60 protein-coding genes (1 of these 60 only partly in view) are annotated in these 57,671 nt (G+C 36.9%); 14 read left to right on the top strand and 46 right to left on the bottom strand.

What is annotated here, in order from left to right; all coding sequences use genetic code 11:
* The first annotated feature begins 134 nt into the window (after window positions 1-134).
* Window positions 135-647 carry a GNAT family N-acetyltransferase gene (locus G532_RS0105385; RefSeq protein ID WP_027963874.1) on the top strand — a complete coding sequence of 171 codons (513 nt, stop codon included), beginning with the start codon at window positions 135-137 and terminating at the stop codon, window positions 645-647.
* A gap of 258 nt (window positions 648-905) precedes the next feature.
* Here the strand turns inward: G532_RS0105385 and G532_RS0105380 are convergent, their stop codons facing one another.
* From G532_RS0105380 to G532_RS0105340, 9 genes are all read right to left on the bottom strand, one after another.
* Window positions 906-2,369, bottom strand: coding sequence for an Msr family ABC-F type ribosomal protection protein (locus G532_RS0105380; RefSeq protein WP_027963873.1), 1,464 nt, complete (start codon window positions 2,367-2,369; stop codon window positions 906-908).
* A gap of 397 nt (window positions 2,370-2,766) precedes the next feature.
* Window positions 2,767-3,891 (bottom strand): N-methyl-L-tryptophan oxidase, encoded by a 1,125-nt coding sequence (gene solA, locus G532_RS0105375; protein ID WP_027963872.1) that lies wholly within the window; start codon window positions 3,889-3,891, stop codon window positions 2,767-2,769.
* Window positions 3,892-3,956: 65 nt separating this feature from the next.
* Window positions 3,957-4,433 (bottom strand): competence protein ComK, encoded by a 477-nt coding sequence (locus G532_RS14820; RefSeq protein ID WP_051189069.1) that lies wholly within the window; start codon window positions 4,431-4,433, stop codon window positions 3,957-3,959.
* Window positions 4,434-4,660: 227 nt separating this feature from the next.
* On the bottom strand, window positions 4,661-5,455 hold the full coding sequence (locus G532_RS0105365; protein ID WP_027963871.1) for an ABC transporter ATP-binding protein: 795 nt from the start codon (window positions 5,453-5,455) through the stop codon (window positions 4,661-4,663).
* Window positions 5,439-6,449 carry an ABC transporter permease gene (locus G532_RS0105360; protein ID WP_027963870.1) on the bottom strand — a complete coding sequence of 337 codons (1,011 nt, stop codon included), beginning with the start codon at window positions 6,447-6,449 and terminating at the stop codon, window positions 5,439-5,441. Before G532_RS0105360 ends, G532_RS0105365 begins: the two co-directional genes overlap by 17 nt.
* A gap of 1 nt (window position 6,450) precedes the next feature.
* Window positions 6,451-7,500, bottom strand: coding sequence for an ABC transporter substrate-binding protein (locus G532_RS0105355; protein ID WP_027963869.1), 1,050 nt, complete (start codon window positions 7,498-7,500; stop codon window positions 6,451-6,453).
* Between the two features lie 167 nt (window positions 7,501-7,667).
* Window positions 7,668-9,209, bottom strand: a complete 1,542-nt coding sequence (locus tag G532_RS0105350) for a fatty acid--CoA ligase family protein (RefSeq protein ID WP_027963868.1) — start codon at window positions 9,207-9,209, stop codon at window positions 7,668-7,670.
* 165 nt (window positions 9,210-9,374) lie between these two features.
* Window positions 9,375-10,382 (bottom strand): lipoate--protein ligase, encoded by a 1,008-nt coding sequence (gene lplA / locus G532_RS0105345; protein ID WP_027963867.1) that lies wholly within the window; start codon window positions 10,380-10,382, stop codon window positions 9,375-9,377.
* Window positions 10,383-10,459: 77 nt separating this feature from the next.
* Window positions 10,460-11,194, bottom strand: coding sequence for an MBL fold metallo-hydrolase (locus G532_RS0105340; protein ID WP_027963866.1), 735 nt, complete (start codon window positions 11,192-11,194; stop codon window positions 10,460-10,462).
* Window positions 11,195-11,315: 121 nt separating this feature from the next.
* Here G532_RS0105340 and yhfH point away from each other — a divergent pair, with 121 nt between their 5' ends.
* Window positions 11,316-11,438: a protein YhfH gene (gene yhfH, locus G532_RS15815; protein WP_342662646.1), complete on the top strand. Its 123-nt coding sequence runs from the start codon at window positions 11,316-11,318 to the stop codon at window positions 11,436-11,438.
* Between the two features lie 43 nt (window positions 11,439-11,481).
* On the opposite strand, the gene hemY is transcribed toward yhfH, so the two are convergent.
* From hemY to G532_RS0105315, 4 genes are all read right to left on the bottom strand, one after another.
* On the bottom strand, window positions 11,482-12,891 hold the full coding sequence (gene hemY, locus G532_RS0105330) for a protoporphyrinogen oxidase (RefSeq protein ID WP_027963865.1): 1,410 nt from the start codon (window positions 12,889-12,891) through the stop codon (window positions 11,482-11,484).
* A 6-nt stretch (window positions 12,892-12,897) separates the two neighbouring features.
* Window positions 12,898-13,827: a ferrochelatase gene (gene hemH / locus G532_RS0105325; RefSeq protein ID WP_027963864.1), complete on the bottom strand. Its 930-nt coding sequence runs from the start codon at window positions 13,825-13,827 to the stop codon at window positions 12,898-12,900.
* 19 nt (window positions 13,828-13,846) lie between these two features.
* The gene (gene hemE / locus G532_RS0105320; RefSeq protein WP_027963863.1) at window positions 13,847-14,878 is read right to left on the bottom strand and encodes a uroporphyrinogen decarboxylase; all 1,032 of its coding nucleotides are present in this window, start codon (window positions 14,876-14,878) and stop codon (window positions 13,847-13,849) included.
* Between the two features lie 186 nt (window positions 14,879-15,064).
* Entirely contained in the window at window positions 15,065-17,221 is a 2,157-nt protein-coding gene (locus G532_RS0105315; RefSeq protein ID WP_027963862.1) for a transglycosylase domain-containing protein, read from the bottom strand.
* Window positions 17,222-17,330: 109 nt separating this feature from the next.
* On the opposite strand from G532_RS0105315, the gene G532_RS0105310 reads away from it, so the two are divergent.
* Window positions 17,331-17,831, top strand: a complete 501-nt coding sequence (locus tag G532_RS0105310; RefSeq protein WP_035512599.1) for an antibiotic biosynthesis monooxygenase family protein — start codon at window positions 17,331-17,333, stop codon at window positions 17,829-17,831.
* 239 nt (window positions 17,832-18,070) lie between these two features.
* On the opposite strand, the gene G532_RS0105305 is transcribed toward G532_RS0105310, so the two are convergent.
* From G532_RS0105305 to liaF, 3 genes are read right to left on the bottom strand one after another with little or no spacing between them, the layout of a single operon-like run.
* Window positions 18,071-18,709, bottom strand: coding sequence for a response regulator (locus tag G532_RS0105305; RefSeq protein WP_027963860.1), 639 nt, complete (start codon window positions 18,707-18,709; stop codon window positions 18,071-18,073).
* Window positions 18,710-18,725: 16 nt separating this feature from the next.
* Window positions 18,726-19,763, bottom strand: coding sequence for a sensor histidine kinase (locus tag G532_RS0105300; RefSeq protein WP_027963859.1), 1,038 nt, complete (start codon window positions 19,761-19,763; stop codon window positions 18,726-18,728).
* Window positions 19,764-19,775: 12 nt separating this feature from the next.
* Window positions 19,776-20,807, bottom strand: coding sequence for a cell wall-active antibiotics response protein LiaF (gene liaF / locus G532_RS0105295; RefSeq protein ID WP_027963858.1), 1,032 nt, complete (start codon window positions 20,805-20,807; stop codon window positions 19,776-19,778).
* Window positions 20,808-21,034: 227 nt separating this feature from the next.
* On the opposite strand from liaF, the gene G532_RS0105290 reads away from it, so the two are divergent.
* Both G532_RS0105290 and G532_RS0105285 read left to right on the top strand, forming a co-directional pair.
* Window positions 21,035-21,469 carry a ferritin-like domain-containing protein gene (locus G532_RS0105290; RefSeq protein WP_027963857.1) on the top strand — a complete coding sequence of 145 codons (435 nt, stop codon included), beginning with the start codon at window positions 21,035-21,037 and terminating at the stop codon, window positions 21,467-21,469.
* 127 nt (window positions 21,470-21,596) lie between these two features.
* Window positions 21,597-22,772 carry a M20 metallopeptidase family protein gene (locus G532_RS0105285; protein WP_027963856.1) on the top strand — a complete coding sequence of 392 codons (1,176 nt, stop codon included), beginning with the start codon at window positions 21,597-21,599 and terminating at the stop codon, window positions 22,770-22,772.
* Between the two features lie 85 nt (window positions 22,773-22,857).
* Here the strand turns inward: G532_RS0105285 and G532_RS0105280 are convergent, their stop codons facing one another.
* The 3 genes from G532_RS0105280 to G532_RS0105270 form a co-directional block, all read right to left on the bottom strand.
* Complete coding sequence (locus G532_RS0105280; RefSeq protein WP_027963855.1) at window positions 22,858-23,715, bottom strand: YitT family protein; 858 nt, start codon at window positions 23,713-23,715, stop codon at window positions 22,858-22,860.
* Between the two features lie 189 nt (window positions 23,716-23,904).
* Window positions 23,905-25,128, bottom strand: a complete 1,224-nt coding sequence (locus tag G532_RS0105275; protein ID WP_027963854.1) for an ABC transporter permease — start codon at window positions 25,126-25,128, stop codon at window positions 23,905-23,907.
* Window positions 25,129-25,866, bottom strand: coding sequence for an ABC transporter ATP-binding protein (locus G532_RS0105270; RefSeq protein ID WP_027963853.1), 738 nt, complete (start codon window positions 25,864-25,866; stop codon window positions 25,129-25,131).
* Between the two features lie 199 nt (window positions 25,867-26,065).
* Here G532_RS0105270 and G532_RS0105265 point away from each other — a divergent pair, with 199 nt between their 5' ends.
* Both G532_RS0105265 and G532_RS0105260 read left to right on the top strand, forming a co-directional pair.
* On the top strand, window positions 26,066-26,491 hold the full coding sequence (locus G532_RS0105265) for an HIT family protein (RefSeq protein WP_035512598.1): 426 nt from the start codon (window positions 26,066-26,068) through the stop codon (window positions 26,489-26,491).
* Between the two features lie 116 nt (window positions 26,492-26,607).
* Entirely contained in the window at window positions 26,608-26,970 is a 363-nt protein-coding gene (locus G532_RS0105260) for a YtxH domain-containing protein (protein WP_027963851.1), read from the top strand.
* 138 nt (window positions 26,971-27,108) lie between these two features.
* Here G532_RS0105260 and G532_RS0105255 read toward each other — a convergent pair whose 3' ends face one another.
* The 4 genes from G532_RS0105255 to G532_RS0105240 form a co-directional block, all read right to left on the bottom strand.
* Window positions 27,109-28,005 carry a glycine betaine ABC transporter substrate-binding protein gene (locus G532_RS0105255; RefSeq protein ID WP_027963850.1) on the bottom strand — a complete coding sequence of 299 codons (897 nt, stop codon included), beginning with the start codon at window positions 28,003-28,005 and terminating at the stop codon, window positions 27,109-27,111.
* A gap of 96 nt (window positions 28,006-28,101) precedes the next feature.
* Window positions 28,102-29,073, bottom strand: coding sequence for a glycine betaine ABC transporter substrate-binding protein (locus G532_RS0105250; protein WP_027963849.1), 972 nt, complete (start codon window positions 29,071-29,073; stop codon window positions 28,102-28,104).
* 89 nt (window positions 29,074-29,162) lie between these two features.
* Window positions 29,163-30,005 carry an ABC transporter permease gene (locus tag G532_RS0105245; protein WP_084500566.1) on the bottom strand — a complete coding sequence of 281 codons (843 nt, stop codon included), beginning with the start codon at window positions 30,003-30,005 and terminating at the stop codon, window positions 29,163-29,165.
* Window positions 29,992-31,194, bottom strand: coding sequence for a quaternary amine ABC transporter ATP-binding protein (locus G532_RS0105240; protein WP_027963847.1), 1,203 nt, complete (start codon window positions 31,192-31,194; stop codon window positions 29,992-29,994). Before G532_RS0105240 ends, G532_RS0105245 begins: the two co-directional genes overlap by 14 nt.
* A gap of 286 nt (window positions 31,195-31,480) precedes the next feature.
* Between G532_RS0105240 and G532_RS0105235 the strand changes: the two genes are divergently transcribed.
* The 4 genes from G532_RS0105235 (at window position 31,481) to G532_RS0105220 (ending at window position 33,504) form a co-directional block, all read left to right on the top strand.
* The gene (locus G532_RS0105235; protein WP_027963846.1) at window positions 31,481-31,966 is read left to right on the top strand and encodes a GbsR/MarR family transcriptional regulator; all 486 of its coding nucleotides are present in this window, start codon (window positions 31,481-31,483) and stop codon (window positions 31,964-31,966) included.
* A 133-nt stretch (window positions 31,967-32,099) separates the two neighbouring features.
* Window positions 32,100-32,633, top strand: coding sequence for an HTH-type transcriptional regulator Hpr (locus tag G532_RS14815; RefSeq protein ID WP_035512597.1), 534 nt, complete (start codon window positions 32,100-32,102; stop codon window positions 32,631-32,633).
* Window positions 32,634-32,756: 123 nt separating this feature from the next.
* Window positions 32,757-33,299: a DUF3267 domain-containing protein gene (locus tag G532_RS0105225; RefSeq protein WP_035512596.1), complete on the top strand. Its 543-nt coding sequence runs from the start codon at window positions 32,757-32,759 to the stop codon at window positions 33,297-33,299.
* 25 nt (window positions 33,300-33,324) lie between these two features.
* Entirely contained in the window at window positions 33,325-33,504 is a 180-nt protein-coding gene (locus G532_RS0105220; RefSeq protein ID WP_027963844.1) for a hypothetical protein, read from the top strand.
* An 88-nt stretch (window positions 33,505-33,592) separates the two neighbouring features.
* On the opposite strand, the gene G532_RS15810 is transcribed toward G532_RS0105220, so the two are convergent.
* The gene (locus G532_RS15810) at window positions 33,593-33,682 is read right to left on the bottom strand and encodes a YjcZ family sporulation protein (protein ID WP_084500564.1); all 90 of its coding nucleotides are present in this window, start codon (window positions 33,680-33,682) and stop codon (window positions 33,593-33,595) included.
* Window positions 33,683-33,834: 152 nt separating this feature from the next.
* Here G532_RS15810 and G532_RS0105210 point away from each other — a divergent pair, with 152 nt between their 5' ends.
* Window positions 33,835-34,704, top strand: a complete 870-nt coding sequence (locus G532_RS0105210) for a peptidylprolyl isomerase (RefSeq protein WP_051189068.1) — start codon at window positions 33,835-33,837, stop codon at window positions 34,702-34,704.
* A gap of 52 nt (window positions 34,705-34,756) precedes the next feature.
* Here G532_RS0105210 and yhaM read toward each other — a convergent pair whose 3' ends face one another.
* Genes yhaM through G532_RS0105195 form a run of 3 tightly spaced genes read right to left on the bottom strand, consistent with a single transcriptional unit; the run spans window position 34,757 to window position 39,856 of the window.
* Window positions 34,757-35,701 carry a 3'-5' exoribonuclease YhaM gene (yhaM, locus tag G532_RS0105205; RefSeq protein WP_027963842.1) on the bottom strand — a complete coding sequence of 315 codons (945 nt, stop codon included), beginning with the start codon at window positions 35,699-35,701 and terminating at the stop codon, window positions 34,757-34,759.
* 18 nt (window positions 35,702-35,719) lie between these two features.
* Window positions 35,720-38,635, bottom strand: a complete 2,916-nt coding sequence (locus G532_RS0105200) for an ATP-binding protein (protein WP_027963841.1) — start codon at window positions 38,633-38,635, stop codon at window positions 35,720-35,722.
* Entirely contained in the window at window positions 38,636-39,856 is a 1,221-nt protein-coding gene (locus G532_RS0105195; protein ID WP_027963840.1) for a metallophosphoesterase, read from the bottom strand.
* 188 nt (window positions 39,857-40,044) lie between these two features.
* On the opposite strand from G532_RS0105195, the gene G532_RS0105190 reads away from it, so the two are divergent.
* On the top strand, window positions 40,045-40,230 hold the full coding sequence (locus G532_RS0105190) for a YhzD family protein (RefSeq protein ID WP_027963839.1): 186 nt from the start codon (window positions 40,045-40,047) through the stop codon (window positions 40,228-40,230).
* Between the two features lie 45 nt (window positions 40,231-40,275).
* On the opposite strand, the gene G532_RS0105185 is transcribed toward G532_RS0105190, so the two are convergent.
* Both G532_RS0105185 and G532_RS0105180 read right to left on the bottom strand, forming a co-directional pair.
* Window positions 40,276-40,632 carry a YlbF/YmcA family competence regulator gene (locus G532_RS0105185; RefSeq protein WP_027963838.1) on the bottom strand — a complete coding sequence of 119 codons (357 nt, stop codon included), beginning with the start codon at window positions 40,630-40,632 and terminating at the stop codon, window positions 40,276-40,278.
* Window positions 40,633-40,749: 117 nt separating this feature from the next.
* Window positions 40,750-41,886, bottom strand: coding sequence for a DUF445 domain-containing protein (locus G532_RS0105180; RefSeq protein ID WP_027963837.1), 1,137 nt, complete (start codon window positions 41,884-41,886; stop codon window positions 40,750-40,752).
* 127 nt (window positions 41,887-42,013) lie between these two features.
* On the opposite strand from G532_RS0105180, the gene G532_RS16010 reads away from it, so the two are divergent.
* Window positions 42,014-42,187, top strand: coding sequence for a hypothetical protein (locus G532_RS16010; protein ID WP_425402124.1), 174 nt, complete (start codon window positions 42,014-42,016; stop codon window positions 42,185-42,187).
* 87 nt (window positions 42,188-42,274) lie between these two features.
* Here the strand turns inward: G532_RS16010 and G532_RS0105170 are convergent, their stop codons facing one another.
* The 17 genes from G532_RS0105170 to G532_RS0105090 form a co-directional block, all read right to left on the bottom strand.
* Window positions 42,275-42,496: an alpha/beta-type small acid-soluble spore protein gene (locus tag G532_RS0105170; protein WP_027963835.1), complete on the bottom strand. Its 222-nt coding sequence runs from the start codon at window positions 42,494-42,496 to the stop codon at window positions 42,275-42,277.
* A 79-nt stretch (window positions 42,497-42,575) separates the two neighbouring features.
* Window positions 42,576-43,970 carry a class II fumarate hydratase gene (gene fumC / locus G532_RS0105165; protein ID WP_027963834.1) on the bottom strand — a complete coding sequence of 465 codons (1,395 nt, stop codon included), beginning with the start codon at window positions 43,968-43,970 and terminating at the stop codon, window positions 42,576-42,578.
* Window positions 43,971-44,489: 519 nt separating this feature from the next.
* Window positions 44,490-44,735 (bottom strand): hypothetical protein, encoded by a 246-nt coding sequence (locus G532_RS0105160; protein WP_027963833.1) that lies wholly within the window; start codon window positions 44,733-44,735, stop codon window positions 44,490-44,492.
* 327 nt (window positions 44,736-45,062) lie between these two features.
* Window positions 45,063-46,133, bottom strand: a complete 1,071-nt coding sequence (locus G532_RS0105155; protein ID WP_027963832.1) for a hypothetical protein — start codon at window positions 46,131-46,133, stop codon at window positions 45,063-45,065.
* 121 nt (window positions 46,134-46,254) lie between these two features.
* On the bottom strand, window positions 46,255-47,133 hold the full coding sequence (locus G532_RS0105150) for a F510_1955 family glycosylhydrolase (RefSeq protein WP_027963831.1): 879 nt from the start codon (window positions 47,131-47,133) through the stop codon (window positions 46,255-46,257).
* Window positions 47,134-47,289: 156 nt separating this feature from the next.
* The gene (gene wrbA, locus G532_RS0105145) at window positions 47,290-47,886 is read right to left on the bottom strand and encodes an NAD(P)H:quinone oxidoreductase (protein ID WP_027963830.1); all 597 of its coding nucleotides are present in this window, start codon (window positions 47,884-47,886) and stop codon (window positions 47,290-47,292) included.
* A 76-nt stretch (window positions 47,887-47,962) separates the two neighbouring features.
* Window positions 47,963-48,508 carry a GNAT family N-acetyltransferase gene (locus tag G532_RS0105140; protein ID WP_027963829.1) on the bottom strand — a complete coding sequence of 182 codons (546 nt, stop codon included), beginning with the start codon at window positions 48,506-48,508 and terminating at the stop codon, window positions 47,963-47,965.
* 30 nt (window positions 48,509-48,538) lie between these two features.
* A complete protein-coding gene (locus G532_RS0105135) occupies window positions 48,539-48,832 on the bottom strand; it encodes an AzlD domain-containing protein (protein WP_027963828.1) in 294 nt (97 codons plus the stop codon).
* Window positions 48,829-49,563 carry an AzlC family ABC transporter permease gene (locus G532_RS0105130; protein WP_027963827.1) on the bottom strand — a complete coding sequence of 245 codons (735 nt, stop codon included), beginning with the start codon at window positions 49,561-49,563 and terminating at the stop codon, window positions 48,829-48,831. Before G532_RS0105130 ends, G532_RS0105135 begins: the two co-directional genes overlap by 4 nt.
* A 21-nt stretch (window positions 49,564-49,584) precedes the next feature.
* Window positions 49,585-50,373 (bottom strand): cobalamin-binding protein, encoded by a 789-nt coding sequence (locus tag G532_RS0105125; protein ID WP_027963826.1) that lies wholly within the window; start codon window positions 50,371-50,373, stop codon window positions 49,585-49,587.
* Window positions 50,374-50,385: 12 nt separating this feature from the next.
* A complete protein-coding gene (gene chrA, locus G532_RS0105120) occupies window positions 50,386-51,555 on the bottom strand; it encodes a chromate efflux transporter (RefSeq protein WP_027963825.1) in 1,170 nt (389 codons plus the stop codon).
* Between the two features lie 69 nt (window positions 51,556-51,624).
* Window positions 51,625-53,394: a methyl-accepting chemotaxis protein gene (locus tag G532_RS0105115; RefSeq protein ID WP_051189067.1), complete on the bottom strand. Its 1,770-nt coding sequence runs from the start codon at window positions 53,392-53,394 to the stop codon at window positions 51,625-51,627.
* Window positions 53,395-53,510: 116 nt separating this feature from the next.
* Window positions 53,511-54,593 (bottom strand): SpoVR family protein, encoded by a 1,083-nt coding sequence (locus G532_RS0105110; RefSeq protein ID WP_027963823.1) that lies wholly within the window; start codon window positions 54,591-54,593, stop codon window positions 53,511-53,513.
* 77 nt (window positions 54,594-54,670) lie between these two features.
* Window positions 54,671-55,231, bottom strand: coding sequence for a YhcN/YlaJ family sporulation lipoprotein (locus G532_RS15600; RefSeq protein ID WP_051189066.1), 561 nt, complete (start codon window positions 55,229-55,231; stop codon window positions 54,671-54,673).
* Between the two features lie 95 nt (window positions 55,232-55,326).
* On the bottom strand, window positions 55,327-56,025 hold the full coding sequence (locus tag G532_RS14805; RefSeq protein ID WP_051189065.1) for an ABC transporter ATP-binding protein: 699 nt from the start codon (window positions 56,023-56,025) through the stop codon (window positions 55,327-55,329).
* A gap of 44 nt (window positions 56,026-56,069) precedes the next feature.
* Window positions 56,070-57,083: an ABC transporter permease gene (locus G532_RS0105095; protein ID WP_027963822.1), complete on the bottom strand. Its 1,014-nt coding sequence runs from the start codon at window positions 57,081-57,083 to the stop codon at window positions 56,070-56,072.
* On the bottom strand, window positions 57,076-57,671 hold the end of the coding sequence (locus G532_RS0105090; protein ID WP_027963821.1) for an ABC transporter permease. 598 nt of this gene lie beyond the right edge of the window; only the last 596 of its 1,194 coding nucleotides appear in the window; the start codon falls outside the window, past its right edge; its stop codon occupies window positions 57,076-57,078. Before G532_RS0105090 ends, G532_RS0105095 begins: the two co-directional genes overlap by 8 nt.

The raw sequence follows: 57,671 nt of genomic DNA, 5'->3' as shown, positions 1-57,671 counted from the left end.
TGTACTCTATTTTATTCAATTCAATTTGAATTATTATTCTTTATGGTTGATATCTTAAAAAATAGTCTACTGAGAGATAGTACAATTTATTATGGTAAAATGAAGGTCATGGATTGTACTAGGAAGCGTAAGCATTGAACGAAATACATACCAACAGACTTTACCTAAGGGAGTTAAATTCTAACGATCATCAACAACTATCAAAAGTTTTGTCCGATCAAGAATCAATGAAATACTACCCTAACACCTTTACCTCTGAACAAGTAGAGGATTGGATTAAATGGAATATAGACAATTACAAGAAATATAACCATGGACTGTGGGCGGTTATCTTAAAAGATGGCGATGTTTTCATTGGGGATTGTGGTATCACGATGCAAACAATAGAAGAGGAAACAGTACCTGAAATCGGCTTTCATATAATCAAAGACTATTGGAATCAAGGCTACGCTACAGAAGCTGCAATGGCTTGTAAAAAATATGCATTTAATCAACTGAATTATCCAGAAGTATATTCCTACACAACTTTAGAAAATATCCCTTCACAAAAAGTTGCAGAGAAAATAGGAATGAAGAAAGCGAAAGTCTTTATTAAAAATGGTGAAACCCAGGTTATTCAAGTTGCTTACAATAATGATTTTAGCTAAATAAAGAGCTGTCTAATTTAGACAGCTCTTTGATTATACTCAGTATTTACTTATTGGAATCTATATTTTACGTTTAACGAAGATTTCGATCTAATTTAAATGCCGGCAAACTTTCTCGTATGCCGGCATTTAAGCTGTTACACCTGAAAAGTTATACTTTTTGCCGGCATGCGCCCTAGTTCACCTGCAAATCCATTTGGATGCCGGCAATCGACTCTTGTTCACCCGAATGTATTTTTTCCAATAGAATAAGGATCCTTAATTCACTAATTCAAGCTTCTTATTTTTAATCTCATAAACATAATCAGCAGTTCTTTCTATAAACCACCGATCATGAGAGACAATCATAATAGTCCCTGGATATGCTTTGATAAATGTTTCAAGAGCTTGAATGCAATGTAAATCCAAGAAAGTAGTAGGTTCATCTAACACAATTACATTATATTTACCTAAAAATAATTCACATAGGACAAGGCGTATTGCTTCTCCACCACTCAAATCCATCACATCTTTTTTTAAATCATTTCCTGTAAAATCCATGGCGTGTAACACGGCCCTTATTCGGCTTTTTTGATGATCACTTCGATTTTTCATAAATTCTATAACCGTCTCTGATTGATGAAATTGATAATCTAATTGTTGATAGACTCCAAATACCACTTTAGGAGAGAGATCAATCCCGTTACCATTACTTAAAATATGCTTTATTAAACTTGTTTTCCCTGCTCCATTATCCCCTGTAATGGCAATCGTTTGCCCCAAAGGAAATTGAAAGTTAACTTGATCGAGTAAGACCTTATCACTCATCTGAACTGTTACACGATCACCCATGATTGGGAATTTATTGTGCAATTGGAGTGCTGGCGATTGATAAAAATGCAATTCCTTTTCTACTGTTGGGGGTTCGACTGTATCCATTTGCTCCACTCGTTGTTCGATGGCTTTGGCTGCTTTGTGAGCTGACTTTTGGCTCGTTCCTTTTGATTTTGTCATGAACATTCGATTGGCAGGTGAATTGCTTTCTTTTTTGGACATCTGATTATTTGCCTCATTAATTTTACTAGCTTTACTCTTTTTTTCCTCAGCTGCTCGAAGCAAGCGACTCTTTTCTTTTTCGTACTTTTCTAGTTGTTCGATTTGTTGCTTTTTCTCTAGCTCTTTTTGTTCCAAATAATCAGTATAATTACCGCTATAAACATTTACTTTGCCACGATCAACTTCCCAAATAGTATCTACTAATTGATCAAGTACATAACGATCGTGACTGACAATTATTAAAGCACCATAGTAATATCTCATTTCTTCTAAAAAGAAATCTACACCAGTCTGATCTAAGTGAGTAGTTGGTTCATCAATCAGCATTCCTTCGAAGTACGTTGAAAGTAGTTGTACTAACTTTTTACGAGTCTTCTCCCCGCCACTTAAATAAGAAGTATCTAGTTCAGGAACTGCTAACATACTTGCCAGTTTATAATCCATTTCGCCTTCTTCTGGTGTTTGAGTTTGGTCAAAATATCCGAATTCTATTAATTTATGAACGTGCCCTCGATTGGGTTTGATTCTACCATCTATTAATTTCAGTAGGGTACTCTTCCCTTGTCCATTTTTCCCTACAATACCGATTCGATCAAATTGATGTACAGCTAAATCGGGTAGATCCAATATTTGTTGATCTAAATACGTGACTTCTATATCTTTTAATTCTAAAACTAAACGTTCCATTATTTTTTCCTCCATTTACAATTAAATTAGTAGGCAAATGCCTATAACTTCAGAGCAAACGGAAGAAAGTCACTCTACTCGCAAGTTAAATTCATAGAAACGAAAAACCTAATCGCAAGTTTCGTGAAATTTGGGTATAAAAAAATAGAGAAAGGCAGAGTTCCGCCTTTCCCCATTAAGATCTATAAACGCATCATGAAGATTATTAAAAATGGACAGACTGCTCCCGTCTACTCTGTTGTTATAAACAGAGCCTTTGAACGTATGAAATTACGAGTTCAAAGTTGGGAAACGCAATCTTACTGAAGCCATTTTAATAATCCTCCTTTTCGGTAAATTTAACTTTATTATAGAGTGAGAACATAGTCTTGTAAAGTCTATTCTTATAAATTCATTACTAAAACCTATCCATCGTAAACGGTGATAAATCTATCTCTGTCTTACCTTTTAGACTTAGATCCACCAAGATTTCTCCAATTACACTAGCGAATTTAAATCCATGGCCAGAGAAACCACACGCAACTGTAATATTTGGATGTGTCGGTAAATGATCAATAATAAAATCCCCATCAGGAGTATTGGTGTACGTACAGACTTTTCCTTCACGGTGAGGGGTAAGCTGTGAGAAAATGCGCGATGCTTGATCAGAAACCTCTTGTTCATCTTCTGAATAGGAGCCAAATGGCTTAAGTTGTGTTGGGTCAGGTAATGCTCTTCCACCATCATGTCTTCCGATTTTTAACCCTTCGCCTTCTACACTTGGAAAGCCATAAAAAGTGTGCCCATGTGCATCATATGCCCATCCTGGAAACTTATCCTCTCCATATACTACTTCATCCGAGGTAAACCACGAAAAGGTCTTTCTAACAGGTTGCAGAGGAAGTTTTTTATCAAGTAGAGATAAGATTTGATTCGTGCCTTTACCTGCTGTAACTATAAGTTGTTCACTTGTATATGTTTCTCCATCTGCTCTGACATTTACAGAACCCTGAGAAGATTCAATTGCTTCTACTCTACTGCTTGTTAAAAGAGTTGCACCTGCATTCAATGCTAAATCTCGATAGACTTGTACAATTCGGTCACTCATAAGCACACCGGAGTTCCGTTCAAAACAGCCGATTAACTCTGAGTTGATATCGAAGCCTGGCCACCTACGATTAATTTCAGAGGAAGTTAGGGTCTCAACAGATAGATTATAAAGCTCAGAGCTGAGTTGCACGTTTTTGATGAAGGAAGAATTAGGATCTCCAATATTAAGTACACCCGTCTTCACAAATAGCTCTTCACCCGATAATTCTTCAAGCTCATACCATAGCTCTTGTGCTCGTAAAGCCATTGGAACATAGCTATCCCCTTCCCCATATGCATGACGAATTAAGCGTGTATCTCCATGGTGTGAACCTTCTGAATGTGGAGGCTGATTTGAATCTATTAACAAGACTTTTTTATTTTGTTTTGCTAGGTAATAACCAGCAGCCATACCCATGGAGCCAGCGCCGATAATGATGACATCGAAGTTCATAGGATCCCTCTAATCTTGTATATTAGAGTGAATTTTAGCAAGGGGAAGTTGAGGTGTCAAACCATTTACGAATATTGAGAGATGCGTTCCATCACTAAATGTCGATACTGAGCAGTACGCTGTAACTGATTTGTGAGAGAGGTATAAGAAAGTTCAACGGTCAACGTTTTTCCACCGTGAAAGTAAATTTGTGTTTCCTTTTGTTTCACTTTTTCCAATCTCTGGACGTGGCTATGGGCTATCCACATACAATCGCGCGCACTTGGAGAAGTAGTGGGTAAAAAGAACATTCCTGAAACAGGTTCGATGACGATTGGAGCTTTTCTCGTGACTCCAAACACTTTCTTCGTTCCATCAATTCTACCTTTCAAACTACAAGAATAGTAATTGCATACATCATTCATTAATTGTTTAGGTGTATCATAACAAAAATACTCCTCGTCTTTTTCTAACACATAAGATCCATAAACACCTTCCGAAAATGTATATGGCATAATTAGCATTGTTTGATCAGATACGCGTGGTTTATCTTTAAAATTCATTCATTCCACTCCTCTTGTTAAATTAAATAAATAGTATACATTTAATACAAGAATGTCGAATTGGGATAATATGCGTAACTTTCCAAAAAGAACTTAAATGAAGCTTGATTAATATCATTTAATAAAGAATTGTGGGCTTTAATCAATTTATGTAGAATTTTATATTTTTTTAAATAAAAAGAGCTAACTTAAATCTAATTAAGTTAGCTCATCTCTATTTAAAGTATTTAAACCAACAATGCCTTATCACTAGCCATGTTCTTCCCTCTAAGATTCTGGAAGTTTTGAAGAAGGTCAGCAACCGTAAGTTCGGATTTTCCTTCGCCTTCTGCTTCAAAGATGATTTTTCCTTCGTCCATCATCCAAAGTTTATTGCCAAAATCGATTGCTTGTTCCATTTGGTGCGTGACCATCACGGTTGTTAGCTGATGTTGTTCTACTAAATCACGTGTTAGCTTTAGGATTAATTCTTCCTTTGAAGGGTCTAAAGCTGCTGTATGTTCATCTAGTAATAAAATCTTTGGTTCTGTGAATGTTGCCATTAATAGAGAGAGTGCTTGGCGTTCTCCACCAGATAATAATCCTACTTTTGTGTTTAATCGATTTTCAAGTCCGATTTCTAACCGAGCAAGATGCGATTGAAAGTCCTGTTTTACTTGTTTATTGATTCCTTTAAATAAGCTTCTTTTCTTTGTTCGTCCTAATGAAATCATCATATTCTCTTCAATCGTCATTCGCGGGGCTGTTCCTGACATGGGATCTTGAAAGACTCGTCCGATCATACTAGCGCGTTTTTGCTCTGGAAAGGTCGTAACGTTCTTTCCATCTACCCACACGTCACCTTCATCCGGAATGATTGTGCCTGCAAGCGTATTTAAGAGCGTCGATTTTCCTGCTCCATTACTCCCGATGATTGATACAAAGTCACCTGGCTTTAGGGACTGGTTAATGTCAACAAGCGCTTCTCTTTCATCTGGTGTATTCGGATAGAAGGTTTTATGGATATTACTTAGTTGAAGCAAGGTCGACCTCTCCTTTCTGTTCATTCGCTTTTCTACGTGCTTTTGATTTCTTAAATTGTTTTTTTCCGTTTGATTGATTTAACCAGTTCGGGAAGACAAGTGCTACAACAACAATTAAGGCTGTAATCAACTTCATATCACTTGCTTCTAAGAAATCAACTCGTAATGCAAGCAAATAAATTAAACGATAAACAATTGCACCAAGGACTATCGCAAGTGTCATACGTACAATTTTGTCTTTTCCGAATAATACTTCCCCAATGATTACAGATGCTAATCCAATAATAATCATTCCAACACCTAGGTTGATATCAGCGAAGCCATTATGTTGAACAAGCATGGCACCACTGAAGGCGACAAGCATATTAGATACACCCATGCCGATGATAATGTATAGACTCGTATTTGCTGAAAAGCTACGGACCATTTTTTGATTATCACCAGTTGCTCTTAAGGTAATTCCCGCTTCTGTACGTAAAAAGAAGTCCAATAATTTTTTAACTATAATAATGACAATAAGTAAGGTCATTAAGGCGTAGAAGGATCGCGGGGCAAAAGTCGCGATACCCAACCACTGAAATGGTGCCATAAAGATCGATTCTAAGTTCCAAGCGTTCCACCAGCCTAGAATAGTTGAAAAGATCGTTGTTTCATTTAAAAGCGGAATATTAGGTTGACCCATAATGCGTAAGTTCACCGAATACAGAGCAATCATCATCAAGATTCCAGCTAATAGCGGATTAATTTTTCCTTTTGTATGCAGAAGACCAGTGATACAGCCTGCAAAGAAACCGGCTATTGCACCTGCCAATGTTGCTATAAAAGGGTCCGTTCCATTAAGTATCATAATAGATGTCACGGCACCACCTGTCACAAAGCTTCCATCAACCGTTAAGTCTGGGAAGTCCAACAGACGAAAAGATATATAAACCCCGAGTGCCATAATCGCGTAAATTAAGCCTGATTCCATTGCTCCGTATAATGAACTAATCATTTTATTCCCCTTCTTCCTGTTCCTCTGTCTCTACTATTTCTGCTTGTTCGCGTAATTCGTCTGGAATTTCAACTCCGAAATTCTCAGCTGCTTCTTCATTGATTTGTAAGCTTAAGTTTTGTGGAAATTCTGCTGGTATGTCCCCTGGATTTGTTCCATCTTGCAAAATTTCAACTGCTTTCTCCCCTGCCTCAAAACCAATATCAAAATAATCAAAACCAAATCCTGCAATTCCACCACGTGTCACAGAATCATGCTCACCTACGAATACTGGCATCCCTTCGTCTTGACCTACGCTAATGACAGACTCTAGTGAACTTACTACCGTGTTGTCAGTAACAATTAGAAAAGCGTCGACCTGACCGATTAATGCTTGTGCTGCTTGCATTACTTCCGAGGAAGAAGAAACTGTTGCTTCAGCAGTCTCTAAACCATGATCGTCAGCTGCTTCTTCTGCCAGTTCAATTTGTCTAACTGAATTTTGTTCTCCAGCGTTATAAATAACACCAAATGATTCTAAATCCATATCAGCCATCATTTCTACCGTGCTCGGTATCGCATCTGGATGCATATCCGCAGTACCTGTTACATTACCACCTGGTGCATCCATTGTATCGACCAAACCTGCACCTTCAGGATCCGTAACGGAAGTAAACACAATTGGAATATCTGACGTTTCATTTAATGCTGCCTGTGCACTTGGTGTAGAGTTACCAAAAATTAAATCTACTTCATCACTAACAAAACTCTCCGCTATTAACTGATTGTTATTGTTATCTCCTTGAGCAATACTATGGTCAAATTCAACAGCTAATCCAGCTTCTTCAAATGCTGCTTGAAATCCTTCCGTAGCTCGATCCAAGGATGGATGTTCTACAATTTGACTCATCCCCACTACGAAATCTGGATCATCGTCATTCGCTTCTTGTTCACTTGTTTCTTCTGTTGATTCGGTTGTTTCTCCACTCTCTTCTCCCTCCGAATCATCTCCACAAGCAACCAACATCGTAATAGCAATTAATATTGCAACCATCCATAACTTCTTCCACATAAGACCCTCTCCCTTTTACACTTTTATGCTAACACGCTTTTAAGCACTAAAGTAATTTTTAAGTATTGCTAACAAGTATATGGGGGGACATAGTGAAAATCAACCTTTTTACACAAAAAAATTCCCTAGCCATATCGGACTAGGGAATGCTGTAATCGCTTTCTTTATTATTCTGATGCGAGTTGATCGCGTAAGCTTCTTCTTAAAATTTTTCCGGTAGTATTCTTTGGAAGTTCGTCTAAGAAGTTAATTTCTTTCGGTAATTTATACTTTGCAAGTTGTTCTGCGCATAAAGATTGAAGCTCTTCCGTAGTAACGGACTCGTCATCAGATACGACAAATGCAATGACCGCTTCTCCTAAATTAGGGTCTGGTACGCCAATCACAGCTACTTCCGTAATATGATCGTGTCCATATAGTACTTCTTCTACTTCACGCGGATAAACATTATAACCACCAACGAGAATGAGATCCTTTTTACGGTCAACAATGTAGAAGTAACCTTCCTCATCTTGCTGTGCCATGTCCCCCGTAAATAACCAGCCATCTTTAATTGAAGCATTGGTTTCTTCTGGCATCTTATAGTAACCTTTCATTACATTCGGCCCTTTAACAGTAAGCTCTCCTACTTGACCTCTAGGTACTTCCTCTCCATTTTCATCTACCACTTTATTGTCTACATTAGTGATATCTGTGCCAATCGATCCTGCTTTACGCGGACGATCTAATGGGTTAAAACATGTAACAGGAGATGCTTCCGATAATCCGTACCCTTCAGATACTTGTACATTAAAGTTTTGTTCGAACTTCTCTAATAATGCAACTGGCATCGACGCACCACCTGAAATACAAAGGCGAATCTTCGAAAAGTCTTTCTCCTCTTCGTTTGGATACTGTAATAAATAGTTATACATCGTTGGAACCCCTGCAAACACCGTAGCCTCTTGTTCGCGGGCTACCTGGAACACAGCATCTGGTGAGAATTTCGGAACGATTAAAATCGTTGATCCATTCACTAATGGCGCATTTAAAGCCACTGTTAAACAGAACACGTGGAACATTGGTAATGCTGCAATCACACGGTCATTCTCATTAATATCTAAATATTCAGCCGTATCACGAGCATTGGAATATAAGTTTTTATGCGTTAACATCGCACCTTTTGGTTTACCTGTTGTACCTGATGTGTATAAAATGACAGCGGTATCATCTTCTTTTAAAGTTGGTCGATCAAGTTCTAGGCTTCCCTTCTGTACAAGCGTAGTAAAGTCATACGTCTTGTCTTTCAAGTTAGATTCACGACCTCTTAAAGATGGGTCCGTTTCCCCAACAATATAGTTCTCCACATCTGGTATCATCTCACCCATTTGTTCAAATTTCTCCATAAGAACGTCTAGGGTAATAACACCTTTCACATCGCCATTATTAATAATATAAGAAATCTCTTGTGCGGTGTAAATTGGATTAACAGGAATAACAGTTAAACCTAAACGCAGCGCCCCGTAAAGACCAATCACAAAATGTGGCGTATTACCAACTACCAATGCAATATGATCTCCCTTTTTGTAACCTAAGTCTTGTAAACTAGAAGCAAATTTTGTTACAGAACCTTCAAGTGTTTTGTAATCGGTTTCTTCTCCGTTAAACACATACGCCGCTTTTGACAAATGATCTCTTGCCGTTAGCGACAACTGATCGCTTAAATTCATTAAAAAACCTCCTAGGTGTTCGTGCTAATTAATGCTATGAATGAATAGTCATTCATTTAATTGTCTAGTTAATTATAAATTATTTGAATGTTTCGAGCAAGGAAATAACCAAATAGAATACAAAAAACGCAAAAGCTTAAGTAGCTTTTGCGTTCCATCTTTCAATTAGTAAACTAAAGAAATAAAGTCCTCATCTTCTAGCTTACCTAAATAATGTTGTAAATCCACACCTCGCAAAGCTTCAACAATTGCATCGCGCTCGTATCTTACTCCTTGAAGTTTCTCCTCAACCTCTGTCACTTCCCCTATTCCAAAGAAGTCACCGAAGATCGTCACATCCTGAATGACACCTTTTTTCACGTCTAAGCGAACGTCATAAGAGCCGACACCTTCAATTCGTTTTGTATGTTGAATATTGAAACCCGGGGATCGTCCATAGTTCCAATCCCAGTTCTGATAGCGTTCTTTCGAGATTTCGTGAATTTTTTTCCAGTCATCCTCGGTCAATTGATACTTTGGAACATCCTCCACGTTCTTCACGTCGAAAATATACGTTAACAGTACTTCTTTAAACGCTTCCATATCAATTTCTTCATCTACAAATTCTGATATATTGGCAACACGACTTCTAATGGATTTAATACCTTTAGAGCGGATCTTTTCCGATTTTACACGTAACGACTGAATCACGTTTTCTACCTCTGAGTCAAACATTAACGTCCCATGACTAAACATACGACCCTTCGTAGTAAATTGTGCATTACCTGAAATTTTGCGTCCCTCTGCCGTTATGTCATTTCTACCAGTTAATTCTGCATTTACACCTATATTTTGTAGCGCATCCACAACAGGTTGCGTGAATTTTTTAAAGTTACTAAAGTTGTTCCCTTCGTCTTTCGCTAAAAAGCTGAAGTTTAAATTTCCTAAATCATGATACACAGCTCCACCACCTGAAAGGCGGCGAACAACTTTAATATGATTTGCATCTACATAATCAGTATTAATTTCTTCTACCGTATTTTGGTTTTTACCAATAATAATGGATGGACCATTTACATAGAAAAGTAAATATTGCTGGTCATCGTCAATGTTTAGATGTTTTAGTGCATATTCTTCTATGGCTAGATTAATATAAGGATCAGTAATCCCTTCGTTGTCGATAAAATATAACATTGATTGCCCTCCCAAGTGCTTATATATCTTTATTCTCTTTAAAGTATAAGAAAAAGCGGAACTAATAGCAATGAAAGTTAATCTATTTGAAAGGTTAACCCTTCTTCAGCAAGTTTCACACTTCCATGGAAATGTTGTTTTGCTTCTTGGACTAAGTCTTTATGATCTCCAAAATGAGGAAGGTGAGTTAACCACAATTGTTGCACCTCTGCATCAGCCGCTAACTTTCCACACTCTTCACTCGTCATATGGCCCGGTACGGAACCGTCCATGCCATAATAAAAACTACTTTCAGCAAGTAATAGGTCTGCTCCTTCTGCAAAACCAGTAAGTTCAGCAAAGTATGAAGTGTCAGCAGTATAAACGATTGTTGTTCCTTCTACTGAAATACGCATGGCGTAACATGGTTTGGGGTGTTTCGTTTGGATAAAATCAAAAGAAAATGGACCGATTTGCAATCCTTCATCGGGTTTATAAGCACGGGCGTCTGTCGCTACGTGATCAAGTGCTAAGAAAGCAGAATCATCATCTCGAGCTGCATAGATAGGGACTTCTCTTTCGTGCTTTTGTAATTGTTGATCAATTAGACAAGCGTACTGAAAAGATCCAACATCTGCGACATGGTCATGATGAAAGTGTGATAGTACAACTGCATTTATTTGATCTACTGTTACATACTGTTGTAGTCGAGATAATGCCCCGCTTCCTAAGTCGATTAATATTTTCCAATCCTTATGCTCTAATAAATAGCATGAAGTTGCTGCGTTTGCGGCTGGGTAAGCTCCCCATGATCCAATCACTGTAAGTTTCATATGCGACTTCCTTCCCATTTTTTATTATATAACAGTATTAGCCTATGCAAATCTGTATTAATACAGTACTATAGGATACAAGCAATTCATTCTAACTTTTGAAGGAGGACTTTCCGTGTTAATGTCACCTGTTCAATTCTTTAAAAACTTACCGAAAAAGCAATGTTCTGTTTGCAAACAAGACATGCATGAGCAAGCGGATTGCTACACTAACAAATGTGAAAAATGCGACACTGTCCTTTAAAGACAACTTGAAATGAAAAAGAAAAAGCACGTGGAGCAATGCTCTACGTGCTTTTTGCCGTTTGAAGTGCCGTTATTTCATCTACTGCATGAATGGCTTGATCCATACAGTCCGGCAAACCAACCCCACGATAAGCATTCCCAACTAAAAATACTCCTGGCAGTCGTTCATGAAGCTTATCTTCTAACTGTTGTAAGCGATCAAGATGTCCTACGGTATATTGTGGCATTGCATCTCGCCATCTCGTTACAACATGAAACAATGGTTCTTCTGTTATATGCATGATTTTACGCAAATCTTTTAAGACTAAACTCGCAATTTCCTGATCTTCTAAGTCTAAAACTTCTTCATCACCAGGCTTTCCAACATAAGCTCTTAACAATACATTTCCTTCTGGTGTTGTGTGTGGCCATTTTTTATGTGTCCACGTACATGCTGTAATACGGTAATTCCCTTTTCTCGTCACAACAAAACCCGTACCATCCGGCAGGTTTTTAATTGCTTCTGCTTTAAAAGCCATCGCAACATTTGCGACCGATGTGTTTTTTGTTTGACTTAGGTCATGCATGAAATTATACTGGCTGAAAATTTTCTTCGTCACATGGTGAGGAGTTGTAGCAATAACATAATCAGCTGTTATTTTTTCCTTCTCTCCATGAAAATAAACATCATATTTCTTTGATTGTTGATGTTTTTCTACATGTTTAACCGCAGTATTGGTAACTATTTTCGGTTCTACTAAGGCTGCTTCCAAGCTTTCAACAAGTCTTGAAAGTCCGCCTTCAAGTGTTAAAAACATTCCTTTTTTCTTACCCGAAGTTTGCGTTTTTGGTGTTGTCTTTTTCAAACCACGAATTAAGCTCTTATGTTTTTGTTCCACTGCATAAAATTGTGGAAAGGTTGCCTTTAAGCTAAGTTGATCAATATCACCTGCATAAATTCCTGAAATTAGCGGGTGAATCATTCTATCCACCATTTCATTTCCTATTCTACGTCTAAAGAAATAGCCTACAGACAAGTCTTCTTCTGTTTTTGTTTTAGAAACAACAAAATCCTTAAGTGCTGTGAATTTTCCTTTCCACGTAAATAAAGAAGAAAATATAAACGGACGTATTTCTGTTGGTACTCCCATCACACCACCTTTAGGCATGGGGTGTAAACGGTCTTCTGATAATATATATGCTTTTCCTGTAGCACTACGAACTAACTCTCCATCAATTCCTAGATCTTCTGCTAACGTACTAGCAGTAGTTTTGCGTTCTAAGAAAGAATCGGGGCCGCGTTCAATGGTAAAGCCTTCTTTAGTAATCGTGTCAATTTTCCCACCAAGCTGATCACTAGCTTCTATTAAAGTAATGTCTGCATCTACATTATTTTTTTGTAAATAAAAAGCGGCGGTAAGACCTGTGATCCCGCCGCCAATAATGACAATCTGCTTTTTTTCATTCGTCATAGACGATTACCCCTTCACCGTATCAAGTACAACTTTAGAAAGTGTAGAAATGAATTTTGGATGTGCATTCGGCATTTCTGGTCGGTAATAAGATGCTTGAATATCATCACAAACAACCTTACACTCGTAGTCATTATCGAATAATACTTCCAAGTGATCGGAAACAAATCCTACTGGTGCATAAACAAATGTAGAATAGCCTTTTTGTTCAAATAAATCTCGCGTTAAATCTTGCACATCTGGACCTAACCAAGGATCAGGCGTATTCCCTTCACTTTGCCAACCGATTTCATAGTCTTCAATTCCTGCTTGTTCTGCAATCAAATCAGCAGTGCGCTGTAATTGTTGTGGATACGGGTCACCATCTTGAAGAATTTTCTCAGGTAAACTATGTGCAGAAACGATTAAGCAAGCATTATCTCGCTCTTGTTCTGTCATCTGACCATATACTTTGTTAACTTGCTCTACCCAATACTCAATAAATCCTGGCTCATCATACCAATCCACAACAGAAGTAAGTTTAACTCCATGACGTGCTGCTTCATCTTGCGCACGACCATTGTAAGATTTAATAGAAAAAGTAGAATAATGTGGCGCTAATACAATACTTACAGCTTCATCAATACCATCTTTCGCCATTTGCTCAACTGCATCTTCAACAAATGGATCGATGTGCTTCAAACCTAAATATAGTTTGAACTCAATTTCATCTTGCTCTTCGTTTAATTTTGCTTCTAGTGCCTCTGCTTGTTCGCGGGTAATCCGTGCAAGTGGAGAAATACCACCGATTGCTTCATACCGACTACGAAGATCTTCTAATGCTTCCGCTGACGGTTTTCTACCCTTACGAATGTGTGTGTAATAACGTTCTAAATCTTCTTCTTTGTAAGGTGTTCCATAAGCCATTACAAGTAGTCCCATTGTTTTTTGTGTCATTGTTACACCTCAACTCCTCTTATTTTGCTGTATATTCATGGACAAGGGAAGCTAATCGCTTCAATGTTTCTGGTTCAATTTCAGGAAACACACCATGTCCTAGGTTGAATACATATCCTGATTCGTCTTTTCCTTGGTCGAGTATTTCTTTTGTGCGTTTTTCTATAACATCCCAGTCTGCAAGTAAAATTGCTGGGTCGAGGTTTCCTTGTAACGAACGGTTAATTCCTAAGCTTCGCGCTTCTTGAATCGACGTTCTCCAGTCTAGTCCTACTGTTGAAACTGGTAAGTCATTAAACTCTAATAATAAGTGATTCGCACCGATTCCAAATAGGATGGTTGGTACATTTTCTTCTTTTAATGCATTAAAAATCTTTTCCATTACTGGCTTTATAAATACACGGTAGTCCGTTGCATTAACTGCACCTACCCACGAATCAAAAATTTGAATCGCTTTTGCACCTGCATTAATTTGAGCTTTCGTGTAAGTGATAATCATATCTCCAAGCTTGTCCATTAAGGCAAACCACGTTTCCGGATCCCCATACATCATTGCCTTCGTTTTATTATATTGCTTTGAAGGTCCACCTTCAATCATATAGCTTGCAAGGGTAAATGGCGCACCACTAAAGCCAATTAAAGGTACATTTAGTTTCTCTTCCGTTAAAATTCTAATGGTTTCCAGTACATAAGGTATATCCTGCTCTGGTTGAAGATCATCTAATTTTTCAATATCTGCCTTGGATCGAGTTGGATTATAAATGACTGGTCCGACACCTTTTTTAATTTCAACATCCACTCCCATAGGCGACAGTGGCGTCATGATATCCTTGTATAAGATCGCTGCATCTGTTTGATAGTTCACAACAGGTAACTCTGTTACATATGCACAGAGTTCTGGTTGATGGGTAATTTCAAACAGTGAATATTTTTCTTTTAATTTATTGTATTCTGGTTGCGACCTTCCAGCCTGGCGCATAAACCATAGGGGCGTGTAATCTGTCTTTTCTCCGTTATAAGCTTTTAAAATTGTGTCATTAAACGTCGTCATTAATAAATCACCTTTCGTCCACGGGATACTTTTTTGTTCTAAATTATAATAATTCTAAATTTATGAAGTTGTCTAAAGTATAAAAGAATTCCATTAGTGTGTATAGTATTTGCAAGCAATTGTCATGAATTTGCCCTATTCCTAAAGTCCTTTATTACCTTGCTGATATCTTGATATTCGGCCTATCTAAAACGCACGGTCACGATTAGACGCAGTTCCAGTTTGGGCATTGAGCGGATTTACTGGTACAACGTAATACGATGGATTATCTAAGAATTTCACTTGTTTCACTCGATATGACTCTTGACCTGAAACTTCTCCCACACGGTCCACTTCGCCACCGACATCCCTGTATACATGATATTCTACACGTTCATCCTCAATCCCAGACCAACTGAGCTCTACAAACAAACCGTCTAGAAATCCTAATGAAATGTTTGCACGGAGGTCTGTAATTTTAGGTAGTTCAATTGGTTCTGCTAGATCGTCTACGTTCTCTGGTTGATCAAAGGCCGTTTGAAATCCTTGTTGTGCATCTAAACTTGAAAGGATTTTTTTCGATAATGCAGTGGGAGCAGCACTACCTCCTGTTAAATAGTGAGAATCATCTGTTTGATCATATCCAGCCCAAGTAGCAATCGTATAGGCTGGATTAAATCCTACAAACCATGTATCGCGAGCTCCGTCTTCTCTGTTTGGATGTTGTGTAGAACCTGTTTTACCGGCCAAACTCTTGTTATACTCCCCATGGTTTCCTGTACCATCTGTGACTACACTTTCTAACATACGTGTTAAATCCCAAGCAGTTTGTTCCGAAAACACACGTTCTTCGTTAAGTTCCGGTTGCTCGAGAACATCTCCGTTCCGATCACTCACTTGAGAAATAGCATATGGCTCTTTGTAAATTCCACCATCATATAATGTCCGATACAAAGATGCTAATTCTAAAGGTGTTAGCCCTTCATTCAAGCCACCTAATGCAACGGAAAGTCCGTCGTCCTCAAAATCAATTCCCGCTCGATTGATATACCCCTTACCAGTTGCAACTCCCATTTCATCCATCACGGCTACAGCAGGAGCATTCTTTGAAAGCCTGAGAGCGTCATACATCGTAACTTCACCATCATACTGACCATCAAAGTTTTTAGGAGTGTAGTCGTCATAAGAGACCAACTCATCTTGTAGGAGGTCATGTGGACGATACAAATCCTCGTCCATAGCCGGACCATATACGACAAACGGTTTTAAAGTAGAGCCGGGCTGCCGTTTAACGTTAATTCTGTTTAAGTCCCCACGCTGGTAGGAACGCCCACCCAAAGCTGCCTTTATAGCTCCTGTTTGTTGATCAAGCATGACCACTGCTCCTTCAACATTTTCTTGCGACCCAAGAAAATACTCATCCTGTTGCATTTCTTCATGAACTGTCTCTTGTGCTTCAAGATCTAAGGCGACGGTAATCTCATAGCCACCGTTATAAATTTCTTCCCGACTCAAATGAAAGCTTTCTTCTAGTTCATCTAAAACAAGGTCGACATAGCTATTAAGCCATGGATTCTTTTCATTTTCTCCATAATTTAAGCCAAGCGTTTTCCCACGTTCTTGGTGCATCTTTTCCGCATCAATCATTTCTAAGTCATACATTCTTGAAAGTACGACATTTCTTCTTTCCAATGCGCGTTCCTCATCTGCTAGAGGAGAATAATAATTCGGGGCTTTTGGCATTGCTGCGAGCATCGCCCCCTCTGAAATAGTAAGGTCACCAACAGATTTTGAAAAGAAGGTTTGGGCGGCTTCTTCCACCCCATGAACCCCATTACCGAAATATATTTCATTCAGGTAATACTCTAATATTTCATCTTTCGATTTCTCTCTCTCTAAATGGATTGCGCCCATGACTTCTTTCGTTTTTCGTAACCATGATTTATCGTTTGTAAGAGAAACATTTTTTACTAATTGTTGTGTAATCGTACTTGCTCCTTCTGCTTTACTCCAAGTGATCACATCACGATACACCGCCCTAGTAACTGCCCAAAAATCAACCCCGCTATGATCATAAAAACGGTGGTCTTCTATAGCTAAAAACGCGTCTGTAACATGGTCAGGTATAGCTTCCAAAGGTACATACGTCCGGTTCTCATTATATAGTTTCACTACTTCCTCTTCGTCTTCTGTTTGTAAAACTGTCGATTCCGATAAGATGAAGTGTTTATCATCGACAACAAACCGACCTCCAAGTACAATAGTTGTAAATCCAATTATACTAAGTAAAAGTAATACCATGAAACTAATGAAAAGCCATTTCAGCTTTCGCATTCTTTTCCCGGGTTTTCTCTGAAAGGCCATTGTTTCACCTCATTAAGTTTATTAAAAATATGTATAAAGCACCAACCTATATTATAATATAGATAGACCTGTTTCGACAAAACATTTACCTATAACGGAGGGTGATTATATGAAACAATTTTGGATTACAAGTGGAACGTATGATTATTTAAAATCATTAAAAGCTAAAGATAACTCTGTGGTTGTGATGGAAGGCGAGGAAACAGCCGTAGCATTTAAAGAAGGCCAAGAAGAAGCTCCTTTTGAAGAAGCTAGACATTATGAAATTGTAGATGAAGTTGGCAACCTTTCTGATGAGGGGTATGTCGTATTAAATAACATTCCAGTGACAAGTGAAGGACGGCCATTATTTGAAGAACGATTCAAAGACCGAGCGGGAACCATTGAAAATGAGGAAGGTTTTTTAGCAATCCGTATTCTTCGCCCAACTAGAAACAATACGTATGTGGTATTTACAGAATGGGATAGCGAAGCTTCTTTTAAAAAATGGCGAGAGTCCCAAGCATTTGAAAAAGCTCATCAGAAGTCAGGCCCAGATTCAGGAGAGAAACCATCGTTTATTGATGGCCCATCTTATTTAACAAAATTACAATCAAGAAATGAAGAATAATTCAACCTTAAAACACCCTAAACTCGGTTTAGGGTGTTTTCATTTAAGCGATGAGGGTTCGCGATATCCACAAAAGTCTCGTTATATCCAGATTTCAGGCAGCATATACACGAATATTTCAATATATCCACGAATGTCGATGATATATCCAGAAAACTCAAGAATATATCCAGGAAAGTTACCGGATATCCATATAAGTAAGCAGATATCCAGAAAACTGACACTCGTGAGATATTTCTTTATTGCTTCATTAATTGATTTCGGTGTGCATAGACTGCTGCTTGGGTGCGATCCTGTACTTCAAGTTTGTGTAGCACATTACTCACATGCGTCTTTACTGTTTTAACACCTATATACAACTTTTCACTTATCTCTACATTTGTTAAACCATTTCCAATACAGATCAAAACCTCTAATTCACGTTCGGTCAACTCATCGTGAGCAAGCTTCTTAGGTGTTCTCATCCTGGTCATCATTTTTCCAGCCACTTTTGCTTCTATAACATTTTCTCCTCTTGCCGCTTTCTTGATCGCAGCGGCTATTTCATCAGCAGAAGATGTCTTTAACATATAACTAAACGCTCCAGCCTCTAAAGCCGGGAAAACTTGCTCATCATCATAAAAACTCGTCAAAATAATGATTTTACATTCACCATACTCCGCCATTATTTTTTTCGTAGCTTCAATTCCATTGCCATCTTCCATCATCAAATCCATTAAGACCACATCTGGCCTTTCACGTAGCACAAGTGCTGCCCCTTGGTTTCCACTAGAAGCTTCTCCAATCACCTCTAGTTCATCATCTGTCATTAAGTAAGTTACAACACCTTTACGCACAACATCGTGGTCGTCGATAATCACTATTTTTATAAGTTCCATTCGCTATTTACCCTCCCTACTTTGGTATTCGTATATCAATATAGGTCCCTTCGCCAACTTTGGACTTAATTTTAAATGTTCCACCAATTTCTTCACATCTTTCTTGCATGGTTTTAAGCCCATAAGATGCTTTCGAGTCGATTTGCTGTTCGACATCAAATCCTTCTCCATCATCATTTATATGAATGATAATTTGACCTCGATTCTTAATTTGTAAAGTTGTGCGATCGGCATTGGCATGTCGCAATATATTTGATAAAGCTTCTTGTACCAACCGAAAAATATGTTCTTCTTTTGTTTGTGAAATGCCTAACTCTTCATCTATGTCTAATTCAAATAACATATTACATTTTTTCTTCAACTCTTCTATTAGGTTCGTAATCCCTTGATGCAGTGGCTCATCAGATAGTTGAATTGGTCTTAAATGTAATAATAAAGCTCGCATTTCATTTTGAGCTTGAAGAGCCATATGTGCGATTTCCTCTATTTGGGATTTTGCTTGCACTGGGTTTTTGTCCATTTGTTTTACAGTAGCTTGTGACATCATCGACAATGCAAATAATTGTTGGCTAACAGCATCATGAAGGTCTCGTGCAATACGCTGACGTTCCTCAATGGTTGCAGCCATGTGAGCTTGCTGGGCATACTCTGACCTTTCTTCTGCCAACCTTTCTAGTGATTTCACTTGTTTACTCATTTTGATGGCAACGTCATTCAATTCTCTACTTAACGTATCGAATTCATCCCCGTTTTCCTTTAATAACAACTTTGCATCATAATGTCCTTTGGAAAGTAGCGATAAGAAAGTAGAATAAGCTTGTTGATGCGTCTTAATTTCCCCTGTTTTACGGTACATGACGTATAACCCTATAGGAGTCATTATTAATACAACAGACGTGACAAATAAAAAAATCGCCTGAATGGAAAGCCACGCTGGTTCCATCACGGAATAAGTGAAAAATAGCACTAACGCAATAATTAATAATGAGAAATAGATAATATATAAAGCAGTCCGCATATATTGAAAGCGGATCCCTTTTAATTTATTTAGCATTCGAAACAGCCCCTATACGGATAATACGATGATGTTTCCGACTTTATAACTTGCATATATATTTAACTTTCTAGTTGCCTCTTTATAGTTTTCGGATTGATAAGACACTTCATTGTGAAAACCAGATCTCTCTTCTCCGAAAACTTCCACATCGCCAATGTTAACTTTAGTATAGATTTTCACCGCGACACTTTCTGGAATCTTCATCATAATATCTGCCACGTAGCCTCTTAACGTAATAGCTGTCTCTTTATTTGGGATAAACCCTTTGGAAAAATCAATATTCACATCGCCAATACCCGTCCACAAGTCCATCGGTTGTACTTCCCAATTTTCACTAGATAAATTAAGGTCGGTTACAAATTGTTTGCCAGACTTGATATTGTATTTATATTTACCTGAAGCTTGTCGAGATTCTTCTTTTTCCTTTTTCTTTGCAGTAGAATCATCTTCCTCCCATTCTTCATCTTCCTCAAAAGACTTATGGTATTTCCAACCCGACTCCCCAATGCCTGCTTTAATACTATTTTTTATATCTTGACCAAGGCCTTCTAAAGAATCTTCAACATCTTCAAGCGTATCTTCTATATAGTCGTCATAATCGTCGTAGTTATTTTTTTCTTTTTTAGATTTTCCTGAATAGCCATATTTCTTTTTATAAGATCCATATGAATTTTCATTATCATTTTTTATCACTTCTACTTTAATCGCCTTTCGACCAAAAAGCATATTTGCCCCAATATAAATAAGAATCAAAGGCCATAGTTTCCATATATCTGAAAATGTAAAAGCAATGTAATCAAAATTACCAGCCCATAATAACCCTCCAAATATGATTAGAAAGCTAGAAAAGAACCAACTTGTACTTCGACTACGCCTAAATGAATTAACCAATAAATAAAATCCCAAAAACACTAAAATAGCTGGCCAAGAATCCCAGACAATATTCGATATTTCCAGGGAAATAAAGTTAAGGTTTTGGAGAATCAAAACTCCACCAAAAAATATTAAGATAGCTGCAAAAGCCCATTTTATAAATCGCATACATATCACCCTTTATCCTTCTGTTTTATATATTCTTGTCGAAACCCGTAAATCCTTTTTTTCTCTATATTAATCGTAATAAATTTTCTTACAATCTCATACATTCCATAGAACCTTTTCTTATCCGTCTCTAGACGGAGGGACGTTTATTGTAACGATCACGTTGTTTGAATTAAAAATGTTACGGGTATACTTTTAATGTAGAAAATACAGTTGGAGGGATTACGATGGATGCAAAATTAAAAGAACTTATTGATGGATTGAATGAAGATTTAGCACATGAATATGGTGCCGTAATCATGTATACGTACAACGCAGCTGTTGTATCAGGGATCTATAGACAAGTATTGAAACCATTTTTCAAAGGTGAAATCCAAGATGAATCTGGGCACGCCCTATATCTATCAGAAAAAATTAAAACATTAGGTGGTACACCAACGACAACACCTGCTAAAGTAGAGCAGCTGACAGATGTGAAAAGTATGTTAGAAGCTGCACATAAAGCAGAATCAGATACAATCGATCGTTACGAAGAACGCAAAAAGCAAGCAGAGGCACTAGGCTATACGGAATTATCCGTGAAACTAGACGACATGATTGCTGATGAGACGCACCATAAAGAAGACATCGCTCGTATGTTAGATGACTCAAGATTTGAATAGTTTGTTGATGAATCAGTACAGGGGTTTCCTTGTACTGATTTTTATATAATTAGAAGGTGAATGCATTACGTATTCCGAAAATTCTGTTATACTTATCTTCATGAAATGTGAAGAGGAGGATTTTTTTATGTGGGATCAATTATATGAAAAAATAGATACATTATATGACAGAATGGTAGAAGACCGCAGATACTTACACCAACATCCCGAGCTTTCTTTTGAAGAAAAAGAAACGGCTGCTTTTATAGCAAAGCGTTATGATGAGTTAGGCATTCCTTACCAAAACAATATTGGTGGGTATGGTTTAATAGCTAAAATAGAAGGTGGAAAGCCTGGTAAGACAGTCGCCTTGCGCGCAGATTTTGACGCACTGCCAATTCAAGAAGAAAATGATGTACCTTATAAGTCAAAAGTTGACGGCAAAATGCATGCATGCGGCCACGATGGTCATACTGCCTCCTTATTAGCTGTTGCAGAAGCTGCGTTAGAATTTAAAGAAGAACTTCCAGGTACACTTGTTTTTATCCACCAACCTGCAGAGGAATATGCTCCAGGTGGTGCAAAACCGATGATTGAAGAAGGAGCATTAGAAGGTGTAGACGCTGTATTCGGTACCCATTTATGGTCTAATACAAAATTAAATGAAATCGAAACGACAAGTGGACCATTCATGGCTGGTGCTGACCGCTTTAAAATTACTTTCCAAGGTAAAGGTGGCCACGGGGCTATGCCACAACAGACGAAGGATCCTGTTGTAATGGCTGGCCAGGCGATTGTAGAACTACAACAGGTGGTAAGTCGTCGTATAAATCCTTTGTCCCCTGCTGTATTAACGATTGGGAAAATAGAAGGCGGAAATGCTTTTAATGTAATTCCTGATACGACAGCTTTAACGGGAACGGTGAGAATCCTAGACAAAGATGTGCAGGATGAAATTATTGAAGAAATGCACAAGATCTTAAAGGGAATTGCTGTTAGCTACGACGCAGAATATGAACTTGACTACGTTAAAGGTTATCCACCTGTAGTCAATCATGAAACTGAAGTAAACTATTATCTTCATGACGGAAATCAGATTCCAGGAGTTTTAAGTGTTCGTGACGTAGAACCGATCATGGGCGGAGAAGATTTTGCCTATTATTTAGAAGAACGCCCTGGCGCCTTCTTCTTCACTGGTGCACAAATTGAGGGTCATGCATACCCGCACCATCACCCGAAATTTAATATTGATGAACGCGCTTTACCAACAGCCGCTAAAGCACTAATGCATGGCGTTAGAAAGTATAATGAAAATCACCAGTAGATAACAACCCGGTGACTATTAAGTAAATTTAAAAATCCCGCTTGCTACATTCAGTTGCAAACGGGATTTTTTATGTTAGTTCTAATTATGCTGATTCATAAAAACCTTGTCCTAATACTTCCGCTGAATCTGTCACAATAACAAATGCCTCAGGGTCCACTTCTCTAATCGTACGCTTCAATGCACCCATTTCTGATTGATACACGACACACATTAATACAGGCCGTTCATCTTGTGTAAAACCACCTTGCGCAGCTAAACGAGTAACCCCTCGGTCCACCCGAGTATAAATCGCTTCTTGCACATCTAAATATTCATTGGAAACAATTAATGTAGTCTTTGTTTTATTAAAGCCTGTTTGCACCAAGTCAATTGACTTACTCGTCATATACAAACCTATTAGTGCATACAAACCTAATTCAATATCAAATACGATAATTGCTGTTACTACAATGATTCCATCAATAATTGCAATGCTAGAACCAAGTGTCAGGTTAGTAAATTTATTAATGAGTTGCGCAATTAAAGCCGTTCCACCTGTTGAGGCATCTCCTAAAAAAACAATTCCGATTCCTACTCCAACACCTAGTCCGCCAAATAATGCAGCAAGTAATGCATCATTTACAAACGCATCCATATGCCGGGTTAAGAATACAAAAAGCGGGAGTAACAATGAACCCGCCAACGACCTGAAAGCTGAACCTCTACCTAATAAGTAATAGGCTACGAATAAAAGCGGAATATTGATTGCCCAGATCACGTATGCTGGTTCTATTCCTAACAATGCCTCCGTGATCGTACTAATTCCACTCACACCGCCTGCTGCAACATAGTTTGGTAATAAAAAACCATTATATGCTAAGGCAACTATAAATGAACCGACCATAATATATATAAGTTGCTGCCACTTCGTAAACTGCCCCTTATTTCTCTTCTTACCCATATGTACCCGAACCCTTCTTTGCTGGTTAACTTGTCCTATTTCTTTAGCCTAGATGATTTTAACACTATGCCCACACTTTGTGAACATTAACAGATGAACGCTTTATCAGGATGAAGTGTTTATAAAAACACATAAAAAATCAGAACAACTAAAAGCTGTTCCGATTGAAATAATCCTATAAAAGATATGTTATGCAGTCAAAGTCTGAATTCGTTTTTTAACATAGAAATGCTCGAATAAAACAGTGAAAGCAATAGCGATACCTCCATAAATGGTAGCATCTAAAAATCCAGTTCCAAAATAGAAAGCAAAAAATACAATAACGATCTTAACAGACATCAGTACTAAGATTAGTTGATGAACAGCTTTTTTCCTGTAATGGTGGGAAACTGGATAAATATCTAGCCATTCCATTCGTTTATGGTGGTTATAAATGGTGATGAATTGGAAACCTGTGATAAATAAGATTAACATCGCAAAAACCACTTTAGCCCAGAAAATAGGAATCCATAAAGCAAAGAAAATAGCTAGCGCAACTAATCTAAGATACATTCCTAAATAATCACCACTACGAACAAAAGTAAGTGCATATAAATAAAGGTAGGTGCTTTCTTGGTTATAATCCACATTTTTCTTAGCAAAACCAGCCATACGATGCCGCTTCTTCGGCTTATGCTTAATATGAGGAACATCGGTCGACATATTGGCAATTCGATAAAAGAATTGCAATCTAGCATCTTCTTTTTCAACTAATTGATCCCAAGGAAGACTGAATTTCTTATAAATATTCCAGTAGTTCAAAAAAGCTACCCCAAGGATTAATAGAGCTGCAGCCAAAGCATTGAACATAACCCCATTAACGAGGAAATACACAAACAAAACATTAATTACTAATCGAACGACTCGGTCCAAATTAGTAAGTCGCGGGTCTCTATTTGTATCTAGATACCAAGTCGCAAATAAATTCCCTACTTTCACTAATAGCACACCTAATAAAATAGCAAAAAGATAGGAAGCTGGTATCTCTGGATAAATAGTTAAGTATAATGGAGCAAAAGCAAAGACGAAAATAGCTAACCAATAACTCTGCATTACAAAACTATAAACCAAAGAATTTCTTATATAAGGTTTTAATTTATTCTCTACAGGCAGTAGAAAAACGGTGTCTGCCTCTCTGAAAAAAGTACGTACTGGACTATGTGTAAGTAAGAGACCAATTACAACAGCCATCATCCATGCAACTGGAAAGTTTTGAGGAACAGTTTCTAACCACTGCTGATAAAAATAAGCAAATCCTGCTACAAAGAAAATTAAGGCAAATGCTAAATGATCATTGAAGATTAAGCGCATATATCTACTAACCATTTTTACATGTTGGCCGAGTCTTTCCTTCCATAATTGATTCGTATTCATTTAAGCATCGTCCTTTGTCAATTGGATATAGATATCATCTAGACTCGCACCAGCCATACCAAATTCATTTTGTAATTCTAATAATGTGCCGTAAGCTTTTATTTCCCCATGATGCAAGATTACAAATCGATCACAATACTTTTCTGCTGTAGCAAGTATGTGTGTAGACATTAAGACACCTGCACCTTGTTCTTTCATTTCATTCATCGTATTCAAATAAGATTGAATCCCTAATGGATCTAACCCCACAAATGGTTCGTCCACAATGTATAACGATGGTTGTACCAAAAAGGCACACATAATCATAACTTTTTGACGCATCCCTTTAGAGAAGTGTACAGGGAACCATTTTTTCTTATTAAATAAATTAAACTCTTTTAATAAAAGATCAGCACGCTCGTGATAAGTTTCTTCCTCAAGACCATAAGCCATTGCAGTTAAATGTAAATGCTCTTCTAACGTCAATTCATCGTAAAGCATTGGCATTTCAGGGATATATGCAAAGTTCTTACGATAAGACTCTAAATCATGCGTTAACTCTTCTCCATTAATAGAGACGGAGCCTTTTTTCGGATTCATCAAGCCAATAATATGTTTAATGGTAGTAGATTTCCCGGCTCCATTTAAGCCGATGAGACCGACTACTTCTCCTTGCTTCACATTGAAAGAAACTCCATGTAAGACATCTTGTTTGGTATATCCACCAACGAGTTCCTTTATTTCTAATAACTCACTCATTCATTCTCATCTCCTGCTCTATCTTTATCAATATCATACCAAAAAACAAAGAACATTGAATAGCCATACCCATTTATTCTTACATTCGACAAAGGTTTACGTTACAATATAGACAACTCAGTTTATTACCAAGTCTTAAAGGTAATAGTTAAAGTTAGATATACGTTTAACATGAAAAGTATAATTATATTATAGGAGGATGTTTATGTCAGATTGTATTTTTTGCAAAATATTAGACGGTGAGATCCCTTCCTCAAAAGTGTATGAAGATGACTATGTCTATGCATTTTTAGACATTAGCCAAGTTACGGAAGGTCACACGCTTGTCATCCCCAAAAAACATTGCCAAGATTTATACGAATTAGACCAAACAACCGCATCGGAACTATTTAAAGCGGTTCCATTGATTGCAAATGCGATGAAAGCTGCTTTCACCCCTAAAGGACTGAATATGCTAAATAATAATGGTTCCTTTGCAGATCAAAGTGTCTTCCACTTTCACCTCCATCTAATACCACGTTACGATGAGACAGATGGTTTCAAATTAAATTGGGAAGTTCATGGAGATAACTACACACCTGAGAAGTTACAGTCATTAGCGGATAAAATTCACAACAATCTATAAAGGTGGAAAACATAGGCTTTGTTTTATATCCAACAACAATCGTGGATGATGATTAGCACTAAACATAATAGGGAAAAAGGTTTATAATAAAAATAGAATGGAAAGGGGTTATAAATATGCCAAGTGGAAAGTCATTATTATTAGGAACGCTCGTAGGTAGCGTAGTAGGTGCTTCCATTTCATTACTAACAACACCTAACTCAGGACAGGAATTACGTGGTCGCATGCGCGATCAGAGTGAACGTTTACGAGAAATCTCTCAAGAGTTAAAAGAAAGCGGATTTGATCTCAAAGAACAACTTACACAGACTTCTAAAGAAGGTGCAGCCTTACTTAAAGACCTCTCACAGGATATAAAAGCTTCCGTTGAAAGTTGGAAAGAAACAATCGAACCACACCAGGAAAATCTACAAGAACACTTGAGACAAATTGAAGAGGGTATAAAAGAGTTAGAGGAAAAATTAAAAGAACAAAAATAGTTTTAAAACGATTGTAAGAGGCTAGGACAAATTCCTAGCCTCTTACTTTAATATTACACAAAATATGGGTCCCTCTTCTTTAACATTGCATAAAAAACGATCAGAAGGAACATTTTCCTTTCTGATCGTTAAATATTTTTATTCTTCAGCTGCTTCAAGGTCTTCAATCGAATCGATATCCATATAAGATGGAACAACTAAACCGATTTTTGCACCTTCTAAATTAGGTCCTAAATCCACTACATCTTCTTCTACACTTTCATAGAAATCAGCATGCGTAAATGGTAACCATGCAGCTAATGTTGCGTCTGCATCGCCATTTGCAATTGATTCAAACACTACAACAACATCTACAGGTGTTACTGTTACATCGAACCCTTTCTCTTCTAAAACAGCTGCCATTACACCAGATGAAGCACGTTCAGAATCCCATGGAGTAGACACTAATTCTACTTCTTCTCCATCTACGTCTTCTACGCCTTCAATCCATGCATCCACACTATCACGGTTATCTTCTACCCATTGACTAGCAACTTCGTTAATATCTTCACCAGACTCGTTTGCGTCGTACATAATCTCTTCCATGTCTTCTACGCTCCACTCGAACTGGTCAAGAATTTGATTGGCTTCAGGATGTTCTTCTTCAAATCCTGTGCGCGTTAATGTATTGATATTTTCAGCTTCTCCATAAATCCCTTCAGGATCTTCTAAATATTTCATATCAGGAAACTGTGCGAACATCCAATGTGGATTCCAACCAGTTACTACGATTGGTTCTTCATTGGCAATCGCATCTTCTAGCGCCGTGATCATTGCAGCCGTTGAAGATTGTTCCAGATCCCACCCTTGAAGACTATCATACTCCTCAATAGCTGATTCCGTGGTAACTGTAATACCAGCTCCAGGTTCGATTCCTACAATTTCATAATCTACTGCTTCACTATAATTCCCACTATCAGAACTATCATCACCACAAGCAGCTAGAACCATCAAAAATAAAATGGAAACTAACAAAAATACTTTTTTCTTAAACATCTTTTGAAAAACCCCTTTTTAATAAAAACCTCCCTAACCGCTTCAAGCGATTAGAGAGGTGATGTGATTTAAATCTCTCGTTTTGCTTAAAATCGATTATTCGATTCCGTCGCTCCACTCAGAAACTTTATCTTCGTTATTTTCTACCCAGTTAGCTGCAGCTTCTTCAGCATCTGCACCCTCTTGGATTTCAAGCATTACTTCTTCCATATCTTCAGTAGTCCAGTTGAACTGGTCTAAGAATTGATATGCGTTTGGAGCATCATCTTCAAGTCCTTCACGAACCATTGTGCCAATAATTTCTTCGCCACCAAAAGATTCTTCAGGGTCATCAAGATATTTAAGGTCATATTCAGCGAACTTCCAATGTGGAGTCCAACCAGTTACAACGATTGGCTCTTCATTATCATAAGCTTCGCCTAGTTCCGTTGCCATTGCACCACTAGAAGAAGTTTGTACATCCCAGCCATCTAGGCCGTAATCTTCAACTGCTGATTCAGCAGCTTGTACTACACCAGCACCAGGTTCGATACCAGTGATAGTTTCATTAAGGTCATCACCATGTTCTCCTAAGTCTTCAATAGAATCTACATCCATGTACTCAGGTACAACTAAACCAATTTTAGCACCTTCAAGGTTTTCACCAAGGTCTACTAATTGATCTTCATACTCATCAAATAAATCACCATGAGTAGCAGGTAACCATGCAGCTACCATACCATCAGCTTCTCCATTTGCAACAGACTGCCACATAACAGCGTTGTCTAGTGGAGTAACTGTAACGTCAAAACCAGCATTCTCCATAGCGGTTGCTACAACATGAGTAGATGCAATTTCAGAATCCCACTCCACGTATACTAGCTCAACTTCTTCGCCACCGCCGATATCAGCTGTGTCGCCACCTTCTTCAGATGCTTCATCCGTATCTGTTGTTTCTTCCGTATCTTCACCATCTGCGTCGCCGCCTGTATCCTCTTCTCCTTCATCGTCAGCACCACATGCTGCAATGACTAGAACAAGGGCAAGAACAGCGATTAATCCTAAACGCTTCCATGTACTTAATGACATGATAAAAACTCCCCTTCTAAAATAAATTTATTGGAACCTGCCTCCTGAGTGTCAGGAGGCAAGATATTCCCTAAGTCAATGTTTACATCTTACTTATCTTTGTTCAAGTTTTGTGTTACACGGTCAATGATAATTGCTAGAATTACAATACCTAAACCTGCAACGAAACCTGGACCTGCATCAGCACGTTGAAGTGCAGATAGTACTTCGCGTCCAAGACCAGGTGCCCCGATCATAGAGGCAATAACTACCATAGATAAAGAAAGCATTACGGTTTGGTTTACACCAGCCATGATTGTTTTCTTCGCCATTGGTAATTCGACTTTGAACAGTTTTTGATTCCCAGTTGCACCAAATGCTTCTGATGCTTCTACTAATTCGTCTGAGACTTGTCTAATTCCTAAATTCGTAAAACGAACAACAGGTGGTGTCGCGAAAATGAATGAAGCGAATACACCTGGTACCATCCCAATACCAAAGAATGCTACTGCCGGAATAAGGTATACGAATGCCGGCATTGTTTGCATAAAGTCTAAGACTGGTTTAATAATATTTTCAGCAAGATTACTCTTTGACATCAAAATCCCAAGTGGTATACCAACGATTACTGAAATCAAACTGGCATAAAGCACTAATGTGAATGTATACATCAGTTCTTCCCATAGTCCTTGGTTTTGAATGAAAATCAAACCGATAATCGCAAATATTGGTAAAGCAATTTTCTTACCACTTATAAAAAATGCTACAAGAGCCATTAAAATGATAATAATAATTGGTGGAACAATCGATAGATATTCTGCAGAAGTATCTAATACTGCTCCAAATCCATCTTTTACTGGATCAAAGAAAAAACTAAATGTATCTGTAATCCAACCTACTCCGTAATTAATCCAATCGGCCATAGGTATCTCTGGAATATTATCTAGTAGCATCTTCATTCACCCCATTTCCATCAGCTAGTGCTGCAATAACTGCACCACGAACAACAATTCCTCGTAGTTTTCCATCTTCTGTAACTGCAACAGGAACTGGAGAGTCATGAATGATATTGAATATCTCATGAATACTAGTAGAAAGGTCTACAGTAGGCATGTCTTTATTTAAGATTTCATTTAAATCACCAATACCATCATCTTTAGCTCTCTTAGCTTCATCAGCAGTTACATAACCCTTTAAATTACGAGAGCGGTCGATGATATATATACTCGATAGGCCTTGTTCTCTCATTCTTTCTAGAGCAACACGAGGTCCATGCTTTTCAATATCAACTGTTTCTGGACGTTTCATTATGTTTTCGGCTGTAAGTACTTTCGAACGGTCCACATCCTCAACGAATCGTTCAACATAATCGTTTGCAGGATTAATAAGTATTTCTTCCGGACTACCTACTTGCACAATAGAACCATCTTTCATTAAGGCAATTCGATCGCCTATACGTAGTGCCTCATCTAAATCGTGTGTAATAAAGATGATAGTTTTACGCATTTTCACTTGTAGATCTAATAGCTCATCTTGCATATCTTTACGAATTAATGGATCTAATGCAGAGAATGCTTCATCCATTAACAACACTTCCGGGTCATTTGCAAGTGCACGTGCTAAACCAACACGTTGCTGCATACCACCTGATAATTGGCTTGGGTACTGATTAGCGTATCCCTTTAAACCAACTAAGTCTAATGAAGTGTTTGCTTTCTTGCTTCGTTCTTCCTTTTCAATGCCTTGAATCTCTAAACCGAATTCGGCATTTTCAAGTACTGTACGGAATGGGAATAACGCAAAACGTTGGAAAACCATACTCATTTTCTCACGACGGATTTTACGTAAATCCTCGCCACCCATTTTGGCTAGGTTTTCTCCTTCTATTTCTACGTCACCTTCTGTTGGTTCTATTAAGCGGTTCAATAAACGTACCAACGTTGATTTACCACTACCAGATAGTCCCATGATAACGAAGATTTCGCCTTCTTCTACTTCAAAAGTCGCACGGTTTACACCAACTGTACAACCTGTTTTCTCTAAAATTTCATCTTTCGAATAACCTTCATCAAGAAGTGCTTGAGCCTCTTTTGTCTTCTTGCCAAAGATTTTCGATAAATTATTGACCTTGATCACAGGCATCTTTACTCCACCTCTTTCTTTTCATTTTTCTAAGTACTAAGTTTTATTTTTGTAATCAATCTGTAACATGCACCTTACTTACTATATTACTCTTACCGTCAAACTTCAACAACTAAATACACTTACATCTTTCTATTTAGTCCGTAAAGTTTGAACTGTACGAACTTGAGATGCAAATATGCACAAATTACTACGAAATACTCCAAATAACTATCCAACATTATTCTTTCTAAATAATTGAAACTCATGTAAGTTAATTATAGATAACTGTTTCAGGAGGGTTTGTATGCAACCTAACGAAAAAGAATCAGCTAGTGAATCGTTTCATCATCATATGGTTTCTGAGTTTTCTAAAACACTCGAAATGTTTTCATTAAATACAACAGAATCACAGCTTTTTGTGATTTTGTATTTAAGTGACGAACCAATGACATTAGATGATATGAAATATGAACTTGGGAAAAGTAAGACTGCTATGAGTAACTCGATTCGTACTCTTTTAGACTACAATTTAGTGGAACGAGTGTGGAAAAAAGGTGTACGGAAAGATTTATACCAAGCAGAAAAAGATCTTTATGCAAAGTTTATGAAAGCCTATGTGGAACGCTGGCTCACTGCAATTGATCGGCAGCGTGCTAATTTAGAAGAATTGGAAAGGTCCTATCAGCCCGCAAAACATTCAAAAGATGAGTTATCTAAAAGGAAATTAGCTGAAGCGATCAGGTTTCACGATGCATTAGAAGAAGTTTTCGATGAGTTAAAAACAAAATAGATAAAATACAAAATAAGAGAGTTGCAAAATTATTTCCTTTTTTGCAACTCTTTTTTTGTTAATATGTTAAAATAATATTAAATAATTATTTTTCGGAATTTTACAAAATATAGGTCAAAAAGGAGTGTTTTACGTGGATAAGGATAAAGATACGTATTCGCTACAAGAAGCCATATTGTACTCTCATAAGATGGCTCAATTATCAAAAGCAATATGGAAACAAATTGAGAAGGACTGGCAAGAATGGGTCAAACCGTTTGGGTTGAACTTAAATGAGCATCATATTTTATGGATTTGCTATCATTTGGATGGGGCAAGTATTTCAGAGATTTCTAAATTTGGAGTAATGCATGTATCAACTGCTTTTAACTTTTCTAAGAAATTAGAAGAAAGAAGTCTATTAACATTCTCCAAACGAGAAGAAGACAAAAGAAACACGTATGTGGAACTTACGAACAATGGAAAAGAACTTTTTGAAGAAACGATGGAAGCCCACGCAAAAGCTACCGAAAAGAATAGTGTAATGCAAGCTTCTTTACCACTAAAAGATTTATATGGTAGATTTCCTGAATTTCAAGATTTAGAAGCAATTGTGAAGGGCCTTTATGGCGAAGAATACTTAGATATTCTCGAGCGCACCACAGAAAGTATTCGGAAGGAATATTAAGAATTTATTTTCTTTCCAAAAAAGGGTTGAATTTTTGCTTCGACAGGCGTATATTCATCTAAGGCATATTAATATACTAGAATATATGTAATAACTTGTTGCGCTAAAGGAGGCCCTGGTACTATGACATGTTGGAAGTCATTTAACCTAACGAAAGAATTTGGTCAAAATCGATTAAGAATACTTTCGGTGTTCACTGCAATCTTATCTTTTATTATACTGTTCGTTCCATTTTCGATCATGTTTCAGCATGTAGAAATTCACGAACCAGGGCTTTGGAAGATCCTTATTGCATTATTTATACTTCCGATGTTACACAAATTAGCTCATGTGTTCCCAACGATTTTTACAAACAAAGATGTTCATTTACGTTGGGCATTCAAATATAAATATATACCTTTTTTACGATTGAAAGTGAAATCAAGTCTATCAAAAAGAACATCTATCATCATGACGCTTGCACCAACAGTGATGATTACTATACCATTGTTAATAGGAGCAATTGTTTTCCCTACTTTTTATCCAATCTTAATTATTTTGACAGCCATACACATTGGCATTTCCTTGTCTGATTGGTTGATTTTATCTTATTTCGTTCAGGCACCGAAACAATGTGTTGTAGAAAAGTCGAAAAACAATTATGATATACTAATACAATCTCCTTAATAAATACAAACTAGGAGGGGAAAATTTGTTATTGTTTTACGTACCATTTGCTATATTTGTATTATGGGCATTTAACTCGATGACTCAGAAGTTTTGTACAAAATCAGAAATGTCCTCTGAAAAAAGCTCTCGTGTTTATCGAACAATCAACGTATCCATGTTAATTCTACTAATCTCTTCATATTATGAAGTGAATTATCTTTAAAGAAACGTTCCGAGCCCATTCGGAACGTTTTTTTATGTACAGAAAAGGTTGATCCATCTATGGGACCAACCCTTCATTACTTTATATCCTAGAACCAAGCAGCACCAACAATAACTAATAAAATGAAAAGCACTACAATCAACGCAAAACCACTACCATATCCTTTTCCGTAACTCACCTGATCCACCTCCTCAAACACGTAACTACAGTATCCTATGTAGGTTAGGTAATTTGTGACTAGGCATTCTAACAAATGTTTGATGTAAGTTTAGAGTAATTGTGGTATATTATTGATTGAATATACTAAAGAATTGTAGGGGTGTCATGCGAGTGAAGTGGAAAGTATTGATGGTAACTTTATTGTTTGGTTTATTGTTAAGTGCGTGCAGTGAGGATAATGAACAAAGTGATGTAGCTGTAGAATCAACTGTAGGTGAAATCACTGAAGAAGAATTTTATGAAGAATTGAAAGAGCGTCATGGTGAAGAAGTTTTAAGAGCGATGACAACCAGAATGATTTTAGAAGAAAGATATGATATACCACAAGAAGAACTGGATCAAGAAGTAGAAGACTTTAAAGATCAAGTTGGGGATCAATTTGAGCAATTCTTGTTACAACAAGGCTTTCAAAATGAAGCTGAATTTAGAGAAGCTCTTTATCAAAGTCGCTTAGAATTTGAAGTTGCAACGGAGGACCTTGATGTATCAGAAGATGAAATCCAAGAACATTATGAACGCATGCAAACAGAGGTACAAGCACGACATATTCTAGTTGATGAAGAAGAAACGGCATTAGAAGTTATTGAATTGTATGAACAAGGTGATTCATTTGAAGAACTGGCTTCTGAGTATTCCAGCGATGGAAGTGCGGACAATGGAGGCGACCTTGGTTACTTCACTGTAGGTCAAATGGTCGAACCTTTTGAAGATGCAGCATTCAGCCTAGAAATAGGTGAAATTAGTGAGCCAGTGGAAAGTCAGTTCGGGTATCATGTCATTCTGGTAGAAGATAGACGTGAATTAGAAGACGAAATTGGTTCATTAGAAGAAATGGAACCTCAAATTCGCGAAGAGATTTTGGCTAGCCAAGTCGATCCTCAAGAGCTTACAGAAAGAATTGATCAATTGATGCGTGATGCTGAAATTGAAGTGAACTTGGAAGAGTTTGAAAATCTTTTTGAGTATGACGAAACAGAATAATAAAATGCGTTTTGGCAATTGCCAAAACGCATTTTTCTTATTGTACTTAAACTTACTCTTCTAATTCAGGCTTATAGAAGGCACGGTTATCCATAGCGAAAATGCGATCGGTAAATTCACCCGGCTTTACCTTTTTAAGAGCACGGTTCATCATATTCATCTTCGCATCAATCATATCAATTTGATGTAGAATCTCTGCCTCTTTAAATAAAGGAGCTTTCGGACTTCCCCACTCTGGTTTACTATGATGGCTTAAAATCATATGTTGAAGTAATAATACTTCCTCTCCCTCAATACTTAAATCTTTAGCAGCCTCACTGATCTCATCCACCATCATGGTAATATGGCCTAGCATTTTCCCTTCAAGAGTATAGGAAGGCGAAACAGGACTTGAGAACTCTTTAACTTTCCCGACATCATGTAAAATAACTCCAGCATATAGAAGGTCCGTATTTAGCTCTGGGTATAACCCCTTTAACTGTTGAGCAAGCTTCAACATACTAACAATATGGTGCAATAACCCTGATGAATACTCATGATGATTTTTTGTCGCTGCAGGGTAGATTGAAATTTCTTGATTATATTTTTTCATCACATAACGTACAATACGCTGAATTTTTGGATTTTCCATTGAAAATATAAACTGAGTCAATTCCTCCTGCAGTTGCTCTACCTCTACAGGCGCCTTTTCAATAAATTGTTCCACACGTACTTGATCGGTTTCATTTGAAATCCGAATTTGTCTTACATTCAATTGGTTTTTCCCTCTAAACTGCCTGATTTCACCTTGGACATTTACAATCACTTCAGGCTGTAAAGATTCTTCATCCTCTTTCGTAGCTTCCCACAATTTTGCTTCAATTTCGCCTGAACGATCACGGAACATAATTGTCAAAAATGGTTTTCCTGCTGCAGTTGTCCCTTTATCCACAGATTTAATTAGTAAATACCCATCAAACTGGCTACCAACTTCATAGTCTGCAATACCTTTTGTCATGAATAGCTTCCCCCTTTTTTACTCTATTGTATTTTTGTGATTTAAACGAATCATCTTAAAATCATTGTTAGGCGCAGGTTCTTTAGAAAAATAAATTATTTGTTGTGACTGAGATTTATGTTTTAGTAAATCCATCATCCTACTTTTTCGTTCTACATCAAAGTGCACAAATGGATCATCTAGTAAAAACGGAAATCCTTGTTTCTGATTCACTGCTTGATTCAAAGCAATTCGAAGTGAAATATATAATTGATCAGCTGTTCCTTCTGACAATTGCTGTACATTAAACCATAATTCATTTGAATGTTTTACTAATAAATTTTCGTCATCCGTAAACTTGACCTCTTCATAAGCTCCATTAGTTAATTCATTTAATAAGACTGCCGTTTCATCTAATACATTTGGTAAATATTCATTTTGATATTTAGCTTTCGTTCGTCTAAGAACTCCTCGCACGGTTTGGTGGACAGCCCACTGCTTGGCAAGGTCATTTATTTCCGCTTCGATCACAGACCTTTTATGAAGAATGTCTGACAGTGTACCATCTTCCTCCATTTGTTCAATGCTTGCATTAATATTAGCTAATGTTTGGCGAATATCATCTTTTCTATTTTGAATTAAGTCCAGTTGATCTCGGTCTTCTTCGACTTGTCGCTCCATCTTATTCCAATAATATCCTTGATTCACAATTGATGTAGCTTGATCCCCATAAGCTTGGAAAATTAGTTGGAAATGTTCTTTTCTCTCCTCTAACAAATTTGCTTTTTGTTCCACTTGATGAAGGAGTGCTACAAATTCCTCTTCCCTAGCAGCTCCAGTGGTATGATAAATATCTTCCATTTCATCGAGATAAGGTTGCTTAGAAGCTTGAAGCTCTCTTTGTTCTTGGGTAATATCTCGTATCCATCCTCTTTCCTTTTCAAGTTGCGCAATTATTTCCATTTCTATAGAAACTAATTGCTCTATTTTAGCCACAAGATTTTCACCTGGTTCAAGTGTTAATTCGTTTTCATTTAAAACTTGTCTGAGTAAGGTTTCTTTTTCTTCCATGCTTTTCGTTAGATTAACTTTTGTCTTTTCCAAGTCTTTTATGTCTAAAGCAAGTTGTTTTGCAGTATACAATATGTCATACGTAGATGGCCAATATTCAATTGGGATGCTTTGCAACAATGGATTTTTCATTCTCTGTTCATCGATTGCACCATCCAATTGAACTAGTTCGTTCTCTTGGTCGTCGATCTCTCTTTGTAACTCCCGCTCATCAGCCTCGATTAAATCTTTTTTAACAGTTAACTCATTTACCTCTTCACGTAATAAGTTGTCAGAGCTTAATCGAGATCTTAATTCTGTTATATCTATATTTGCAAACTGTTTATCTGAGTTAGGTGTCTCTATTAACCCTTGTGTGAGTTGGGTTAACATATAAAAAACAAAGACAGTTGCTAATAAAAACAGAACAGGTATTATATAATATAAAAAACCTGTTGCTGGGGAAGCTATGAGCCACCCTCCTGCACTTGCCAACAGTATGCTACTTATCATCCATTTCATTATCGTAGCATATTGAGATATTGATTTAGACTTCGTAGCGTTTTCGGTAGCACGAACTTCATTATCTTGTGAATGTGTTTGATTATAGATATAAAGTTGATGTTCTACAAACCCTCTCTCTGTTTCTGGGAGGACTTTCTCTCGTTTGATGTTAAGATCGTGCTCTACTTCAGTTATTTCTTCCTTTTTAGACTTTTGCTTTCGCTGTAATTTATTTTGAGATTCACGAAGTGTTTCACTTCTGAATTTCAAGGTTTCCCATTGCTGCTTAATATACGTGGTTAGAGGAAGATCACTTAATTCTTCTTTCTCTAATTTCAATTCATTTTCCTGCAATTTTTGCTGAAAAATCGCTTCTTTCGATTCTTTTTTGCGTATTGTTTCATTTCGTTCGTCATTATCTCTATACCAGGTTTTTATTGCCTGTGAGATCGCTTGAAGTGACTCTGAAGCACTTATTAGCTTCCTCTGCTGCCTGAGTTTCTCTACTTGTTGTTCTACTTGCTGCAGTCTAGTATGCACTTTTTGTTCTTGTTCTTGAATAGAGTAAATTTTGTCACGTAAAAAATAATATCGATCAATCATATCGTCTGTAACAAGAGAAGTATCGTCAAAAGATTGTATTTCCTGCTCAATCAATTGATATTTTGATAAAGGATGTTTTACTTGAAGTAATGACTGATGGTCTTCCAGTCTACTTTTAATTATTGTTTCTCTCTCCACTAAGTCATTCCATTCATTTTCAAGGTGTGTTTCCTCTTCTTTTAGTCCTTTATACGTTGACTCTTTTTCTCTAATACGATTTTCGTCTTCTGAAATGCTTTTTAATTGGAGCAGCTTTTGATTTATTAATGGATTTTTACCTTGTTTCTTAAAAAGTTTTTCTGCTTCCACAGTTGCTCTTTTTTCAATATTTGCGATTTCTTCAGAACCTGTTAATCCTAAATTGAATAATACTTTTCCGACTTCTTCTTTGGATTTATTCCTGATTTGATATAAATCTCTTGCTTGGAAGGAGAAGATCGAGTGAAACGTATGCGAATTGATGCCAGGGAAAATTTCTTGGAAATCAGATTCTGGTACCGGCTCCCCATTTTTTGTAACTATACGTTTCCCTTTATCTTTATGAGACGAGCGTTCAATGATAAATCGCTCTTCGTTATTGGTTATATGAATTTTTCCTGCGAGCATTCCAGTATCCTTTGGAACAACTAAGTTCCGCTCTGAAGGAGACAGACCAAATAATACATACTGCACGAACTTGCGCACTGTAGTCTTGCCTGCTTCATTCGTTCCATATATATAATTTAATCCACTATCAAATTCAATGCTCAAATCACGCCATTTTCCAAATGAAATTATTTCGAGTCTCTGAATTTTCATTTAATTTGACTCACCCTTTATTAATTCTTCCAAAATCAATTTCTCTGCTTGGTCTTTTACTTCTTCTTGTTCTTCTTCATGAAAATTAGAGTAATACTTGCTGTACACACGATGACTAAGCAAATCGTGCATGTCTTCCTTCATTCCACTCGTTGAATCTAATTCATTTAATAATTCATTAATAAAAGGATTAGACTGTTTCAAACGCTCACGGTCATAAGTTAGGTGTTCTTTAAAAATAAGTTTTTCCACCCATACCCAGTCATCTCGATCCATTTCTTGTTCATTTATAATTTTTATTATTTCCTCTAACTGTTCAGGAGGTTGTTTTAGCGTGACATATAGTCTTAAGAAACTTTTCCCAATTTGCTTACGAATTTCTTCCTTTTGTTCACTAAGTTGTTTTATTAATTCATTTACAGAGGACCAATCAGTGATAGTAACCTTTTTTTCTTGAAACTGTATTTCTTGTAAGGGGTGGAATTCAACCACTGGATTTCCGTTAGTAACTTGAACAACATAACAACCTTTTTCACCAGTTTCTTTCATATGTCGTCCTTGAATATTTCCAGGATAAGTTACTGGTGGATCATGCTCTAGAGTTTCACGCTTGTGTATATGGCCAAGTGCCCAATAATTAAAAGGTAGAGCTTTTAAGTCACTTAATTGAAATGGCGCATAATTCGCATGTTCCCCTGCGGACTCTAAATTTCCGTGTAACATTGCTATTTGAAAAATATCCGGTTTCTTAACATTGGGAAATTCTTTCGTTTTGTTTTTTGTTATTGCACGGCTTTGGTAACTAAAGCCACTAATTTCGGCAATAAACTCTCCCTTTTTTTCAAATGTATATGTATCGATTTTTTCTTCCTTAAAAACAAAAGTATTTTCAGGTAATTGTAATTTTACTTTGGATAGTAAATCATAATCGTGATTCCCAAAGCTGACATAGCACTTAATGTCATGTTTAGCAAGCTCTTCAAGCCCTTCTACCCACTTCATCAAAGAATGTAAAGATGCAGCTTGTTGGTCAAAAACATCCCCAACCATGAGTACAAAATCCACAGATTGATCTATAGCAAGATTAATTAATTTACTATAACTTTTGAACGTGCTGACCTTAAGATCACCAAAGACCGTGGAGGGTAAATCATATAATCCTTTGTATGGACTATCTAGATGAAGATCTGCGCAATGGATAAAAGTAAATGGTTGTGTCATATGATCGCCTCCGAATAAAATGTATATATCTATTTTACCAAAAACAAAACACGAATACACGTTCTATATTGAATTAATTTAAATATTATGTCTAAAATTATTGAATACTCATTCACTTATGTATTTACAAATTGAAGCTTAATCCATATAGTTAGTACTATAGATACTTAAAAAAGGAGCTAATCAATATGAAAACTTATTTTTTAACGGTTTATGCTCAAGATGGAAATGCGCTTGTCAATGAAACGATTGAGGCGGAAACGGAAGAAAGTGCAATTAAAATGGGGAAAGAAAAACTAGAGGAAAGCGACTATATAGATACCACACATAGGCTTGTGTCACCTGATGGCCGTTTATTGCTTTTTCATAGGTAACAAAAAAAAGAAGCATGCCGGAGAATTCTCCGACATGCTTAAATTTTACTGCTCTTCTTCTTGCTCACCATATAATTCTTCTAATGGCTTAGTGATAATTTTGCTGATATCACCAATTACCGTATTTAGGCGTTGCTCTTCTTCCATTAACTTAGAAATATCTTCGTTTTGCTGAACTAGCTCCACTACTGATTTCGCTTGGTTTACTTCTTCTTCGCTAATTTCTTCGCCTTGCATTTGTTTTTGTTGTAGGTTTAATTGTGTTTCACGGAAGTTATCGAACATCTGCTTAGTAGATGGGTCATTCATCACCTTATCATAAGCATCGCTTAGCGCTTTAAATTCTTCACTTTCACGTAGACCTTTTTCTAAATCGTATGCTAAATCATAAATATTACTCATTTTAAAATTACCTCCTATTTGCTTCTTCAAGATTCCTATACTACTGTAACAAAGATATAAACCGATGTATAGTATCATCATTATTTTCAGACTTTCATGATTTCAAGAAACAATCTCTTAAATCATGAATAAAACTACAATAGCTTGTAAAAGCCCGATTGACCCACCTAAAACGGCACCTAGGTAAGTAATCATATTAAATTCTTTCTTTGTGATCTCCAAAACCATCTGCTCAATTCGACTAACATCGAATTTCTCTACCTCTGCCTGAACCATGGAAGCTACTTGCATTTGCTCCATCAACACATCTACTTGACCAGCTAGCTGTGTAAATACACGATTGACAAGCTCTGGTACTAATTTCGTTGTTAGATAGTCTTTATGTGCAGCCACTAATTCATTAACTGGACGATCAAGTTGCTTGTCAATTTGTATGAAAGAAGTGATTTCGGCACTCAGCTTAGTGAAAAAAGCATCCGATCCATATTTTACTTTTAGGCTGTCTAAATCTTCCTCTAGCCATTTATTCCATTCATCTCTCATCATAGCTGTCACTTTTTCTTCTGTACTTTCCGCTGTTACGAATTGCTTAATGGAAGGTTCAATCTTTTCTACTAATCCATCTGCACCTAAATACGAATTCACCATGTTTCCAAGAAAGCCCTGATTTTCTAGAAACTCAGATGCGGCCTGGGAAAACTGAATCTTCGCCTCTACTGATGATACATATTGGTCTACTTTTTGCAGTACGACTTGAGATGCTCCGGGTATAGATTGATCAACATATTCTTGTAATTCATGTGGTAAGATTTGTGCTAAGTTTTGTTTCGAATGCTCTTCATACCAAGCTCGTAATTCTTTTTCGATTACTTTTTGAGTTTCCTTTTGTGTTTGTTCTTTTGAAAAATCTTTTTTTACTTGCTGGACTGCTTCTTGAACTGTGTGGTTCTGTTCAAGCCAATTGATAAGTTTGTGGTTGATAAACGAACTAATTTGTTGGTGGAACTTAGATTGAGATAGCTTTTCACCTATTGCATCAGCTGTAACTAAGTGATTGGTAACCAGTCCTCCTAGTTGAACAGCAAGCTCTTGTCTTCTTTTTGGAATTAAACCTGGTGTAAAGGGGAGCTTCCATTTTCCTATATAAACAGGATGGTAAGGTCTAAATAACATTTTTATTGCTAAATAATTTGTCATGCCACCGATTAATGCTCCGATAGCAACCATTAATAATATTAAAAATAACGTATCCACTCTGATCCCATCCTTTTGCTTTCTACACATATGTCCTAACTAAAAATAGCATATTTTAGCGATTGAAAACAGTCGTATGATTTCTCTTTTCTTTCACAAACTAAAAGTATATTGGGAGGTGAGTGAATTGGACCATAAACGAGAAGCATCAGAGGATAGCCGAAAAAAGTATGATTTAGATGTAGATCGAATGTTAAATGAAGGATTAGCTGGAGGTTACACGACAGGTGAGAAAGGGAAGCAAATTGAAGAAGCAGTAGATATTCGTGAGAATGATGAACCATTTGATGCTCCCAAATAATAAACCCTTCGAATGCATCCAAATATAAATTTTATGTAACTATAAATAAAAGGGGCTGTCACAAGGACAACCCCTCCTTTTATTTCATTATTGTTGTTGGTTTTGTTGACCACTCATTTGTTGTTCAGCCATTTGTACTAAACGCTTTGTAATTTCACCACCAACGGATCCGTTCGCACGTGAAGTATTTTCAGCACCTAGTTCTACACCAAACTCTTGAGCGATTTCATATTTCATTTGATCTAACGCTTGAGCAACACCAGGAACTACAAGTTGATTAGAGCTATTATTCTTTCTGTTTTGTGTCATGATCTTCACCTCCTGTGTAAGATTAGTTTAAACAGGAAGGGAAAAAGTATGACATAAAATAAAAGGTAATTGCTGTTAATTATTTTGCGTTTGGTTTTGTCATTTCTTTCGGGTCAACTAATTCATCAAATTTTTCACCTGAAAGAATCTCAGTAGCCTCGCAAGCTTCACGTAATGTTAAGTTATTTTCATGTGCGTACTTAGCAATTTTAGCAGCATTTTCGTAACCAATATGAGGATTTAGAGCTGTTACTAACATTAGAGAATCGTTAAGATATTTTTCAATCTCTTTTTCATCTGGTTCTAATCCTACCAAGCAACGCTCATCAAATGAACGCATACTATCACCAAGTAATTGACAAGATTGCAAGAAGTTATAGGCAATAACTGGTTTATAAACATTTAATTCAAAGTTTCCTTGGCTAGCAGCAAAGCCAATAGCAGCATCATTCCCCATTACATGTGCTACCACCATTGTGATTGCCTCACTCTGGGTTGGGTTTACTTTACCAGGCATGATGGAGCTTCCAGGTTCGTTTGCTGGAATTGTAATTTCCCCAATTCCGCAACGAGGACCACTTGCTAACCAACGAACATCGTTAGCGATCTTCATTACATCAGCTGCTAACCCTTTAAGTGCACCGTGCGTATGAACAAGTTCATCATGACTCGTTAAGGCATGGAACTTATTTTCTGCAGATATAAATGTACCATTTGTTTCTTCATTAATTGTTTGTGCAACCGTTTCAGCGAAGTCAGGATGGGCATTAATTCCCGTTCCTACAGCTGTTCCACCCAATGCTATTTCTCGAACATATTTTAACGAATCATTAATCATTGATTCCGTTTTCACTAACATACGATGCCAACCACTAATCTCCTGTCCTAACGTCAGTGGTGTTGCATCTTGGAGATGTGTACGACCAATTTTAACAATTTCTTCATTTGCTTCTGCTTTTTCTTTTAACGTTTGTTTCATCTGCTGTAATGCTGGCAATACATGCTCTTCTACTTTTTTAACTGCAGCAATATGAAGAGCCGTTGGATAGGTATCGTTAGAGCTTTGAGATTTATTTACATCATCGTTTGGATGTAGTCGAGTGTCTTTCCCTTGTTCTTCTAACCATTCGTTACCAACATAAGCCAGTACTTCATTCATATTCATATTTGATTGGGTACCACTACCTGTTTGCCATACAACCAATGGGAAGTGTTCATGTAACTCTCCTGCAACAACGCGATCGGCAGCATGTCCAATTGCATTTGCTTTATCTTCTTCTAAAAGTCCTAGCTTATAATTTGCACGAGCTGCACTTTTCTTTAAAATTGCGAAGCCTTCCACAATTTCTTCTGGCATTTTTTCATCACCAATTGGGAAGTTTTGCAGACTGCGTTGGGTTTGTGCACCCCAATATTTTTCTTTTGGCACTTTCATTTCACCTAATGTATCTTTCTCAATACGAAATTCGCTCATACTTTAATTGCCTCCTCAAGTTATCGAATCATAAACTATTACCACTTCATATTATAAAGATTTTTGTCACAATTTTAAATGTAAATGTGAAAGTAATTAGGAATATGAATTAGAATACCAAAATAAAAAATATATGGGAACTTCAAAGAAATATGCTGAGCCATGATTACCGCTTTATGCCGGCATACGACATAATTCGCCTGTATATCGCATTCTTTGTCGGCATAAAGAGCCCTGCACCCGCAAATCTATTTTCCCGCCCGCAAAAGCTTGCCGATCACCCGAAAAGGTAATTCTTATGCCGGCAAAACATTTTCTTATTGAAAATATACCAAAATAAAATATAGGATATTATGAACAGTATTCCCGATTAAACTTCATCAAGAAAAGTAGCTTGTTATCCAGATATCCTTTGTGGCCAATAGTAACTTAAATAAAAAAATACCATAGAACAGTATTCTATGGCAGCAATTTTATATTTTCTAATCTTTATAAAAATGAGCCACCATTTAAGGTAGCTCAACCATGATTTATATAGTTTTTATATAATTTACTATAGTAATTAAATGCATCTTGATCATTTTCGTCGATAGATCGATTAATTTTTGATTCCAGTAAGTCTTGGTTCCAGCGATAGACCAATTCATCCATGACCAAACGCGATGCCAATTTCAACTCATATGGAACGTCTCTTCTTGCTTTTAGCGCAATTTGTTTCGGAAGCTGATACCTGATTAAAATATACGAGGTAACATGTTTTTTCATAACCTCTGCCCCCTTACTCCTTTTTTCTATTATCCTAAATAAGTAGGATAATTGCAACAATTTTCTGAACTTTTAATTTATACTATGCGAACATGGACCACAAGTTTCTTACATTGTCTAAAAGGTTCTTATTATTTTTATACCCGTTTTAGGTTATTATTAGTCCTATAATTTAAATTATTGGAAGTAATTTTCAATTGTGTTTAAATCATGCATCTAACTTTTAAATAAAAAACCCCTGATGATAAAATCATCAGGGAAAATCCTCAGTTGGGAGAGAGGTTTATATATGAACTTCGCCAAAATAGCGAAGGTTCAAACTGTTTATTAGTTTCCTTTGTTATTAGGCCCTTTTCCGTTTCCATTGTTTTTATTGGATCCGTTTTTATTACTTTTATTTTTTTCTGGGCCTTTTGAAGCTGCTTCTTGCTTTTTTTGTTCACCTTTGTTTTTAGCTTTAGATTTTACTTCTTTTGGTTCGGATTTCACTTTTCCAATTTGAGGCTCTTCCTCTTTTTCTATTACTTCTACTTCATCTGTTGATGTTTCTTCACCTGCAGAAGTATCATTAGAACTTTCCTCTGTTGGTTGTTTATTTGATTGATCTTCTGTATCCTTCTCAGTAGTTTCCTCAGGGTAATCCTCTGTGGAATCCTCTACTAAAAATTCATCAGTTATTTCATTTAATTGTGAAATTAATTCTTCTAAGTCTTCTTCAGCGTATTTTTCTTCTAACCGGTCCAATGACCGCTCAATATTACGCTTTAGAGCTTCTTTAGCTACTGGATTACTCTTCGCTTCCATAGCTTTTGCCAAAGAAAGAACATTTTGTCCTACCGTTTGTTCGTCTGAAGCTTGGTCTTCTTCTACTTCATCAACTTCAGAACTATCTTCTGTTCCTTCTTGATTAGACTCTTCGTATTCATCGCCTATTTCTTGACCGTCTTCCCGAGCTTTTTCTGCTTCTTCAAAAGTTTCCAATAATTCTGCTATAATCGCTTCTGCATCAGCGAGGTCAACTTCCTCTAGATCCATTGCCTCGACTGCTTCTAATACCTTTCCATTTGTAAAGTTCAAAATCTTTTCGGCAAGCTCATAATTTTCTTCCTCAAGCGCAACCGCTAATTCTTCAGAAAGCTTTTCATAAATAACAGATAATTGCGATTCAAAACTTTCTTCTTCTTTAGGTTCGTCTTGATTGTCTTTCTCTTCATATGTAGTTTCGTCGCTGGAATCTTCTTCTAAATCAGCCTCATTTTCTTCGTTCACTTCTTCTAATTCATCTTCTACATCTTCCTTAACCTCGTCCTCATCGGCAAATATACCTAAAGGCGAAAATACTAATGCAGTAGTTAATGCACTTGCAGATAAAATAGATATTAATTTTTTGTTTCTCATCGATTCACTCCTTTTGTTTGATTATTCATAACTTACGTTAACCACTCTCCACTTTATGGGGGTGTGTTTGATTTTTTAAAATTAAACTAAAAAAAGAGCAGCCATAGCTACTCTTTAATATCTATTCTATAGGTTCCCCCTTTTCAACAATAAGTTCCCACGATGCCCCATCATCATTTGAAATATACAAGTCATTGTCAAAAGTTCCTGCAGCTAACATTCCTTCGTTAGATGCTAAGGCCATAATTGGTTCATTTTCTGACGGTTTAGGAAGTTCAACATTCTCCCACGTTTGTCCAAAGTCACTAGTTGTTCGCCACATTTCCTGTTGACCTACACTATAAACTAAAAGTTCATCATTCGTGTACGTCGATGCCAAGAAAACTTGTGGTTCTTCACTTAAGAGCTCCCAAGTTTCACCAGCATCTTCGGATTTAAAAACGCCCCTTTGATCACTCAACATTAATTGGTCGGGGTCATCTTTATTAGATATTAAATCTAAAAACTCACTAGGATTAAATGTTTCATCTCCCTGTTGCTGAAAGGATTCTCCACCATTATCTGACCGGAAGATGGCACCAGAAATAGAGTCAAAACCATATACAATTTTATCGTCATGTTCGTTCACATCAATTTTATGAAAATCCACTTCTTCATATAGAACCTCGACTTCCCATGTTTCCCCTTGGTCATCACTTAACATCGCTCCTAGGGGGTCTGATAAATCAGATTCATCACTAGGATGGCCACTACCAAGAAATTCACCGGTTTCACGTATACCAAATCCCATAAAATCATGTCGTTGTGCTTCATTTCCTTTCCAAGACCATTCATGATCTTGGAAATTCACCTCTGCTAAACCATAATGTGTTCCAATAAATAAAGCATCATCATAAAATTCTAAGTCATGTATATGATCTATCTTTGTAACACTTCTATCACCATTTCCACAAGCAGCTAAAAGCAATAAACTAGCTCCCAAAATCAATAATTTTTTCATTAAAGCTCTCACCTTTTCTACCACTTAATTTTTTAATCCTTTTTAATTACACACTATATGCATGACATTTGTGAAGTGAATTGACTCACTTGTAAAGAAAATGTCATAGGAAAAGCCCAGTTGCTTTTACACAACTGGGCTGCATTTCAATTATATTTATCCGTGTATTTTCTTAGCGACTTCATAAGCTCGTTTAGCTTGGTGTTTTACAACATATTCAATATCGTCTTGAATATTGCCTTCTCCGTCTACTGTGGCACTTGTACCATATGGGTTACCACCTGCAGCGAAAATTTGTTCATCCGTATACCCTGGTGCAACTACAATGCCACCCCAGTGATAAATCGAAGTGTAAAAGTTTGTGATCGTTTGTTCTTGTCCACCATGTGGATTTTGAGCAGAGGACATTGCTGTTACAACTTTGTCTACTAATTTACCTTGCGCCCATAATCCACCAGCCATATCCATGAACGTTTTTACTTGTCCTGGGACATTTCCAAAACGTGTAGGAATACTAAACACATAACCATCTGCCCACTCTAAGTCATCTACTTGAGCTTCTGGAACATCTTGTGTAGCTTCATAATGCTTTTTCCAAGCGGGATTTTGATCAATTGCTTCTTTTGGAGCTGTCTCTGGAATCTTAACTAATTTCACTTCTGCTCCAGCTTCTTTCAATCCTTGTTCTGCCCACTGTGCCATTTGGTAATTGGCACCTGTTGAGCTATAATAAAATACTGCCATTTTAGTCATAGTATCTCTCCTTTAAAATGTATATCTTCTACATTGTCAAGGTTACCCTAGTTATCTTGAATTTAAACCTTTTATTTTAACACTGTTCACTCAACTTTAGACGATCGATCAACACCTCAATAGAAGTCCACCCATAAGCCGTCTCTTGATACGTTCCTTTACCGATCGTAACATTTTCTGCTTCGACAACAGATGCACCTAAACGAACGTAAAAGTCTCCAAAGGGGTTGTCCGTTAATATCCAGACTAATAGGGATTGGTTCCCATTAGTATAACAGTCCTTTACGAAGGCTTCTACAAGCATCTTCCCGTACCCATTTCTTTGGTGGTTCGGGTGTATATAAATATCGTATATTTCACAATCGAAATTAAAGTTTTCTGTGCGTTCTTTTCCGCCTGATAAAAATCCTACAACTCCACTTTCTTCTGAATCAACAACATAGACTCGATGAGTGCTGGATTGAAGAACTGTTTCCCACATAATTTTTCTATGTTCTGTTGAAGTTACTTCTTGAAGATCATCTTCTTTTAATAAAGGTTCATAAGTCGCCTGCCATGTTTGATCATATACACTAACAATTTGAGCTGCGTCTTCTTTTCTAGCTTCACGTATGGTAATCATATCTTTCCCTACTTTCTTATCTATTAGATCTTACATTGTAAGGAGAAACACGGTGGCTATTGCTCCAATCACTGCAAAGATAACATTCAAATTAAAGAAAGCAATAAGCATTGCTACTACTCCACCTGTAATTCCAACCAAAGGACGTTCTGGTATGACTGTCATAATTCCTGGAAAAATCAATGCTCCTAACGCGGCAAAAGGTATAGCATTTAACCAACGATTTAACCATGGTCGCAAACTGATTTTTTCCATGATAAATGCAGGAATAAAGCGAGGGACCATCGTTACAATCGCCATTCCTATGATTGTTGCAATAATCATACATCTTCCTCCTTCAGCAATGGAATACCAAGTAAACTTCCAAAAACAGTTGCAAGTACAATGGACCAACCCTGCTCAAGTTGAACCCACTCCACTAACAGCACATTAAGGAGCATGCTACTTCCAGCAATCAGACCAAGTCTCCACTGTTTTTTAACTGAAGGAACAAGTAAACCAATGAACATAGCGTATAAGGCGATGCCCATACTTTCACTTAATGCTCTCGGTAATGTATCCCCTATAATAGCCCCTATAAAACTTCCGAACACCCAGGAAAAGTAAGCAACTAAAATTAATGACAAATAAAAATATCTTCCGTAATTTTTCTTTGCTTCCTCGCCATGTAAGGACGACACAGCAAATGTTTCATCAGTTAAACCCAAAGATAAACCAAACTTCCACCTCATAGTAAAAGATCTAATCCGATTTATAAATGACATGCTCATCACAAAATGTCTAAAATTAAGAACAAATGTAGCAATTACTATTTGAATAGCAGCTGCCCCTTGTGCAATCATATTCGTTGCCATAAACTGTGCAGCTCCTGCAAAAACTAATAAACTCATCATGGTCGTTTCAAAAATTGTTAGACCTGATCGTTGTGCCAGTACACCATAAGCAATCGAGATCGGCATATACCCTAAGAATATCGGAAACCCTGCAACCGCTCCATTCTTTATAGCTTGTTTTCTCGATTGACTATTTATGGACTGTGCTTCTGTATGTCCCATAAGCATTCCTTCTCTCTTTCTTTATTCAACTTTTGGGTACAGCTCTGGATGTAAAAGATACCCCAACTTTTTTAGACCTTCTAACAGTCTCGGGGAGGGTCTACAATACAAATATTCTTCCAGCACATGAATTTTGGAGTTTCGAATTGCACGTAAGCCATCCGCATTTTCTCTCTTTTTCACAATCGCTGGATTCATTTTTTTCTCTTGTACACCAACCCATACCATACAGATTTCTTCTGGGTCCTTTTCAACAACTTCCTGCCAATCAACGGATATACTTGCTTGATCATAATCTGAGAATATATTTTCCGCCCCAGCAAGTTCACTAATAAAAGTAAGCCAGTTCTGCCCTCCAGGTGTAAAAATTGGCTTGGGCCACCATTCCCAATAAATTTGTTTTTTACGTGAGATGTTTTTAGCAATATTTTGGTAATAATCTATTGTTTGATAATATTCTTTATACGCATTATTCGCCTGTTCTTCACGGTTGATCGCTTTACCTACTGTTATTAAATCTTCCGCAATTTCATCTAAGGAATTCGGGTCTAAAATAATATAAGGTAGCCCTTTGCTGTCTAATTTTTCAATATTACGCTCCATTCCAGGTACACTTAAAGAAGCCAAAATCAAATCGGGTTTTAACTCCTCTACAAGCTCGATTTCTATATTTAAATCTCTTCCAACTCGTGGTAACGATTCAACTTCTATTGGCCAATCGGAATCATCATCAACTCCAACAACTAAATCCATTGAATCAAGGTATGCCATAATCTCTGTATTGCTTGGACATAAGGAAACGACGCGCATACAAACACTCCTTTAGAAAATACTTGAAGTGACTACATAGACTACAACAGTCACAATAACTACGAGCCATGCTGGTTGCTTATAAAACTGTAATAAAGCAAATGAAAATAGAGCAACTGCAAAATCAAGTGCACTAGATACTCCTGTTACAAAAATGGGTTGATAGAATGTAGCTATTAATATCCCAACAACTGCAGCGTTCACTCCTAGCAAACCTGTTCCAACATAAGGGATGGACCTTAGCTTTTGCCAAAATGGTAATATACCAATAATCAGTAAGAATGATGGTAAAAATATGGCGATAGTCGCTAATAACATGCCAGGGATCCCATGAATGACTGTACCTAGATAGCTAGCAAACGTAAATAGTGGGCCAGGCACCGCTTGTGCAGCCCCGTAACCAGCTAAGAATAATTCATCAGTAACTAAATTATCCGGCACAAGCTCACGTTCTAATAGTGGTAAAACGACATGTCCCCCACCAAAAACGATGGAGCCTACCCGATAAAAGGTATCTGCTATTTGAAGATAAATATTATTAAAAATTGAATTTAGTATTGGTAAAATTGCTAACAAACCAACAAATAAAGATAATGAAATCGCACTTACTTTCTTTGGAAGTTGAAATAGCGATTGATCTGTATTTGGTTGACTATGTTCGGTTAATAGAAAAGCTCCAACTAAAGCAGCGACAAGTAAAATAATAATTTGCACAGAAGCAAATGGAAATAATAACAATATAACGGCTGAAAACACTAATAAACCTTGTCTTTTACGGTCTGGAGCTAGTTTTGTTCCCATATTAAATATCGCATGAGCAACTACTGCTACAGCCACAACCTTTAATGCATCGATAAATACATTTTGACCTAAATCATATGTAACCACGTAGTAGGCAAAAACAGTTAGCGCAATGACCGAAGGAAGGGTAAAACCAATCCAAGCTAAAATCCCTCCTAAGATCCCGCCACGTAAAATGCCAATTGAAATACCTACCTGACTACTCGCAGGGCCAGGTAGAAACTGACATAAAGCAATTAGATCTGCATACATTTGATTTGTTAACCAATTTCTTCTTTCCACATATTCATTTTGGAAATAACCTAAGTGAGCAACAGGACCACCAAATGATGTTAAACCTAGGCGAAATGCTACAAATAAAATCTCTAAATACCTACTCACGTCAACACCTCATATATTCTTAGATGAAAAGAAAGAGGTGGAATAATGATAACCACCTCTTTCTACTAATTATAATTTAAATTGTTGTACTTGACCATGCAAGTCTTCCGCTAAATTCGCTAAATCATCAGCTGCACGTGCAATTTCTTCCATAGAGCTATTGGATTGCTCAATGGACGCCGCAGTTTGTTCCACCCCGGCTGCTGACTCCTCTGATATAGAAGCAATTTCCTCAACCGACTTATTCATTTCATTACTATCTTCCATTACTTCTTTTAAGTTGGCAGTGATTTCTTGAATTTTACTCACTACTTCATTAATTGAATCATTAATTTGAATAAATGTTTGTTGGGTATTTTTTATTTGCTCAGATCCAAGCTCTACTTCTTTATATCCCGTTTCCAAAGAACCTGTTACTTGTTTGGATTCCGTTTGGATCTTCCCAACAATTGTTGTGATGTCTCCTACAGAATTTCCAACTTGTTCTGCAAGTTTCCTTACTTCATCAGCTACCACTGCAAAACCTTTTCCATGTTCTCCAGCACGAGCTGCTTCTATTGCTGCATTTAAAGCAAGTAGGTTGGTTTGTTCAGCCACATCTTCAATTACTTGGACTAACTTTGAGATTTCTTGTGATTGGTCGTCTAAACCTTTCACTTTTTCAACAGCATCTTCTACTAACGTATGAATTTGAGACATTTGATTAACGGATTGTTCCATCAAGTCCCGACCTTCTCCAGCCATTCGAAGTACCTCTTCTGAAGCATCAGATACGTTTTCTCCACCTTCATAAGAAGTACGGACTTTAATAACAAACTGCTCCATCATCTCGGAAATCGATGATGCACTTTGAGCTTGTGTTTCAGAACCGGAAGAAAGCTCTTGCATTGTTCCTGCAATTTGTTCGCTACCTTCTTTTACTTCATTGGCAGATTGCATCATTTCTTCACTTTGACTTGAAACAGATTCAGAGGCAGTTGCTACCTTCCCAATCGTTGCTTTCAAGTTAGATTTCATAGCATTCATAGATGTTGCAAGCTTTCCAATCTCATCTTTTCCTTGATAGTTCATATCATCTACTTGTAAGTTACCGGTAGAGATCTCATCAGCAACATGAACTACACTATTTAGATTTGTACGTACCTTTCTGCTTATAAAGAATAATAAAATGGATGCAACTACAAGAGCAACGACTAAACCAATGATTAAGGCCGTTTGTACAGCAGTCATTGCTTGACGTGTTTCTCCAGCAGCCTGATCGTAGGCAGCTGTCACCTCTTCTCTTAATTGTTCAAGCATAGGACCAGTGTCTGTTCGTATCGTGTTAATTGTTGCTCTAGCTGCTAAGGCATCCGTTTCATCACGATTGCCAACCGCTGGGATAATCTCACCTTCAAACAATTCGTCTACCTGATCGTTATTAGCCAGAATCTCATCTAATACAACTGACTGATCCTCTGATAACCTTGGACGTATGTAATTCGCTAATTCCATAAACTCTTCATTCATTTCACGGTATTCATTCGAATAATTGTTCGTTTTAAAGGTTATGAAATCACCTACACGGATATCTTTACCGTTAAACAATGATTCCATTTGACCAATCACAATAGCTCGCTCACTACGCCTATCCTGTTGATCTACTGTATCATTCGCTGTTTCTGTTAAGAAAAATATAAGTCCAGATACTGCAGTAAATAATAATAAGGTAATGCCAAAAACAGTACCGTATTTTTTACCTATGTTTAAATTATTCCAACCGATACTTTTCTTCGACTTCTTTGATTTATTCTGTTGCTTATGTATTTGCTTATTCGATTTTTTCCGTCGAATTTTCAACACAAATCCCTCCCCAATCAAATTTTTAAAAATACTGAAAAATAATACTTTTAGATTAGCACAATGTTCGACATAATACAATGTGCTTATATCATAATTTACATACTCTTAAGACGTTAATCCCAATAAATTGACTTCATATATACTTTTTGAGCTAAAATTTTTTCTAGATGTGACTTAAACTTCAATATCTTTGTACTTTGAAGCGGAATCGAAGTACGAAGGGTAAGATACCCACTCTGTTTTGTCAAAGCGTGGTCTACGAGAATAACTGGTTTCTTTATAACGGAAAAATGAGATCGTAACAATTTTTTTACATCTTCATATTTGCTATTAACTCCTGGCCCTTCTTGAAAAAAGCTAATACTCTCTTTCAAATGCAAGCTGGAAGTATAATAAGTCTTTAGAAATAGATCGTTGTCATATTTCGATAAAACCGTTGTAAATTTAGATTTAGGTACTTGCTCCCATAATTTTGATCCTAATCGATAAATATTAATTCCCTGCTTTTTTTGTTCGTGCAATTTGATATCTTCCTTTATATATAAATAGGCATCTCTTCTCCCAACTAGTTCTAGTAACTTTTTTTGAATAATGGTCGCATAACCTTCATTTAATAAACTAGTGCAATGAATCTTTGCAAAAAATCCCGCTTCCTCCATACAGTATAATATAATCTCTCGTTTCCAAGCTTCGTTTATAAATCCTTCCTTCATAAGAAAAGAAAGCACTTCATTCTCTATTTCCATTTCGCTGTTAACATGTGAAAAAGAAATGATCGCCCTTATATGTAAAAGAAAATCGCGAATTTCGCGAAATGGTATATATTGATGTATGTTGAAGAATTGGTGATCTGCTTTCTTTCTTATAGTAAAAAACGCCTTGGTGGTTTGCTGTAATAGTTCATGATGTCTTAAGAAATCTGCGTGTCCAATCACATGTGCGAGAATCCACTTTTTTTGTTCCTTCCGTAAATTCTTCCGTAGATAGGCTATTGGATATGGTCGAGGCTCAAAAAGCTCCATCACAATGTCGGATGACGGTGTTTTAGAAGTTGCTGGAATCCACTTCGCTTCATATCCCCTTGCTTGAATGGTGATCAGTTCTTGATCAGATAATTCTTTCACACGAAAGGGAACTGGGTTCAACCCTACTTCACTTGCTTGGTCCATCAATTCTTGTAAAGAATCCTTTCCCATCATTGCCCCACCTCTTTAATAAATTATCGGATTTTCTTCGCTATATAAAAAAGGGTAGCCTTAGCCACCCTTTTTTCTTATCTTTCTAAATTAGGAAAAACTCTTTCGATCATCTGGTTAAATTCTTCAAAAAATCCTTCCACAGGATCTCCTTGACGAACCTTTGTTGCATAATCATCCATCATATTTCTTAAATCGGGATTTGCAGAAACATAAACGTTTTCAATATCATCTTTTTCAGATTGAACGGCTTGAGCTACTTCTTCTTTCGTACGATCGTTTATTTCATCATCATTATTATTGTTATGAAGCACAACTGTCACATATGCATTATTTTGACCAGTTAAAACATACGCACGTTCTACTTCATCTACTTGATCAGTAATTTCATCTGCAACTTCTTCTGCTACGTCATAGTCTCTTGTACCTTGGTTATTTTGATTTGTATTTTGTGTGGTGTTATTCATGTTGTTATACTGTCCATTACGATTCATTTGCGTGTCTTCATCGCCATAACGAGTTTGCTGATAATCCGTTTGATCACGGTCGCCCATCAAATTCGTATCTGCATCTCCAGGCTGACATGCTGCTAATGACAAAGTTAAAAAGATAGCACTAGGCAAAATCATGATGCGCATACAACCGCCTCCTTTCCATCAGAATATATGATTAGTATGGAAAGGTTTTGGTCAGAATATGCTTAAATGTAATTAGTAAACGATACCAATACGCTTTAATCCCTTCTTAAATCAAACATTTGACGTAAGGAACGATCTAATGGACTAACCTTTTCGATTGTTTCTTCTAACCTGTTCATGTTTGTGGTGGCCAACAACTTTCCGTCTTGTAAAATCCACATAGAAGAGGCCAGTTGTTCAATGACATTCCAATCATGAGAAACAAACACGAAAGTCATACCTTTCGTGTTTAATTCTTTAAGCCAAGTAAGCATGTCATATTTTGCAGCTAAATCGACTCCCACAAAAGCTTCATCTAAAAAAACGATGGAAGGCTGATGTACCATCCCTACTGCTAAATTAACTTTCCGCTTATTTCCACCACTTAAGTGTTTAACCTTTTTCTTTTTTACTTGATCTAAATGGAGCGCAGATAACATATCTCGGATAAACTCTGTCTGTCTTGTCTTTGTCAATTTCATATATAAATTTACGTTTTCTTGCACGGTTAACTCATCATGCAAAGCTATATCTTGGGGAATGTAGCCAATTGGATTTGATCGGGTACGATTATTTAACGTACAGGTACCCTCATTTGCTTTTAACAAACCCGCCATTATTTTTAAAAGTGTTGATTTGCCAGCACCATTGGGACCAAATATACACACAGAGTCTCCGTATCCTACAGTGCTATTGATCTGGTCTAGAATTATTTTGCGTTTGTACGTATAGGTTACGTTATCGACATTCAACACTACAATCGCCCCTTTAGGGTAAATTTAAAATATATTAAAAACTTTTACGTGAGTAACCACACAGGAATAAAGATTTTATACAGAGGGTGGTCATGAATTAGTTGTGACTGAATCAATAATGCCATTACAAATGATGTACTTCCGTAAAAAATCACCAGACTCGCGAATAAGTATCTGCTTTTCACATAATTAAAAAGAATTATATAAATCAATAAAGATAAGACAATGCATATGCAAAATATTATGAATGACCCTTGCCAGCTTATAAAGGCGGAATCATAGGAATTGGAGATAGTGATCGCGCCACCAAGAAAGGCAAAGATTATAAGGCTAGTCAATATAAACCATGCACTCACAACGATCTTTTTCCCGCTAGAAATAGGAATCAACCTTTCTAAAATTCCGATTTCTCGCCACTTATAAAGAAAGTTCACAAAGAAAATCAGCATTAACCATGTGTAAAACCAGAGAATTAGTGGAAAGAAACTAGCTTGTTCATTCGTATCTTCTACTTGCGCCTGTCCATCGTAAGCTCTAAAATCGATCGTAAAAATCGGTTCTGGCTCAAAATACTGCAATCCGTGTGCATAAACTTCCTCCCACGTTGCATCAGTATGTTCTTGAGTGACCATATTAGCGGCTTCAGCACGAACAACATCTTTAATTATGGTAGAAGCTAGCTCTTCTTTAAAAAGACCATCAAACATGCTATTTTCATTTCGATGCCATGTAATCAAATGATCTGAATCACCTTCTGCAATTTTTTCTTGCATGCGATCAGAGAATTCGAAAACAGCTTCTACTTCTCCCCGTGCTAATTCATCAAGATTCAATTCTTGTTCATAATAAACAGTAAAGGCCTCTGATTGAGATACTTCTTCAAAAACCTCTTGAACATAGGACTGTTGAGATTCATCAACTATAACAATTGGTACCGATACTTCACTTGCAGTCTCTTCTGTTAACGGTATAAGAATCAAAAAGAATATAGAAGGTATAAGCAATACAATCACCCATAAAGCCTTCGTCCGAATCATGGATTGGATTATATTAAACATGACTCTTCCCCCTTGTGAAAAGGAATGGAATCAAGACCATTACAACTACCATTAATACCATTCCACCTAGTCGATCCCAGGCAATTGACTCACCTACAATCACAGATACAAATTGAGCATAAAATAAATCAAAAGGTACCCACTCACTTCTTAAAGTTTCTGGTAAATACATCGGAGGAATAATCATCCCCATGAGCAAGCACGTAATAAACCCTATGCTACCAAAAAGTAAAGTCGACATCGCGGAAACTTTCACAAAATACTCGCATAATACCAACAATCCAGCAATCCAAAGAGCAACGAACATCCAAGAAATAACTAGTCCTACTTGTATGGGCACGTTAAATGGGAATGCGAATGGAATAATAAACGCATAAAAAAACAAGAATAAACATGCGACTAAACTTACATGGACCAACTTACTAACCAGTTGCACTCTATCGGTTACCCCAATAGTATGAAGTCGGTTTTTTTGTTCTTTTAATTCGTTCGTTTTAAATAAGAAAGCGTATAAAGAGATGGAAGACAATAATAATATCATAACAATGGCAAGGTATAGCTGTTGATTCCAACTAAGGTTATTTGTCT

Source organism: Halalkalibacillus halophilus DSM 18494 (assembly GCF_000423105.1).
Lineage (GTDB): Bacteria > Bacillota > Bacilli > Bacillales > Alkalibacillaceae > Halalkalibacillus > Halalkalibacillus halophilus.
The sequence above is the reverse complement of the archived record's forward strand: the minus strand, read 5'-3'. Positions and strand labels throughout refer to the sequence as shown.

Excerpts from the sequence above, each read along its gene's own strand:
- liaF (WP_027963858.1), bottom strand. The coding sequence starts at position 20,807 with ATGCGATTTATAAAATGGGCTTTTGCAGCTATCTTAATATTTTTTGGT.
- G532_RS0105360 (WP_027963870.1), bottom strand. The coding sequence starts at position 6,449 with ATGATTAGTTCATTATACGGAGCAATGGAATCAGGCTTAATTTACGCG.
- G532_RS0105315 (WP_027963862.1), bottom strand. The coding sequence starts at position 17,221 with ATGGCCTTTCAGAGAAAACCCGGGAAAAGAATGCGAAAGCTGAAATGG.
- G532_RS0105170 (WP_027963835.1), bottom strand. The coding sequence starts at position 42,496 with ATGACACAAAACAGAAAGAATAATAGCTCTAATCAACTTGTAGTTCCT.
- G532_RS0105245 (WP_084500566.1), bottom strand. The coding sequence starts at position 30,005 with ATGCTACTAGATAATATTCCAGAGATACCTATGGCCGATTGGATTAAT.
- G532_RS0105290 (WP_027963857.1), top strand. The coding sequence starts at position 21,035 with ATGGATGCAAAATTAAAAGAACTTATTGATGGATTGAATGAAGATTTA.
- G532_RS0105355 (WP_027963869.1), bottom strand. The coding sequence starts at position 7,500 with ATGTGGAAGAAGTTATGGATGGTTGCAATATTAATTGCTATTACGATG.
- G532_RS0105190 (WP_027963839.1), top strand. The coding sequence starts at position 40,045 with ATGAAAACTTATTTTTTAACGGTTTATGCTCAAGATGGAAATGCGCTT.
- G532_RS0105160 (WP_027963833.1), bottom strand. The coding sequence starts at position 44,735 with ATGAAAAAACATGTTACCTCGTATATTTTAATCAGGTATCAGCTTCCG.
- G532_RS15600 (WP_051189066.1), bottom strand. The coding sequence starts at position 55,231 with ATGCGCATCATGATTTTGCCTAGTGCTATCTTTTTAACTTTGTCATTA.
- yhfH (WP_342662646.1), top strand. The coding sequence starts at position 11,316 with ATGTCACCTGTTCAATTCTTTAAAAACTTACCGAAAAAGCAATGTTCT.
- G532_RS0105310 (WP_035512599.1), top strand. The coding sequence starts at position 17,331 with ATGAAACAATTTTGGATTACAAGTGGAACGTATGATTATTTAAAATCA.
- G532_RS0105125 (WP_027963826.1), bottom strand. The coding sequence starts at position 50,373 with ATGCGCGTCGTTTCCTTATGTCCAAGCAATACAGAGATTATGGCATAC.
- G532_RS0105235 (WP_027963846.1), top strand. The coding sequence starts at position 31,481 with ATGCAACCTAACGAAAAAGAATCAGCTAGTGAATCGTTTCATCATCAT.
- G532_RS0105135 (WP_027963828.1), bottom strand. The coding sequence starts at position 48,832 with ATGATTATTGCAACAATCATAGGAATGGCGATTGTAACGATGGTCCCT.
- G532_RS0105110 (WP_027963823.1), bottom strand. The coding sequence starts at position 54,593 with ATGGGAAAGGATTCTTTACAAGAATTGATGGACCAAGCAAGTGAAGTA.
- G532_RS0105150 (WP_027963831.1), bottom strand. The coding sequence starts at position 47,133 with ATGAAAAAATTATTGATTTTGGGAGCTAGTTTATTGCTTTTAGCTGCT.
- G532_RS0105130 (WP_027963827.1), bottom strand. The coding sequence starts at position 49,563 with ATGGGACATACAGAAGCACAGTCCATAAATAGTCAATCGAGAAAACAA.
- fumC (WP_027963834.1), bottom strand. The coding sequence starts at position 43,970 with ATGAGCGAATTTCGTATTGAGAAAGATACATTAGGTGAAATGAAAGTG.
- hemE (WP_027963863.1), bottom strand. The coding sequence starts at position 14,878 with ATGACGACGTTTAATGACACAATTTTAAAAGCTTATAACGGAGAAAAG.
- G532_RS0105260 (WP_027963851.1), top strand. The coding sequence starts at position 26,608 with ATGCCAAGTGGAAAGTCATTATTATTAGGAACGCTCGTAGGTAGCGTA.
- G532_RS0105300 (WP_027963859.1), bottom strand. The coding sequence starts at position 19,763 with ATGCTAAATAAATTAAAAGGGATCCGCTTTCAATATATGCGGACTGCT.
- G532_RS0105140 (WP_027963829.1), bottom strand. The coding sequence starts at position 48,508 with ATGATTACCATACGTGAAGCTAGAAAAGAAGACGCAGCTCAAATTGTT.
- G532_RS0105250 (WP_027963849.1), bottom strand. The coding sequence starts at position 29,073 with ATGTCATTAAGTACATGGAAGCGTTTAGGATTAATCGCTGTTCTTGCC.
- G532_RS0105285 (WP_027963856.1), top strand. The coding sequence starts at position 21,597 with ATGTGGGATCAATTATATGAAAAAATAGATACATTATATGACAGAATG.
- G532_RS0105265 (WP_035512598.1), top strand. The coding sequence starts at position 26,066 with ATGTTTATGTCAGATTGTATTTTTTGCAAAATATTAGACGGTGAGATC.
- G532_RS0105255 (WP_027963850.1), bottom strand. The coding sequence starts at position 28,005 with ATGTTTAAGAAAAAAGTATTTTTGTTAGTTTCCATTTTATTTTTGATG.
- lplA (WP_027963867.1), bottom strand. The coding sequence starts at position 10,382 with ATGTTATATTTTATCGACAACGAAGGGATTACTGATCCTTATATTAAT.
- G532_RS0105305 (WP_027963860.1), bottom strand. The coding sequence starts at position 18,709 with ATGGAACTTATAAAAATAGTGATTATCGACGACCACGATGTTGTGCGT.
- G532_RS14820 (WP_051189069.1), bottom strand. The coding sequence starts at position 4,433 with ATGAATTTTAAAGATAAACCACGCGTATCTGATCAAACAATGCTAATT.
- solA (WP_027963872.1), bottom strand. The coding sequence starts at position 3,891 with ATGAACTTCGATGTCATCATTATCGGCGCTGGCTCCATGGGTATGGCT.
- G532_RS0105350 (WP_027963868.1), bottom strand. The coding sequence starts at position 9,209 with ATGAATTTAAGCGATCAGTTGTCGCTAACGGCAAGAGATCATTTGTCA.
- G532_RS0105280 (WP_027963855.1), bottom strand. The coding sequence starts at position 23,715 with ATGGGTAAGAAGAGAAATAAGGGGCAGTTTACGAAGTGGCAGCAACTT.
- G532_RS0105340 (WP_027963866.1), bottom strand. The coding sequence starts at position 11,194 with ATGAAACTTACAGTGATTGGATCATGGGGAGCTTACCCAGCCGCAAAC.
- yhaM (WP_027963842.1), bottom strand. The coding sequence starts at position 35,701 with ATGACAAAAGGTATTGCAGACTATGAAGTTGGTAGCCAGTTTGATGGG.
- hemH (WP_027963864.1), bottom strand. The coding sequence starts at position 13,827 with ATGACACAAAAAACAATGGGACTACTTGTAATGGCTTATGGAACACCT.
- G532_RS0105200 (WP_027963841.1), bottom strand. The coding sequence starts at position 38,635 with ATGAAAATTCAGAGACTCGAAATAATTTCATTTGGAAAATGGCGTGAT.
- G532_RS0105380 (WP_027963873.1), bottom strand. The coding sequence starts at position 2,369 with ATGGAACGTTTAGTTTTAGAATTAAAAGATATAGAAGTCACGTATTTA.
- G532_RS0105225 (WP_035512596.1), top strand. The coding sequence starts at position 32,757 with ATGACATGTTGGAAGTCATTTAACCTAACGAAAGAATTTGGTCAAAAT.
- hemY (WP_027963865.1), bottom strand. The coding sequence starts at position 12,891 with ATGACGAATGAAAAAAAGCAGATTGTCATTATTGGCGGCGGGATCACA.
- G532_RS0105185 (WP_027963838.1), bottom strand. The coding sequence starts at position 40,632 with ATGAGTAATATTTATGATTTAGCATACGATTTAGAAAAAGGTCTACGT.
- G532_RS0105095 (WP_027963822.1), bottom strand. The coding sequence starts at position 57,083 with ATGTTTAATATAATCCAATCCATGATTCGGACGAAGGCTTTATGGGTG.
- G532_RS0105195 (WP_027963840.1), bottom strand. The coding sequence starts at position 39,856 with ATGACACAACCATTTACTTTTATCCATTGCGCAGATCTTCATCTAGAT.
- wrbA (WP_027963830.1), bottom strand. The coding sequence starts at position 47,886 with ATGACTAAAATGGCAGTATTTTATTATAGCTCAACAGGTGCCAATTAC.
- G532_RS0105155 (WP_027963832.1), bottom strand. The coding sequence starts at position 46,133 with ATGAGAAACAAAAAATTAATATCTATTTTATCTGCAAGTGCATTAACT.
- G532_RS0105275 (WP_027963854.1), bottom strand. The coding sequence starts at position 25,128 with ATGAATACGAATCAATTATGGAAGGAAAGACTCGGCCAACATGTAAAA.
- G532_RS0105270 (WP_027963853.1), bottom strand. The coding sequence starts at position 25,866 with ATGAGTGAGTTATTAGAAATAAAGGAACTCGTTGGTGGATATACCAAA.
- G532_RS0105240 (WP_027963847.1), bottom strand. The coding sequence starts at position 31,194 with ATGCCTGTGATCAAGGTCAATAATTTATCGAAAATCTTTGGCAAGAAG.